The sequence below is a fragment of the Mastigocoleus sp. MO_188.B34 genome (genome assembly GCF_030065675.1).
Lineage (GTDB): Bacteria > Cyanobacteriota > Cyanobacteriia > Cyanobacteriales > Nostocaceae > Mastigocoleus.
This window is the reverse complement of the sequence record NZ_JASJDK010000064.1, coordinates 1-41,887: the sequence shown is the minus strand read 5'-3', so window position 1 is coordinate 41,887 and position 41,887 is coordinate 1. Positions and strand designations below refer to the sequence as shown.

Below are 41,887 nucleotides of genomic sequence, written 5' to 3'. Positions count from 1 at the left end.
AACTGTTGCAAAACAATAATTTTGGCTTTGAGAATTTTATGCAGGCTCATAAAGAATTGGTATAACCCCATTATTTCTTCACTTCAGAGGAACATTTTAATGTTTAATTACTTAAACACAGCCTTATTTCTATGAAAGATGGTGAAGATTTAATAAAACTTAGTAAAAGTTTGAGAGCAAGGTTTTGGTAATTTCTTAAATACACAAAAGTCACAATCAATATTTGGGAAATTAAAACTATTGCTATAGAAATCCTAAATAATTTATCAAAATCAATATTGTAGAGATGTTGCATGCAACATCTCTACAGGAGTTATCTGTTCACAAATTAAATAGGACTATTTTTGTCCAAATTATAAAAAATTAGCAGTAATTTGATGTTAGTCAAAGTCTAAAGTTCCATTTCTATTGGTTATTCTTCCATTTAAATTCAATGAGGTATTTCTGTAATCTCTCTGGAATGTTCTACAATCTGCTCTCAGCGTACTCTTTCCTGCAATTCTTATGTTTTTGCACGAAGCAGAAAAATTTCCTCCCCGATTTGAAAATCGTAGATATCCATTACGATTTGTGACAAAATTATTTAGATTAATTCCAGTGTTTTTGTAATTAGCTCTGCGAGTTTTGCACCTTGCACTCAACCAAGAACCTGATACCCTGACACGTTTACAGGTATTTGCAAAGCCCCCAGCTAGAGCTTGACTACCAAAAGGATTAAAACTTGCAAGCACTATAAAAAGGAGCATTAAATTAAGTACACTAAAGCTATTTTTTTGGATTTTAACCATCACTTTTTCCTTCATGTTTGATTGAGAAATTATACTTTAAGATGCGATTTTGTTCGTAATTACATTACTAGGTATGCAAAAATAAAATAAAAGTTGCATCTTTAATTTTGTGCAAGTAATTGATTGTGTGCGATACACTTGGTTACTTATTAATATCAATGCTATGATTTTCTAATTTAATATTTAATTAAATATTTTTAGGTATTTTAAAAATAAAATTAATTATTTTTAGGTATTTATCATTAGAACTTATATATAAATAAAAATAGTTATTAGCCTAGACAATGCTAGTTTCCATAAAAGAAAAGATTTTTTAGATAAAATTGAAACGGAAATGCCAAATTTTATCTTGGAATTTTTACCTCCTCATAGTCCAGATTATAATTTAACTGAACTAGTTTGGCATTCGGCTGGAGAATATATAACTCATAGATTATTTGAATAAGTAGAACAGCTATAAGAGTTGTTACATAAATTGTTAAATCAAGGAGGTCTCATTTAATAATGAGACCTCAAAATTAAAAATAAAAGTAATGTTGTTACATTCAATTTAGCTGCTATACAGCTAAAACCTATTACTTTACCTCTACGACCCTTCAGGTATATGGTCTAAATCAATAATGAATAGACCTCCATTATATTTTTTATCTGTATAAATACGGATTGCCTTTCTCTGGCGTTGTTCTTCGGAATTATAGCCATCCGATTCAACGTCGATTTTGATTTTGTTCCCATCGACAATGCTCATAAGTTCATCCCACTTTCCATATTCTACATAACTGATGCCTAAAAGTTGTTTTGTTCTTTGAGGATATTTTTGAATATAATCGAAGACAATTGATATTTTTTATGAAAATGGTAGATTACCAATTTTCCTTTCTACCATTTTTGTATATCTATATTAATATTTTGGACGGGTCTAATAGATAAGTAAAATTTTGAGGCATTAATCTTAAGGTATTATCATAATGATAATGCATGAATTCGTTGTTTTTCTCTCCAGTTTTGAGGTGTAGTTTGGTGATAATTACGAAATTGACAATAAAAATGATTAATATTGTTATATCCGACCTTGAAAGCTATATTTTCAATGGAATCCTCAGTTTCTAAAAGTAGGTATCTTGCTTCTGCTATCCGGCGTTCGATAATCCAATTATTGACTGTTTTACCGGTAAGTTTTCGCACTAAGTCAGTTAAGTAAGCAGAAGAATAACCAACTTCTTGAGCTACTTCTTTTAGTCTAATATTTTTATGATAATTTAATTCAATAAACTCAAATACCTCACTTAATCGCGGAATTGATGGGAATATCGACTTCTGAATATTTGAGTTTTGACTTTCTGCTGTAACAGATAATTTATCTTGTGCTAGCTGAACACTGATCAGACCATTTTCTATATCAATAATTTCAAATCCTGCCGTTTCTAAAGATTTAATCAAGAGATATTTAGTTTCATTTTTGGCTTCAAACAATAAAATTTTATTCATTTGATTTTCTAATTATATAACTACTAAGAACAATAATTTGCTCTAGAAGTTACTCAGCTAAAATCAAATATTTTATCTGAAGCATGAGAGAATTTTAATATTAGTTAATAAAATTCTATAAGCGAATTATAATATAGTGTTATCCCAGAATTTATATGAAATACAATTACTACGATTGAGATTTTTTTCATGACGTAATGATATAAAAAACATCTTCTGCGATCGCATTAGAGATGAAGCCTATTATTGCTAATTGTGCGGCGAAAATATTACGAAGATGCGTCTGAAATAGAAAATTTTGTCCGAAGATGAATTATATAAATGGATATCGTCACAATACTTCCTATTCATAAGTATAATAAATTGCTTTCAACTATTATTAAAAATCTAAAATTTTGTTCTATAAATATATAAAAATAATTAACAATTTCTTCTGATATCGAAATCTAGTTAATTTACTTGATAAATCTTCAAGATTACTATTATTAGTATTTAGGAAAAAACTATCATGCCAAAACCAATTTACTCGGGTGACCAAACATATGCTTCCATAGCTCTTACCTTTGATGACGGTCCACATGACATAACATCAAAGCTACTTGATGTACTCCGCAAGCATAATGTTAAAGCCACTTTCTTTTGTATTGCTCCACGTGTTAAAGAGCTTCCGCAGATTGTCAAGCAAACCTATAACGAAGGTCATATAATTGCCAATCATTCTGATGGTAATCAAAGTCTTCGGACCTTGGATGATAATACAGTTCTTAATAAGCTGCGCAATACTAATGAAATAATTAAACAAGTAACCGGATATACCCCCCAATATTTTCGTCCTCCGCTTGGTGAACCTCCGAATTGGGATACTGACAAGGGTAATGCTCCTGATCGTCCCCAACGAGTAACTAATTTGGCTGCAACTCTTGGACTTACTCATATCCACTGGTCGATTGATACGAATGATTGGAGAAGTCCTGGAGTAGAATCCATTGTCACCACTTTGCTATATGCTAAAAAGGGATCAATTATTCTATGTCACGATCTACCTGGAGAAGAAAATCAACCAAAGGGAGAACATACAATCAAAGCACTTGATATTGCTATTCCTCAACTCAAACAACGAGGTTTGAGTTTTGTCACCATTGAAGAACTCTTATCTACTACGGGAAAATGTCCACCTGATTCTCAAGTTTATGTGGTACAACCTGATGACTATCTATCAAAGATAGCCGAAAAATTTTACGGAGACGGTAGCGAACAATCGTGGAGGAGAATTTACAAAGCTAATAAAGATTTGATTAGCGATCCCACACAAATTGAAGTGGGATGGAAGCTTTGTATTCCTCAATAAATAATTTCAGTAACTATTGTAATATTTAAAACTATTGACTCTATAGAGCTTTAAGTTACCCCATCTTACCAGTACTAGTAAGATAGGGGGTTTGTCCAGTATGTGGGAACTGATGAAGACAAAATTATTTGACTTTCACCAGTGTTACCAAATTTAGGGAACAATGTCTTTGAGAGTAAAATCTACCCAAATTACTCCCACCTCTGGATTACTGCATTTTTCAGCCAAGCCCAGACCTATAGTTTGGGGGAACGGTTGAGTTAGCTGCTCCCACCAGAATTTATCGGTTTTGCCTGTCTCATCATTTTTCACGTCATCATACCCAATCTGGAACATTACTGGGTTGGTGCTAAAGTAATCAGCAAATTCTGTCATCCAATTTAAGAATGCTTGATAACTAGAGAATCCCTGAGCACTATTAATAAAAATAATCTCACCTCGGTAATTCTTTGGCAGTTTGAAATCGTCCCAGGAAGGTCTGTGATAGTGCTTGAGACATAGTCGATAGCTAGGGTTGTAAGATTTCACTGCCTCTTCCCATACTTGCGCTAGTTCGTCTGTAACGGGTGGAATTTTATCTGCTTCTTCTAGAGCTACACTTGTGCGCTTATACCACTCTACATCGATGCCAAAACCGATCACGCTTGGATGATGTCCATACTGTCTTAAGGTCACGTCAATCAAATCTTTCATATCGGCATAGCCGGATTCTACTTGCAGGAAGACCTTAACCCCTTGACGGTCAAAATAACTTAGATAACTTTCGTGCTTATCTATATCTGAAAAGCGGATTCGCGGATCGTAGTTACCGCCTGGATTGGGAAAACCCATATTCATTCCACTATTGGTGTTCTTAGTGTCATTGAACTCACCAACCAGCCATACTCCCACTGGGGTGGAACTAGGGAAATATCCTGCCATGGTTTGCATTGCTTTAGCCCAATATTCTGATGGAGGGAACGGTTCGGGGGGACCGGGATAGTAAAAATAAGGGGATGAACGTACCCCTGCGAATTTAATAATTGAACCTTTACTAGGAAGGCAGATTTCATCACCTGGGTACAATTTCCTAGCCTCTTCTTCTGTAAATGGTGTGCAATTTGGTTTCGTAATTTCCTGCCAACGATTACCATCACCTAACTCTCTTTCGGCAATAAGAAAGAGGGTATCTCCTGACTTAATAATGTATGATGTTCCGCATGTACAAGACATAAATAACCTCCAAAAAATCAAATTACAAAAAAATTAATGCTAGGGAAGACCAAGAACTTTTTAATTGGTAAGATATAAGAATAAGCACAAATAGATTAATTCAGCTACACAGATAGCGATCGCTTTGACTAACCTGAGAATTTGTCTTCAAATAATCACCAGCCCAATCACAACCTATCTTTAGTAGCTTATCTAGATTTAAATCTTGCTCAATATTCCAAAGAATCACACTCTTGTCCTTACTTGCCGAAGCCAGCATCTTACCATCGCCGCTAAAACTTAGACTTGAAACCTCATCTTTGTGCAAATCCAGGGTTTTTTGCCACGTACCATTTAGTTTCCAAAGTTTGACTTTCCCATCGTCACTTGCTGTGGCAATCATATTACCTTGGGGGTTAAAAGCAACTCTTTTTACTTCACCACCTTCTTGAGCTACTAGTATATTTCTTTGCAAAGTACCATCTATATTCCAGAGTCTAACTATTCCGTCCTCACTAGCCGAAGCAATTGTTTTGCTGTCAGGGCTAATTGCAATTCCATAAACTTCACCATTGTGACCATGTATAGTATTTAACAACTTGCCATTTTGGTTCCAGAGTTTAACTGTACCATCCCTACTGGCTGAAGCAATCAGCTTGTTATCATGACTGAAAGCTAAATCCCATATCCTATTACTATGACCTTGGAAAGTATTCTTTGAGATAATTTTCTTCAGCGTCCCATCAAGCTTCCACAGCTTAATAGTTGTATCATCACCTGCTGCGGCAATCATTTTGCCATCTGGGCTAAAAGCAACTGTGCGAAATGCATCATGTTTATCATCTTCATTCAAGTCTTGAAGCCATGTACCATCTCGCTTCCATAGTTTCACTGTACCTTCTCCACCTGCGGAAGCAATTATATGACCCTCAGGGCTAAAAGCAACTGCAAAAATGCGATCGCTATGACCTTTAAGTATTTTCAATAAATCTCCTTCTCTATTCCAGAGCTTGACATTTTTGTTCCCATCTACTGTAGCCACCAGTTCGCCGTCCGGGCTGATAGAAACTCCATAAACTGAACTGCTATATCCAGAGAGAATTTTTAGTGATGTACCGCTTATTTTCCAAAGTTTAACCGTTTTATCTTCACTCGCTGAGGCAATGATTTCACTTTTGGGACCCAAAGTAACTCCGTGAACTTCGCCATCATGACCTGCTAGTGTGTTCAACAATTGACCATCGCTAACTTTCCAGAGTTTCACAGTTGTGTCATCACTGACTGAGGTAATGATCTTATTGTCAGTGCTAAAAGCAACTCCTCTGACAGCAGCATTATGACCTACCAGTGTTTTCAAAAGTTGACCATTGCTAACTTTCCAGAGTTTTACTTTTTTGTCGTCAGAAGCTGTAGCAATTTTACTACCGTCAGAACTAAAAACAGCTGCGTAAACCTCATTGCCTTGCTTGTCAACTTTAAGACTTCTTAGTAAGGCACCATCAAGTGTCCAGAGTTTAACTGTTCCTTCCCAACCTCCGGAGGCAATCATTTTGCTATCAGGGCTAAAATCTACCGTTGTCTGTTGAGGTAAATTTCCATCTAGTGTTATCGTTTTTACGAGTGTGCCATCAAGTTTCCAGAGTTTAACTGTTCCGTCCCAACTTGCTGATGCAATCATCTCGCCGTTAGGACTGATAGTAACTCTCTTAATAGCATCAGTATGACCTTTAAGTGTTTTCAACAATGTACCATCTGGTTTCCAGAGTTTAATAGTTTTATCCTCACCACCCGATGCAATGATTTGATCTAACTCCTGGGGGGTCATCATAGCTGTGCTATCTAGCTGTGATACATTGGAGACGGAACTGCTCACAGGACTAAAAGCAACTGTGTAAACCTGAGCATCATGTCCGATCAAGGTTTTCAATAGTGTGCCGTCTAGTTTCCAAAGTTTGACGGTCTTATCCTGGCTTGCTGTAGCAATTATATTACCTTGAGGGCTGATTGCAACTGCTTCAACTGGAGCCTTATGCCCTGATAAACGGTTGTACTCTTTAATCTTATAAAGTACATTTTTTAGCGCCTTGACAACTATCTTTTGAGTATCTGTTTTTACCCAAGGTAACTTTTTCAATTGTTTCCATTCTTGCCCCGCTCTGATTGCTGCTGTAAGTCCCTGCAATTGTTGGTTTGAGCTTAAAAACGCTTCTGAAGATGCACTAAGAGCTTTAATCTCACTCTTTAATGAATTCTGCCATTGCCATCCAGCAATTCCAGCTAATATTAAAGCTAAAACTAAGCCACCAGAAAGTCCTAAGATAGTAAATTGTTGTCTGCGCTTTTGCTTTTCACTCTCACGCGATCGCAGTTCCACACTCAATCCAATAAAACTGCTCTCAAAGGAACTCAACTCTATAAAGCGTTTGCTTTGCCAATATAATGCATCTGTCAAAGGCTTTCCTCGCAATAAGCCACCCTCATCTTCACCGCTACTCTCCCAACTACGCATGGCTGCTCGTAACTGCTCTTGCCAATGACGAAACTCCCGGTCTTGTTGCATCCACTCCTGTAGTTGTCCCCAATTGCGAATTAGAGCTTCATGGACAATTTCTACAGTTTCCAAGCCAGTTTTTTCATCATATCCCGTAACTACTAAGCGAGCATCAGCTAAGTGGCTTACCAAATCCCAGTTTTCTTTACCAACTTCAGTGCGCGTAGCTACACGACGGGTATCTTCTGTTCCCTGTCCTGGATATACGAGTTGGATAAAAATTCGCCTTACCTTTTCTTTTTGCTCGCAGTTGAGTTGATTATATGTTTCTTGCGCATAACAAGCCAATGCTGCTTCTACTCCTCCAATTCGCTCGTAAGCAGCGTGGGTCAATTGGGCATCTTGCTGTTTTTCCCACAGTTGAGTCAGGGCAAATTCTAATAAGGGTAAATCTCCTGGTTCAGCGCTGACCGCAGAAAGAATACGTTCAGTTAATCCCTGCTCAATTCTTACTCCCAGTAATTCCGCAGGTTGTTCTACTGATGTTTGTAGTTCTCTTTCTGTCATTGGAGCAAGTTTTAAGTCTGCATACTGCAAAGCATCGGCAAAAGGACGGTAAGATAAAGCCTGTCCCAAAAAATCTGCTCTTAGAGTGATGACAAAAGTGAAATTATGACAACTATTAATTGCTTCTAATAGTCTATCTAGAAAAGCTTTGCGTTCTTGTGAATCTTTGCATAGGGTGTAAAGTTCTTCAAACTGATCGACAATTAATAAGAAACGTTTGCTGGAATATTCTCTGAGGATATCATCTACTACATCGAGTAACCCATTTTCATATTGTTTCAAGTCATTGGCAAGATTTCTGGTTGAACGTAGGCGCTCGGTACGGTTGAGATGACTTTCTTCTTGGGATACCAATGCAGCAGCGAGGGAAAACAGGGGTCTAGAACCTGGTCTAAAGTCAACAATATGCCAGTTATTTGTATCTCGTAAATGTTTTACCAAGCCAGCGAACACCACACTAGATTTACCACTACCACTAGAACCAATAACAGCAACTAAAGGTTGATGACATACAGCCTTTACTAACGTGTTAGTAAAATCTTCTCGTCCAAAAAAGAACTCTGCATCTTCTTCTCGAAAAGCGAATAAACCGCGATAGGGGCTAATCTTAGTTGGACGGCGACCTAAATCTAACCAAGTTGGTGGAACAGAGGAGGAATTTTGACAAATTACTGGTAATAGAGAAGCACAGGGATAGTCATTTTCCAAACCATGTAATTTCAATCTTGCTTCTTTCACCGCTTGATACAAAGGCTTGCGATCGCCAGCAAAAGCCGCGAGAAAATGCTTTAAAAATACCTGGGCGACTTTATCTGGTACTTGTTCTCGCATCACAATCATTTGGGGAATATTTAGCGCTTCTAAGTCAGAGGCTAATCCCAAACCATCACAGGAATTGAAAATTGCTAAAGCTAAGCCTTTGGCGATAGACTTTTTTAAACCATATTTGAGATCATCAGTCGTTAAACTTTCTTTATTTTCATTAATGTATATTCGACCACTATCCTCTGCTGTCTGACTATGACCTGCAAAAAATAAGATATCCCAAGGTCCTTCCCACAAGGAATCATTGATTTGGTAACGTTGTGGTTCTACTAAGAAGGTAACTTCAGCATCTGGTAAACTATTGAGTAATTTTCGATCTGCTTCAATATCAATACCGGTACTGTTACCTAAAATAGCTAGAATTTTAACTTTATCTCTGTAAGTAGATGTTTTTGCTGTTATGGGTTTTTGATAATCTGCTGCACTTAAAGCTGGTTCAGCATTAGGATACTCTTCCACTAAATCCCACAAATGCCACGGTATTTGTCTTAATTCTTGAGAAGATGTACGAATGAGTACCCTTGCTGGCTCATGTTCTTTTAATTCCTTCAACCAAGTCTCGCGTATGGGACGAAACGACTCCGAACGCATCCAGTTATTCAGTTGTTTTTGTAACTCACCTGTTGATTTTTGGCAACTTTCACGCTTCTCGGTAATAGAACCATCGTAAGCAACTTTTATTGCTTTTAGTGCGCGAGTAGATTTTCCCAAACTACGATAATCTGAGCGCCAATGGTCAATTTTTGTCAATAGTTCTGGGTCTAATGGTAAATTACCGGTAACTTCTATATGGGCACTACAACCTTCTGAAGCAAGTGAGAACGTCACTTGTAAGCCCATTTGAAAATTGCCATCTAGTTTTAGGACAACCAATTTTGTCATTGGTGGTACTTATAAGATTTATAATATTATTTTTTCATAGGTGACTGTATTTCCAACTTATGCACTTAGTATCACCTGAACTAGTTTGTGAATGCGGATGATTGACGGTTTAGATAGTAAAATTATCGATCGCGCTGAAATCTCCTAAAACTATCTTGACACTGAAGAAATCTCCACGAGATGCGCTAAATTCCAATTCAATTTTTTTGTTATCGTTTTTGGCTTTAGCTTCCATTACAGCATTCCCTTCTTCATCTAAAATCATGACATGAAGCAAAGGTGGTAAATATTCTTTCCCATTTCCTGGGTGTAAGCTGACAACGATATTTAAATCATTAGAATTATTTTGATCGCGACTGACATTAACAATTATTCCTACTGATTCTTTGTTTGTCTGGATACCAAAGTCAATTATTTTAGCTCGTTCAACAGAGTTACTTAAACTCTCACTTAAATTATCTTCAGCACTTCTAAATTGCCAAGCTGGTTGAGCAAAAAAAACACTTTCAATTGCCTGCCAATCTTCATTAAAAATATTCTCAAACCATCTTGTCAAATTGACCTGCTTTTGTTCAGGTGATATAGTTTTTTCTAATTCTGTAGATTCTAAAAATTCGAGATATTCTAGTAATTCTTCTAAAGGCTTTAATTGATTAAGAGGTAGATTATCAATTGATATTTCTTTAACAAACCCCAACAATTTTGCTGATTGAAAATATTTATCTATTTCCACAGCTACATAAGCAATGCGATTTGATTGGACTTCCGGTGGAATATAAACAAAATCTTCACCTTTTTGGACTGGAAGACATTCTAACTTCCCTAAATTATTGATTAACAAATCGGCTGTATCCATTAGGGTTTGCTGTACAGGGTTACAACTATCACTTGCTTCTAAGTCAGTTGCAAAACCCATACATCTAAGATAAAAATCAACAAAGTATACGGATAATGTATTAAGTAAAACCTGCTGGCATTTTTCCGGGGTAATTTGTTGTTTAGACCATCTTTCTGCTTGTATTCGAGCAACAGTAGATATTGGACCGCTAAATGTAAATAAAGTTGCTATATCACTCATTAATTTGACCCTCAATTAAGTCCTAGGACCCACATAAATCTCTAAATTCACTGCGAAATTTCTCTAAGTTTCGTTGATAAAAATTACTTAAGGTTGGGATCGGAATACTAAATTCATCTGAAATATCTTTCCAAGGTATACCCGACCATCTTTTAATGGCTATCTCTCGGAAATTTACTTGAGGATATTTTTTGATATGTGCTGCTCTAAAAATTCCTTTAGGATCTATTTCTATATATCTTCTAATTTTTTGATAGTCAGAGATATAATTATTTGTACTTTCTCCTATATAAAATTCCAAATTTGCAAGATTTTCATTTCTAAGATTTTCAGTTCCAAGATTTTCAGTTTCAAGATTTTCAGTTTCAAGATTTTCAGTTCCAAGATTTTCAGTTCCAAGATTTTCTAAAATGGATTTTTCTAAGTTAATTTCATTAGTATTACCGATTACCTTTGGAATAGCCTCATTAAAAAAACGGCGACTTAATAACATATTAATCCAAGTTATAAATTTGCCACGTTCGGGGTTATATTTGTCAATATTTGTGCAAATATATAAAAATAAGTCTTGTACTGCTTCTTGGTAAATATATTCATAAACTCCTTGGAATTGATCTTTATATGGACGTACAAGTTTTTGTGAGCGGTAAATAGCATCAATTAATTTTGATAAAGCTATTCGTCTAGTTGTTGTACCTAACGACTGCTGTTGTGCTTGTAGAGCTAGCTCTTGAAGCTGTTGCTCGTTCATAGGTCGTTGATATATTTATGAGAATTTTATTTCTCTACAAAATATCTGATTTTACAAAGAGTTTTATCCAAATTCTTTTGTTTTTGTAACAAAAATTTACTACTATTTTTTTAGGGTAATTTTTCTATAAAATACAGGAATACTAATTTGACAAAATTCTAAAGACCAAATAACAAGTATATAAAATTACATTTCAAATTAAATTATTTCTGACCTGTTATGGTAGCAGTATGAAACATTTATACTCTGTATCTATATATTGAATTGACATAGACACAGAGAATAAAAATAAGTTGTGATTTTCTTATGACCCTGAAACTGTTCCCACAACTTCGTTAGAACTAATTGCTGCTTTCAACTGCTGACAGAGTTCTCCAACAGCTTGTAATCCTTCTCCTGAGTTTTCATTTGCGAGTTTTTTCACAAAAGCACTACCAACAATTACCGCATCTGCTCCCCAATCTTTGACCTGACGCGCTTGTTCTGGACCAGAAATTCCAAAACCAACACCGATAGGTTTCTCAGTTATATCTCGCATGCTCGCAAGCAAATCTTCTACTCGACTTTCCATTTGCGATCGCATTCCTGTAACTCCAGTCACACTAACCAAATAAATAAAACCTTGGGATTGACGGGTAATCGCTTCTATTCTTTCTTTAGAGCTAGTAGGAGCGACTAACAAAGTTACCTCAATCCCAAAATTTGTAGCATTTTGAATCAAGTCCTCTGCTTCTTCTAAAGGTAAATCCGGTATTACCAATCCTCGTACTCCAACTTTAGCAACCTGGGCTAAAAATTCCTTCACCCCCCGGTTCAAAATTGGATTGTAATAAGTAAATAAAATTATTGGTGCTTGTAACTCAGGGCTAACCCGTGCAATCATTTCTAACACTTGCTCTAACTTCGTACCTTTTTCTAAAGCCCGAGTTGCAGCAGCTTGAATTACTGGACCATCTGCTAATGGGTCGGAGTAGGGAACACCCAACTCAATAAAGTCAGCACCATTACGGTCTAAAACTTGCAAAGCTTTCTCTGTGGTTTCTAAATCGGGATCCCCCGCAGTAATAAAAGGAATTAAAGCACAAGATTTGGAAGCTCTTAAGGATTGGAAGGAATTGGAAATAGAAGTCATGCGATCAATTCAAAAATTCAAAAATTCAAAATCTATTAACTTATTTTGCCCATAAGAGTATATTTTCTGAGCAAGAAAATAGAGCGTAACTTCATTTTCGCCTGTCAACTTAAGTCCTCAACAAAAATATGCAAATTTATTGGTAATTGATAATCATAGCGGTTTTCGGTTGAGTGTAGTACACCTCGTAGAGACGTAAAATTTTACGTCTCTACATTTGGGAATTAGAAAATGTATTTGATTCAAATGAAAACCGCTATAGTAATTGGTAATTGTTTTTATATCTGCATTAAATAAGTTGTTTGACTTTTTGTCATAAGTATAGTGCAAGAGGAGCTTTAACCTATAATTGTGTAATTTTGCTTGCAAATAAATTTAAGAAAAAATTAAATGGGAGAGAGAAATTATTTCTCTTTCCCTTTGATTAATTCCATCTGTCAGAATAGTCGATCCAAGCAATATGAAGAAATCTATCAGTAATGCTAGTTTTTTGTGTCATCCTTCGCAGCACAAGGATTAGCACTATCTTTAGCAGCACAAGGATTCACGACATCTTTAGCTGCGCAAGGATTCACACCCTCTTGCGTTTTTTCAGGACCACCGGTAGTTTTACCAGCACATGGGTTCGCACAAGCTCCAATAAATCCCAAACTCAGCATAGAAACGGTAACAAGTGTAGCCAAATATTTAGCTCTCATACAATCTCCCTCCAGCAAAAATTTCATTTCATGGTTTATACGAAGCTGAAGTGAAAATGGATTTACTTATTATTTTTTGTTTGTCAACTGTGGATTTACCGTTGTCAATTCAATCTAAGTCAGGAAACGAAATTACTTGTTAGTTAAAATTTTTTTAACTAATTCGGGTATCTGAGAAGGACGTTCTGCAACCGGAACCTCTGCTTTAGATAAAGCAGCTAGTTTATTTTTAGCAGTACCAAAGTCGGGATCCCGTCCTATCACAGCTGCTAGAGTTCCTGTTTGACGCCAATGTTTTGCTGGTGGAACTTGAGTTCCTGCAATGTAAGCAACTACAGGTTTATCAATAGCTTCTTTAATATATTGCGCTGCAGCTTCTTCACTACCTCCACCAGGTTGACCGACTAATACAATAGCTTCAGTGGAATCATCTTCATCAAGAATCTGTAGCCATTGATTGAAAGATGAACCAACCACTGCATCACTACCAATACTCACACTGATTGATTGTCCAACACCTGCTGTTGTTAATTCCCGCGCAACTTCATAGGTTAAAGTCGTACTGCGACTGATAATTCCAACCACGCCTGGGGTATAAAATTCTGCTGGTTGAGTTCCTAAAAGAATTTTCCCTGGTACAATGATCCCCGGACTATTAGGACCTACAATTAAGGTTTCATTTGCCTCGGCTTTACGTATTAACTTCACCATATCCAGAGGTGGAACCCCAGGTGAGATAATGATAATTTGGCGGATACCTGAAGCGATCGCCTCCAATGCAGCATCTAGCACTTGGTAAGAGTGTACGCAGATAATCGTAGTATCAATTACTCCAAATTCATCTACAACCTCTTCCACTAAATCAAACATTGGCAGATCGTATATTTCTTGTCCCCCATATCCAGGATTCACCCCTGCTAATAAATTTGTACCATGTGCTTTCATTTGAGCAATATGAGATGCACATATAAATTCACTAAAACCCTGGATTAAAACTTTACTGTTTGGCGTTAAATTCATAAGAGTTCGAATAAATTGGGCTACCCACTACCCCAGCCATTGGGAAAGAAATTCAAGAAGTCAGAAGTCAGAAGTCAGAATTGTCAGTTTACTGGGGGATTGAAACCGCCAGTAACGCTTATACCGCTAAAGTTTTTAGCGGGGGTCTTAAACCCAATTTCTTCGTCTAGAAATAGAAAGTCAACCAATTAATTTGTTACTTAAAAAAATTCTGACTTCTGACTTCCTATTTCTGACTTCGAGCCGAAGGCGAAGATAAAATCAGCAAGCATGAATATAAAGTAGCAAACTAGTATCAATAATGTTTGCTTTTTCTTGGATTTAAGATAACGGATTAGAAATTGATATTAACTAAAAATCAAAGAAAAATTTAAGAAAACACTATTACATCTTGAGAAATATTGCATTTCTAAAAAAGTATCTTGGCTTCTACCTCACACCAAATTGCTTTTACTAAATAAAGATTGGCTTAATTAAATACTACAGAGCAAAAGCTAATTCTCGATTAGTTAATTCTCGGTTAGTTAATTCTCGGTTAGTTAGATCTTGCCTGAATTACAATTATTAAGTAGCTACGGATATGTTAGGTGTTATTCATACAACTTTATAAACTTACAGAACTAGTTAATCCAACAGTTCGATCCACTGCTTCATCTAAATTTTCTACTACTGTCAAAGCTAAATTATCAGGAGTTTCTAGCTGAGTTAAATATTTTCTATCTGTCTTATACTCAGAACCAGCTAGACGGACAACTAAATGTGGTAAATCCTGATAAGGAAGATGTTTATTCCCATTGAAACGGATGATTTGTGGTTTCATTTGATTTTCAAAATTTTGAATAAATTTTTCAATCGCGTGACTTACTCCTCCTGATGTAGGTATACACCCCAGAAAATTAATTAAAATTGCTTGGGTGTTACGATCGCTAGCCATCATATGTAGAGCATTTTGAAGGCGATCACTAAAAGCAGTACTTGAATTTTCAATGGAAGGGGAATGGCGTAAATTTAAACAAGTTCCAGGTTTACCTCCAGCATTTGTAACAGAATCTAAGGTTGTCATTAAAGAACCCACACCATTACCAATAATTCCGACGTTCCCTTTGAAATAAAGACCATTCCAAGTGTTAAAGTTAGTACTTACTTGACTTGAGTAAGAACGTTTAGTCATTTTTGCTGCCATGGTAACAATTTCTGGGTGGCGAGCAATAGCGCGATCATTTACCCGAACATTACCATTTAGCGCCATAACCTCAGATGAATTACTCACCGCTAATGGGTTAATTTCTACCAGATCTAAATCTTTTTCTGTAAATAATCGGTACATCTTTTCCAGGATTGCACTTACAGATTGCATAATTTTTCCCCGTAAACCCATTTTTAAGGCTAATCTTCGGGCATAAAACGGCGAAAAATCTTGCTCCACTACCACATGTTGCATCTTATTCTCTGAGCGTTCCCAATCTATATCGGGTTCGTTACACCCCAAAAGTACTGGTCTGCACAAAGCAGTATCCAGAACAACAGCCAAATAAAACTCTTTATGGACCTCGAATTTCGCTTCCGCAAGTAAAACATCCGGTAGTTCGCCCAAGATTGGTAAATTAAAAATATTGTGTGCTGCTGCGATTGCATCAATAGTTGTCTCTACGAATCTGACCCCACCGGCTTTAGTACGTTTATTTCCGTGAACTTGAGACTTTAAAACTATGGGATAGCGAATTTTCAATCTTTTTAAATCTGTAGGATGATCTATTCGTTGAGAAGGCAATACAGGTATGCCGATCGTCCTAAACCATTCTTTAACTTGGAATTCCAACAAATCCATTGATATACACCCTAATTTGCCGTTGACAAAGCTATTCTGCAGCTATCGGTAATAATAGAAATGTTGTACCTTTAATTGCAGAATCTAGCTTGATTTTGGCTATAAAAATAAGACTTCTACTCATTAATTCTATCTAATGTAGTAGTAATAGTAAATTAATTTTTATAGTCAGCTATCTTTGTATTATTACTAATATATAATTTTTACATCGGTAGTTTCGCTACAGTTTTATCTCCAGCTTTGCTCTAAAAATGAAATATTATATTTTCATAAATTGAATTTTTATCATACAACATAAATGAATCATAAAAGATAAAATTTAAATTGAGTTTTAGATATTAAAGTATATATGTACAAAATTATAAATATCGAAAAATCATGATTTTTTCGAATTAAAATCATTTACTCAATGTATTTAAGTTAATTTTTGGCATTAATTTAAGAAAACTTGATTTGTTGTTTTGGATTTAAAGCTATAGATTCAAATCATAATTCACAAATAAAGATTTGTATTTAGTCTAAGGAATGAGAATTTAATAACCTCTAATTCTAAAATCTGAAATCGTTCGTTACGCGATGCTAACGGCACCCTACTTTCGTACTTTATTTAATCCATATTCCAAATATAAAACCCTAAGATACCGTTAAGGTTAAAGTATCTTAACGAAGAGAAAATTTTATATTTTATAAGCTTGATCGCAAGCATTTATCTAAAATGATTGTGATTTAGAAAATGAAGATCAATTAAAAGCTGTGTGTTATGAAAAATTCGACTTTGGTAATCCTTATATAGTAATTGCAATTTTTTGTTACACTTCCATATTTTTTCTAAAAACCCTTATTAATTGGATTTAATACTTTGCTCGCAGATCCCTCATAAAGCATGACTTTGAACTCAAATTATTCTCAAGTGTATTCTCAGAAGGATTTTTTGTTTTGTGTATAAAATTTATGCAGTTCATTCTCATAGATTTAAATACTGAGTTTATAGTGAAAAATAACTTACAAACTGTATAAATTGTGTTAGAAAATTGGTCGTTTGTGTTTTATGGCTGTGGTGGGTTCAACCGTGTATCTGCATTCAACCAATACAGAAAGTTCATACTCTCAGGTCGAAGAAGAAAAAAATCAGCAACATCGCTGTCTAGGATCGACCTCCCAACAAGATTTGCAATTACTAGCTCAGCTTTTGCAAGAATATTTACGCGCAGAAATTCCCTCTGGAGAATTTTTCCTGGTGAGGTGTGCTTTTAAAAAAAAGCAAACAATGGTTTTAATCGAACATCCCTCAGGAGTTAGGGTTGATACTAAAGCAATTTTTACAGTGTTAGAAGAAGCTTTAGAATCAGAGTTGAATTTGTCTCAACAGTATCTAGAATTATTCATCAGGGTTGTGGGTGCAAAACTTCCCTATGCAAAATGTTCTTTAAAACTCGAAATGAAAGAACCTGCAACTTTAAGTCAAAAGAATTCCGGAGAAGATAACGAAGAACCGATTCCTAGTAGTTTCTCTACTGCGGCTTTATCTTTCCCATTGATCGCTCCATCATCTTCTGAATCAATTGAAGACCCGGAACCTACTTTGAGAGACACTAGTGAAAATGAAGTCGAAGTAGAAATATTAACATCTCCTCCATCTTCAAAGACTAAATTACATCGTAAAATAACTTTAATTTGTGGAATTCTGGGAATCGTCGGAATATTTGGAACTGCGGGCTATTTATTTAGTAGTCCTTGTGTTGTATCAAAATGTTCTCAAATTGATACTGCAGAAATGTTGACCCAAAAATCGCCATTATTAGTAAGAGGTGCTGCTTCCGATTCTGATTTAGTGGTTCGACATAAAAAACTTAATCTTGCAATTAATTCGCTAAAAAAAATTCCCAGAATCTCCCCTCATCACAACAAAGCCAATGAATTAATTATTAACTTATCTCAAAAATCAGAACAAATTGAACAAGTATTGCAAGCATTTCAAACAGGTAGACAAGCAACCCAAGCAAGCCGGGGTACAATTAGTAATTTATCAGAACTCCAGAACAGACAGCAATTGTGGCGTGATGCGATCGCTCCATTGGAAACCATTAGCCTCAAGAGTGAGCTATATAATGTTGTGCGACCAAAACTAACCGTATATCGTCAAAACTTAAAAGCTGTAAATGAGCTATTATTCAGTGAGCAGAGATGGTTAAAGAAAATTAAAGATGCTTCATCTGTAGCCAAAGTAGCAAGTGCGCGACAAACACAAGCGAGTTCTTTAAAAGATTTACAAAAAGCTCAATCTACTTGGCAAATTGTTGTTAATGCCTTAAAACCAATACCTAAAACTAGTGTTGCATATTTTCAAGCGCAACAGAAGCTAGCAAAATATCAACCCAAACTCGTTGTAGCTCGTCAACGTACCAACCAAGAGTTAGCTGCAGCAAAATCCTACGAACAAATTCTCAGCGCTACAAATCAGGCTGAAAGTTACGAACGGAGTAATCAATTAGAATTGGCTGTTATGCAATGGAAAGAGGCTTTAAATACCGCACAAAACATTGCAAGCAATACATCTTATTCACAAAAAGCACAGTCTTTAGTAGAACCTTTAAGCTCAGCTCTTACTCAAGCACAACGAAGATTAAAAATTTATAACGAGCAGGACAAAACTCGTAACGACTTAGAAAGAACTTGTTCTGGTGAAGTTATAGTTTGCGAATACACCTTTAATAACAAACAAATTGTGGTTAGGGTTACCAGGGAGTACGAACAAGCATTAGAGCAACGCTTAATTGACGCTAGTCTTCAAGGAGATTCTGAACCGATCGCCAGTGTCAACAATCACCTGCAAACATTACAGCAAGCTTTAGAAGCAATCAGCATCAATGCTAAATCCTCACTGATTGTTTACGATGCTCAAGGTAACGTGATTCAAGAATCAAAAATTCACTAAAGGAGTCAGGAGTCAGGAGTAAGAAGTAAAAAGTAAAAAGTAAGAAGTAAGAAGTAAGAAGTAAGAAGTAAGAAGTAAGGAGTAAACAATTACCCATTACCCATTACCCATTACCCATTACCCATTACCCATTACTCATTACTCATTACTCATTACCTAACAACCAACTGTGCTGCTGAATTGAAAGACTGACGACAAATTCCCCAAGTTACCAACAAAGAGGTCAGTAAATTAGTAAAAGCGATCGCAAACACGATTAAAATTTGATAAGATGCTGCCTCACGGGGATTTACTCCACTAAGTAATTGTCCAGATAAGAATGTTGGTATTGCAATCATGGCAATAATTGTCATCTGATTAATACTAGGAATTAACCCAGCACGAATTGCTTCTTGACGATATTGTTGAATTGCTTGTTGAGGAGATGCACCCAAACTCAAATGGGTTTCAATTTCTTGCTGGCTAGAATTAATCGTTTTTACAAGTCTTTCCCCTGCAATTGCTGCTGCATTCATTGCACTGGCTAAAATCATTCCAGCAATAGGAATCAAATATTGGGGTTCAAACCATATCTTTGGTTGAATTATAAGTAAATTAATATACGTGATAGTTACAGTGCTACTAAAAAGCATTGAAACCCATACCAAAGGAAGCATAAAGGGATTTTTTTGTTCGATACGATTGCGTGCGATAATTGCCGCAATTGAAAGCATTACTGCTAACATCGCCAAAACAGCCCACATATTATTCAACGTGAATACAATATCCAAAATGTATCCCAGTACCACTACCTGGAGAAGAGTTCTACCAGTTGCGATCGCAAATTTTAGTTCTAATCCTAATTTTTCCCAAGCGGATAGGGCTATAACTATCCCCATTAATGCTAACGCGCTAGCTAAGTCCGCAAAAGTAAGCTGAATAATATTCATTATTTGACTCGAATCACTAATAACCAAAGATAGTGACGGGTAATGATGCAAAAAATCCCACCTATCTATTCGACCAATTTTTAAATTTCTTGCTTTCAAAAAGCTTAATAGCCTAATATTGGCAAATATTTTCAGCTTAAAGTAGCAATCATATCAATTGCGTTTACAATAACATACCATGCAAAAATAAATAAAAATGCTTAGGCAAATAGTATTAAAGATGACAGCTTTTCAATCCTTATATGATGAAAAATGCCATTAGTCCAAATGAATTACTCAAAATTAATTACTCAAAATTAATTAGCCCAAATTAAATATTGGTAAATACTAGTATCTATCTTTCCAAACACGCATAAAAATTTATGATTCAAACTGTAAAACCTATCCCTGCTTTTGACATTAAGCAACAGTATGCTGCTATGGAAGCAGAAATAAGTGCAGCTGTCCTGGAAGTTTTAGCTTCTGGTCGCTATATTGGGGGTCCACTCGTTGAAGGCTTTGAGCAACAGTTTGCTGCTTATCACGGTGTTTATGAATGTGTCGCTTGTAACTCTGGTACTGATGCCCTTTATCTAGCCTTACGTGCATTCGACATTGGTGCAGGTGACGAAGTAATTACAGTTCCTTTTACCTTTATTGCTACATCTGAAACCATCAGTAGTGCTGGAGCGAAACCAGTTTTCGTTGATATAGATCCTGCTACATTTAACCTCGACCTACAGCAAGTTGAAGCTGCAATTACACCCAAAACAAAAGCTATTATCCCGGTTCATTTATTTGGACAACCGGTTGATATGACTGGATTAATGGATTTGGCGACTAAGCATAATTTAGTTGTAATTGAAGACTGCGCTCAATCCACAGGAGCAACTTGGGGTGAACAAAAGGTTGGAAGTATCGGACAAGTAGGTTGCTTTAGCTTTTATCCCACCAAAAATCTTGGTGCTTGTGGTGATGGAGGTGCAATAACTACTAGCGATCGCGAAATTGCGAAAAAGCTAAGGATACTTAAGGACCACGGTCAACAATCCAAATATCACTATGAGTATATAGGTGTTAATAGTCGCTTAGATACAATTCAAGCAGCTATTTTGCAAATTAAACTGCGTTATTTAGATATTTGGAACAAACAGAGACAAAGAATAGCATATCGTTACCATCAGCAACTTTCACAGGTCCCCGGTATCATTACTCCACAACAATTACCAGGAGGACAAGGGGTATGGAACCAATACACAATTCGAGTACTTGATAATAAACGGGACTTGGTAAGGGAAAAATTACAAGAACGAGGTGTAAATACAATGATTTATTATCCTCGTCCTTTGCATTTACAAGAAGTTTATGGCAACTTGGGTTATCAAACCTCGTCACTACCAGTTTCTGAAGAAATTTGTAATCAAGTTCTATCTTTACCTATGTTTCCAGAGCTTTCTGAAGAACAACAAGATCGAGTGATTTGCAGCTTAAAAGAAATTATGGGTTAGAAGCGATGCACCTAACGAGGTAAGTAATTTCAGATGAACACTTCGGAAGTAAAATTACCATGTAAACCATAGGGTATATGGTGCTTTAAGTGCAATTTTGCAATTGGTCCTCGCTGTAAATCTTTAGCATCTAAAATCACCACATCAGAGCGATGTTCGGCTGAATCATAAATTACACCTAACAGCCAACCATCATCTTCATCTCCTGTATCAGAACCTGGGTTACGGGGTACAAAGATGGGTTCGCTAGCAAAACCTTTGGGTGCAGCACTCCAAAATTGCTTCTCACCAGTTTCTCGATCGAGTTTGAGAAATCCCTGTAAGGGAGCATTACCAGTTACATTAGGATCTACTGTCCCCAAATACACATATCGATTATTACGTCCGACTCGATCGGGATGGATGGTGGGAAACTCGCAGCAACAGCTTTCAATTAATTCTTTTTGGCTTGTATTATCTTTGATATTGAGATGAAATCTCCACAGTTGACCGGGTTTAAGACTTTCAAAATTTGTTTCCCGGAAATCACTGTTGGGTTCTACCTCTGGAAGAGATTCATAGCAAATAGAGTCAATGATAATTTCATCCCCTTCTTCGTAAGCATTGGCGTGATGAAAAACAAAACCTGCTTCTATTTCAATCGTCTTTTGTCCCCGATAATTTCCGTTATTTTTCTTGTCTGTTTGGGGAGGATTGCGTGAAATTATGACTGCGCGTGTTGGTTTACCAGCTTGGAATTTGACACATTCCCCCGCACCACGTATCCCCAAAGTAAAGGGAAGAGGATTGAAGGTAACAGGATTTTGAAAAAATATGCAGTAATTAGGAGTTATGGCAAAATCATGAATAAACGCAAATCCAGGAACATTATGGGTATGTTGGCGGACTACTCGAGCCTTATTATCTAATTCAAAAATCGTAATCGCGGTTGATAGTCCTGGTTTAGTGGAAAAATTAACCATACAGGGTGCACCACCATCCCGAGAACTGCTCGGATCGAAGCGTGGATGAGCAGCAAAAGCTTCACCTTCTGATAAAACACCATTGAAATGTTCTTTACCCAAGGTATCTAAAGTATGGGGATCGAGTCTGTGAGGATCTGCTGCTTCCCATAATGCTAACAGCTTCCCGCCCCAGTAAATAATGTTGGTGTTAGCAATATTTTTTAGCCGGAAATCAAAAGCGTTTGCTAACCAACCTCCAGGTTTTTGGGTCCCAAAAACACCGCGATAAAGAATTTGTCCGGCTGCTTGTTCTTCCAGATATGCGCTGGTGCGGACAAAGCGATTACTAAAATGAGCTTTTCCGTTACAAAAACTGATTCTGCTAATCATTCCATCACCATCAAATGGATGCTGAAATGTTTGTCCATTTATGTCGAGTAAACCAGGTCCATTTCTAAATAATGTTCCTGTTAGTTCTAAGGGAATTTCTCCTTCAATTTCATCAATCCAATAATCGAATTCTTGTTTGAGAGACTCATATCCTCCCTTCCAATCATCACGATTGTAAGTTTTCTTTCCATTTGTGGATGTAGGTGTAGGTATGGATGTGGGTACCGTATTGGAAGTTGAAAAACTCTGCATAGATTTTGGTTAGTTTTTTCGAATCTAGATTAGAAGTGACGAATCAAAATTACGTTCTGAACAAAATAACCCAATAAATAGGGGAGGAGATTCTCCTTATAATTGGGGAAAATAAGATTTGATTTACTCGTGATTGACGTATCAGTCAGATTTATCTCTCAAACAACTGCACAGGTGTCAACATAGTGTTCGGATAGCTATATTGAGAAGATTTAATGGCTTTATCATATTTGCGTGGCTAAAAAGTCACTATGCAAAATATATTCTGCGATCGCATAGATATAACTCAATCAGGCATTAATTCTGGAACCAGCTGCGAACCATGATGCTGAGTAGCTGTAGAATCAATTCCTACTGCTGGAGAAACACTTTCCAAACCATTGCTGGGATTTTGGATTTGGGAGCTAGCAGCTGGCAACCAATTAAGAAATGGTAATGGTAATAATGTACTGAGATTAGAAATTACCACCAGCAACCATAAGTTATTAAAGTTAGTTTCGGTCACTCCCAACAAATGGGTTAGTCCTGCACCTAACTCATGGGAAACAAGTCCTGCCATATTAGATACAGACATCAGTAAAGCAAATAACGTTGCTTCAATTCCTGGAGGACATAATCTCGCAGCAAGGATTAATACTGGCATATAAGCTATTTGTCCCATGACAGTCAAAATTAAACTGTCTCCCAAACTAAACCAATGGTCATCAATACCCAAACTACGATTGGTATGGGTGACCAAAAGCAACATGGACATTCCTAAAAATGCAGAAATTACTGTACTCCAACCAAAGATAACCCGAAAGGGAACTGATTTGAGGAAACGTTGGAAAATCCAAATTCCAACCAGGGAAGCAATACTTGTTACTAAACGTACTCGTCCCAAAAATTCTGGCTCGAAGTGTAGTTCGTTGGTCGTAAAAAAGAAAAATGCCGAGTCAGAAGTTGGAGTGGCTTGCCAAATAAAGAGAAAAGCTGTTGGTAACCAAATTGCTTTTTGACTGATTGCTTGACGTAGTTGTTTTACCTGTTGTCCAACCGACAAAACATTATTGCTATTTTTGGTGCTATTATCTTGTTGATTATTATTTGCATTATTATTTTTTTTGCGGCTATCTCGGGTAATTGGTAATTCGGCAATCAACCAAGCAACCGCTGAAACGATTAGGGGAAATGCCGCTGTAATGAAAAACACCGTGCGGTTAGAAAAATGTTCTAATAGCAAACCACTTAAGTAAGCAGTTAATAAACTACCAACAGCTGAAGCTCCCCAACATAAAGACTGCAAAGAACCTGCTTTTTCTTGGGATTCGGCTCTAGCTCTTTCTACAACTAAGGAATCAACAATTACATCACTTACAGCAACGCTCAAAGAACTGCAAGCGATCGCAATTGTTGCAGTCCAACTATTATTGACAACTGTTGCTAAAGATATCCAAGAAAGGGTTCCGAGTAAACCCGATAAAATTAAATATGGACGTCGCCGATAACCAAAAATTGGTAACCCATCGGAAATAAAACCAAATACTGGCTTGATTACCCAAGGTATAGCCACAATTCCAAATAATGCTGAAACTTGAGCGGGACTCAGTCCCAATTCATCTTTGAGGAAAAAACTGACGGCTAAACGCGCCAACCCCAAAATACCTTGGACAAAATAAACAGTGAGGATAGCAATTAGCTCTGGAGTTGGTTCATTTCCAAATAAAATTGTTTTTTTTACTGAGTCTTTGACCTTGGAGAAACCAGAGGAGGATATCAGCATTGATAAATATTCTTTAAGTTTTGTCTATTTTTATTATGGTATCTAGTGACTGAAAAAGCGACTCTCCAATGAACTATTGTGGCTAAATCACTTGGTAGAAGAGAACATCGATTTTATGTTAGGGCAATTTGGCAATTCAGATAATTTTTAAGTTTGTTTGCAATTTCCTCATAAATTATAGTTTTAATTTTTTATTTGAGAAGAGTTAAGCATTGCGAGTCATTTCAAGCATAAAGGGATGATATTTTAAGCATTCATTCACTGATAACCCTGTAAATGCCTGATTTTTCTATTATTTATCCAAAAACCAAATTTTAGCTAACTTGCAAAACTAATCGAGTTTTTCTGTAGGAAGCTATCTACAAATTTTGATTTTTATTTGTCTAATTAATTATTAAATTTGTATCGTTTAGATCTGGAGTAATTTAAATTAGGTTTACTCAAATGTGTATAGAAAAAAAGATTAAATATAGTAATATCTACTAATACAAGTTTAACTAACCACCATTATTTATATTTACTTAATTACCCTAATATTAAAAATTAAGTTTTTGAAAAAAGCTTGATGTTAGATATACCAATTAAGTAAATTTAAGTAGTCTGATAAATTTCGTATCACAAGTATTATCTTTTATCTCGATCCCCAAATGTGTTGCTTTTAGAATGAAAGTTACTAAAGTGTCACTTGTACTTGTCCAAATATCTTCTGAAGTGTAGATGAATGTATCTAAGTGATGCGATAAAGTAATACCAATTCAATAAATCATTGTAATAGATTATCCTGTAGAGACGCGACATGTCGCGTCTCTACAAAAATTTATTTGTCTCATTATTTTTCCAAATTGGTATAAGTCAAAATTTATGCTTATTTTTTGATTGAGTCATTATATACTGCTTCTACTTAAATCCTATTTTCTATGTGGTAATTCGTAATTTCGTAATAGCTTAATTCTAACTTTTGAATTACCAATGACAATCATTATTTGTGTCGATTATTTTAATTTTAAATCGAAATCATAGATTTAAAGTAAATATCAAAAATGTGGATTTGAGATTTCTAAAATCAGAATATCTCATCTAAACATAAAAAATATAAATGTTTACTTCTTATGAGTTAATGTTTCATGACTTAAAGCGATCGCAGCATTTTGTCCCCCAAAGCCAAAGCTAAAACACATTACTTGTCGCACTTTATGTGTATGGGATGTATCCCTTAAAGCCTCTTCCTCTGGAACAGTCACAAAGTTAAGGTCAAATTCAGGTTCTGTTAATCCTACAGATGGTGGTAGTATTTGCTGCTGCAAAGCCATTAAGGAAAAAGCTACCCCTAAAGCCCCTGAAGCTCCGATTGTATGACCTGTTGCTCCCTTAGTAGAACTGACAGAAACTGTAGGAGGAAATATATCTTGGATAACTAAACTTTCAACGCGATCATTTAACTGAGTCCCAGTTCCGTGGGCGTGAATATAATCAATATCACTTGCTGTTAATTCAGACCTATTCAGACATTGTTTAATTGCTGATATCGCACCTTTACCCTGGGGATGTGGTTGATTCGGATGAAAAGCATCCGCTGTTAAACCAAAGCCAGTAATCCTTCCGTATATCTGGGCTTTTCTTTGTTTTGCTAACTCTATCGACTCTAAAACAAAAATTGCTCCACCTTCACCCAAAGCTAAACCTTGGCGATTAACATCAAAAGGATACAAGCCATCATTAGCTAAAGCACCCATTTGTTGAAAACCAGTAATAGTTAAAGGGGTAATGGGAGCTTCAACAGCACCTGCAATAGCTCTTTGACATTGTCCAGTTTGGATTAGTTGGGTCGCCGCACAAATCGCCCAAAGACCTGTAGCACAAGCAGCCATCGGTGCTAAAACTGTATTTTCTGCACCGATTAATCTTGCCGCTGCGATCGCATTCATATGGGGTAAATTATCTAACCAGGTATTATTTTGTGCTATTGCTGCTTGAGGGAAAAGTCCTTCTTTGGAATCGCTAGCTCGATCAAGTTCCCTCGCCATCTTTTCCCAAGATGCTTGATAAGCACGACTCGAGCCAATAACAACCCCACATTCCGGTAAAGGAGGTTTTAAAGCTGCATCTTCCAGGGCAGATTTTACAACTTGGGGTGTTAGGGTGTGTAATTCTGTCGGTTGTGTTGATATTAAACCTAAAGGTCGCGGTTTTAGTTCCAGGAAGGGTTGATGTAGGTGAATCCCCGAATTACCCTGAATTAATTGTTCCCAACTATCCTTTAAGTTTGTACCCAATGCCGAAATTAAACCGATTCCCGTGACAACAACCTCATTCAAATTTAAATCACCTACTGACTGTTAATTAACATTTACAACCAGTCACTCAAAAAACATTTACTTAGAAATTACTATGAGAATGCATAGAAAAAATTGATGCAAGATTTGAACCAAAATCAAAATTCACAACTTCAAAATTTACAACTTCAAAATTTACAACTTCAAAATTCACAAATTCAAAATTCACAATATCAAAACTCAAAATATCTTTGCTAATAAAATTCAAATTATACATTGCATGTAGAGACGCGAAGTGCTCACCTAGGTTAACACTGTGCTAACGCGTCCCTACTATCGAACGTCTTAGCAAAACGTCTGCGATCGCGATATAGGGATATTAGAAAGTTTACGAGATTAGTAGAGGTTTTTAGTTTTTTTCAATTTAAAAGCTAAAAGCTTACTTACCACCATTCTTTAAATTATCTGCACCAGCAGTGACTTTAGCTGAGTCAATGATATCGCCTTGTTGAATTTTATCAACAACTTCCATGCCGTCAGTCACTGTACCAAACACAGCATAGTTTCCATCAAGGAAAGCCAAATCAGCCAAAGTAAAGTAAAACTGAGAAGAAGCAGAATCAGGCATTTGGGAACGCGCCATCGCCACTACACCTCTCTTATGCTCGAGTACTGGAGCTTGGGTAATTGTTTTACTGTATACAGGTTGCTCGGCACCTTTTGGTTTAATTTCTAAAGGTATCCTACGTTCTGTTTTGGTTTTCTCATCAATAAAGCCGCCAGTTCCATTACCTTTGGGGTCGCCACCTTGGACTACAAAGGGCTCAGGGCTACGGACAACTCTGTGAAACACTAGCCCATCATAAACACCGCGTTGTACTAAATCGACAAAATTTCCTGCAGTAATGGGAGCATTATCACCATCTAGTTCGATGGTGATTGGCGAACCTCCAACAGTCATTACTACAGTTGCTTTGCCTTCTAATCTTGGTAAATCTTTCATTCCAGGAAAACTCTCACTAGCATTATCAGCTACAGAAACTGCTTGCGTAGAATCCGTAGTTTCTTTATCGGTAGTCTTTTGTGCTGCTTCAGTAACAGTTGGGTTAGTATCTGTCGAGCTAGAACCTTGGGTATTTCCAGCGCATCCCCCTAAAGTTAAAGCAGTGACGATCGCAAAAGCGAAGAATAAATTAGGGATTTTCAACCACATTTTTAGTTACAAACTCAACCAGAGTATCTTATCCTCTCATAAGTTGGAGTTAAGGTCTTTAAATTACAAACCTTCTAAGGAAACTCCTAAAAATTTCGCTAATTCTGCTCCCTGAATTTCTAATTCTTTTAAGGATAAAGGTTGCCCCACCCGCGTTAAGGGAATATCGCGGCGTCCTTTTACCCTCAAGTAAAGTGCGCGACGGGGGTTAAGACCCTCTTTAATCTCAACTATTACAGATTGGGCATCTTCGATCGGCGACTCTATTTCAATCCGACGATTTTTACCCGGAAAGCCCCAACGGAAAATCTTAATCTTATTTTTAGATTTGTCAAATTCGTTGTAACCCCCACCCAAATCCCATAGAATTGCCAGCCATAAATATAGCGACAGTAGCAACCCAGCAGTGCCATATAATCCCATTACCAGACCCTGAGGGACAAAAATGAGTTGAGTTGGATCGGATATGAGCAATAAATTCACTTGAAGATAACTGGAAATTCCGGCTAGTAAAAAGCCTGTAGCTCCTACAGTTACGATTGTTGCCCACAAATAGTTACTAAAGCGTCGGGAACCCAAGACCGTTTGCTTGAGGACCTTTTCGTTTTCTCCTCGATTGATGGTTGTTGATGCCGTCATATATCAATTTATCGTGCACCGCGCACAAGATATTCCCTACAAAGTCTGCCCCATCAACAACATAAATATCAACCTCCGTTGAACTTAATTCGAACTTGAATTTTAAGTTTTCTGAGAAAATCTATGTCAGATTGTAAAATTTCTGATATTGATATTAATAAATAGACTTTTCCATTGATACCCAAATTACGGATGTCAATTGGGCACAAAGTAGAACAAAATGTGATAAGTTAAGAATCATTAAGTAACATTGAGTTGAGAAATTAGCTACATGTTACTTGTTTGGCGAAATTCTGAGAAAGCTTACCGCAAATAGCAAGTCTTCTCATAATTTCAGTATAATTTTGACATACTGAGAACGCCAAAATGACGTTATTTATCCAAAAACGTTGCAATTTTAGTAAAAGAGGATTTTAATCCTATGACCATCGCAGTTGGACGTGCCCCCGCGCAAAGAGGGTGGTTTGACGTTGTAGACGACTGGTTAAAACGAGACAGATTCGTCTTCGTTGGTTGGTCGGGATTACTACTATTCCCTTGCGCTTATCTAGCGTTAGGTGGATGGTTAACCGGAACAACCTTTGTTACATCTTGGTATACCCACGGTTTGGCATCATCTTACCTGGAAGGATGTAACTTTTTGACCGTAGCAGTGTCTACTCCCGCAGACAGCATGGGACATTCCCTGTTGTTGTTGTGGGGACCAGAAGCTCAAGGAGATTTCACTCGTTGGTGTCAATTGGGCGGTTTATGGAGTTTCGTTGCTCTACACGGAGCTTTCGGTTTGATTGGCTTCATGTTGAGACAATTTGAAATTGCTCGCCTAGTAGGGATTCGTCCTTACAATGCCATTGCATTTTCAGCACCAATTGCTGTATTTGTCAGCGTCTTCTTGATGTACCCCTTGGGTCAGTCTTCCTGGTTCTTTGCCCCAAGCTTCGGCGTAGCAGCAATCTTCCGTTTCTTACTATTCTTACAAGGTTTCCACAACTGGACACTTAACCCCTTCCACATGATGGGAGTAGCAGGTGTACTAGGTGGAGCGTTACTCTGTGCAATTCACGGTGCAACAGTAGAAAATACCTTGTTTGAAGACGGTGAAGGATCTAACACTTTCCGTGCTTTTGAACCAACACAAGCAGAAGAAACCTACTCAATGGTAACTGCAAACCGTTTCTGGTCTCAGATTTTCGGTATTGCTTTCTCCAACAAACGTTGGTTGCACTTCTTCATGTTGTTTGTTCCAGTAACAGGTTTGTGGATGAGTGCGGTAGGAATTGTAGGCTTAGCCTTGAACCTACGGGCATACGACTTCGTATCCCAGGAACTTCGAGCAGCAGAAGATCCAGAATTTGAAACTTTTTATACCAAAAACATTTTGCTGAACGAGGGTATCCGTGCTTGGATGGCACCTCAAGATCAGCCCCACCAACAATTTATATTTCCTGAGGAGGTTCTACCTCGTGGTAACGCTCTCTAATACTGGCGTAATGGGTGTTGGACGCGACCAAGAGTCGTCCGGCTTCGCCTGGTGGTCAGGTAATGCCCGCTTAATCAATCTATCAGGTAAACTTCTTGGCGCACACGTTGCCCATGCTGGCTTAATTGTCTTCTGGGCTGGAGCAATGACCTTATTTGAAGTTGCTCACTTTGTACCTGAGAAGCCTTTATTTGAACAAGGTTTAATTCTTATCCCTCACTTGGCTACTCTCGGATGGGGAGTTGGTGCTGGCGGTCAAGTAATTGATACCTTCCCTTACTTTGTAGTTGGTGTACTTCACCTAATTTCTTCAGCCGTACTTGGTTTTGGTGGAATCTACCACGCCATTCGCGGTCCAGAAACCTTAGAAGAATACTCTTCTTTCTTCGGTTATGACTGGAAAGATAAGAACAAGATGACCAACATTATTGGTTTCCACCTAATCATCCTTGGATGTGGAGCCTTCTTGTTGGTACTCAAAGCTATGTTCTTTGGCGGTGTTTACGACACTTGGGCTCCTGGTGGTGGTGATGTTCGTATCATCAGCAACCCCACCTTGAATCCAGCTGTTATCTTTGGCTACCTGTTTACTTCACCTTTTGGTGGAGAAGGCTGGTTAGTTGGCGTAAACAACATGGAAGATGTGATCGGCGGTCACATCTGGGTTGGTCTGATTTGTATCTCTGGTGGTATTTGGCATATCCTAACCAAGCCATTTGGTTGGGCGCGCCGTGCTTTCATCTGGTCTGGTGAAGCTTATCTTTCCTACAGCTTAGGCGCTTTATCCTTAATGGGCTTTATCGCTGCCTGCTTTGTATGGTTTAATAACACAGCATACCCCAGTGAATTCTTCGGCCCAACAAACGCTGAAGCATCCCAAGCACAATCTTTCGTATTCTTGGTTCGCGACCAAAAGTTGGGTGCTAACGTTGCATCTGCTCAAGGTCCTACAGGCTTAGGTAAATACTTGATGCGTGCTCCTAGTGGTGAAATCATCTTCGGTGGTGAAACCATGCGCTTCTGGGATTTCCGTGGACCTTGGTTAGAGCCACTACGTGGTCCTAACGGTTTGGACATCGACAAAATTAAGAACGACGTTCAGCCTTGGCAAATTCGTCGTGCTTCTGAGTACATGACCCATGCTCCTAATGGATCCATCAACTCAGTTGGCGGTGTAATTACCGAACCTAACTCATTTAACTTTGTTAACCTCCGTCAATGGTTAGCTGGTTCTCACTTTATCTTGGCGTTCTTCTTCCTCGTTGGTCACCTATGGCATGCTGGTCGTGCAAGAGCAGCTGCTGGTGGTTTCGAGAAAGGAATTGACCGGGAAACCGAACCAGTTTTATTCATGAACGACATTGACTAGATCGTTAATTTAAAGTTTAGTTTTCTCACTGAGAATCATATCAGTCCCTGTCCCTTGACAGGGGCTTTTTTTATTTTGGGGATTGGGGGTTGGGGATTGGCGATAGCACTGCGTGCCGCCGCAAGCGGCATATGGCGACTGGGGATTGGAGATTAGGTAGTAGAAAAATATAAGTATAAAATTTGCAACTATTCCAATACGGTTTAGATAAGCCTAAATTTCTTGGTAGAGACGCGACATGTCGCGTCTCTACAGTGGTATTTGTTTAAAAATAAAGTCTTAACTGAACTGTATTGGCAACTATTCTTTTTGTTGTTAACTTATGATTCCTGAATCTTGAATATAACTTAACTCCTAAGTTACTGAGATTAATTTTTTATGAGTAAATATGCCAGTTATTCTAATTCCAGTTATCATAATTTTTGTATAAAAGACTTAAAAATTTTCGATCCTCTCAAACTTTCCAGAAAAAGGAGAGCTTGCATAAGTTGTATGCTATTTAAATTGGGAGTAAGTTTTATGAGCAGCATTAATTTTCCCGGCACTTTTCAATGGTCAAAGGAAGCAAAGGCTAAACTCAAAAATATTCCTTTTTTCGTTCGTTCTCAGGCAAGAGCAAAAATAGAAGAATTCGCACGTAAAGTAGAACAGGAAACTATTACACCAGAATTCATGGAGCAAGCAAGACTAAAGTTTGGTCAGTAAAATATTTTTTGTAGTTTTGCTGTTGCTAGAAACTGGTAATCAAATACATAAAATTGATTAGATGGACAAACCTGTAGAGACGCGTTAGCAAAGCGTTCCCGCAGGGAAACATGTCGCGTCTTTATGTCGTATCTATTGCGGTTTGCAACGGATGGGAGGTTGCAACGGATCGGGTGAGCAACGGATTTGGGGAAAAATGGATGGGGAATGTTGTTGTTATTTTTGATTCACAACGTCGTCGCAAAGATTGCGATCGCTCTCCTCAACATTAGGGTTATTCTTCAGATAATAATACGCCCAGTTGCAACCGCGTTTGAGGAGTGTATCGAGGTCGAAATCCCAAACAGAAACTCCTGAATCGCTAGCAGCAGCTATACTTTTACCATCGGGGCTAAAGCTGACATCTGTACTCCCAAAATGTTCCAAGTTTGCCAAGCGAGTACCATTAATATTCCATAAAGTATCTGCACTACTACTAGATACAGCAATTAGTTGACTATCAGAACTAAAACTAAGACCGTACACTGAATCGCCAGAATTTAAGGGTTTTAAACTTTTGCACTTTTCGCCCTCAATACTCCAAAGTCTTACGGTGTTGTCTTTGCCTATAGAAGCAATAATTTGACCGTTGGGACTAAAACTCACACTAGTAACACCTTTACTATGTCCCTTACAGTTTTTTACCCCATCGTCATCGGGTTGCCAGACTTTAACAGTTTTGTCATCACTAGCTGAGGCTATTACCTTACCATCTGGGCTAAAACTAACGCTGTTGACTTTGTCAGTGTGTTTTTTGAAAGTATATAACGGTAATTTGTTACCACGCTGCCAGAATTTAACAGTTTTGTCATGACTAGCTGAAGCAACTCGTTGACCATCGGGACTAATACTTACACCTGTCACTTGATTCTTATGACCTGAAAAAGTTTGCAACAATTTTGGTCCCTTATTTGCTTCATCCGCCAGTTTCCACAATTTTGCAGTATGAAGACCAGTAGTAATAGCTAGTGTGTTGTTGTCAGCAAGAAAATTCAAATTCAGAACAGCATCTTCTATTTCAATATTTTTGACCAATGATGCTTTGTTATCTAGCTTCCAAATTTGAACAGAATTATTATCTGTGTGGATTGCTAAAGTTTGACCATCTGAACTAAAATCTAAAATCATGTTTTCGTCCGAAAACAAAGAGTCACGATAATCTAAACTTTCATCTTCTTTATCTGTATCTTTATCTCTATTGACCGGAATATGTCCTAGAAAACTTCCATCTATTTTCCGTAGTTCAATAGTATCCCTATTTGCTTGAATAGCTAATATTTGACCATTAGAGCTAAATGTTACTGCTTTATTATTAGATTGATTAACATTTAATCGATAATTATCAGTGTCACTTTTTGTCTTGAGTTGAATAGTTTTAATTAATTTACCATCACGTTGCCAAAGCTTCACCTGATTATTGTATCCAAAAGTGACTATAGTTGGATTTTTTAGTATTTCTGAACTATATACTTGCTTTTTAAAAGTTGAAAGAAGAGTACCATCACTCTTCCAAAATTTCACACCAGAATCATCATAAGTGACTATAGCTTCATCATCTGAAGTAAATTCAACAGAAATTTGACGATCGAGCCAAGAAGGATAAAAAGGTCCTGGAAGCTTTTTCACTAAGCGACCATCTATATGCCGTAGTTGTACTTCACTTATGCCAATATCATTTGATTTAGTGATAGCAAATATATCAAGTTCGGAACTGAAGCTAACTGACATCTGTCTTCTCGATTTAAGAGTTAGAACTTCTTTACCATCACTTGTTATAAATTTTACTGTATTGTCGTTGCCCCAAATAGCTATATTTTTGCTATTTTTACTAAATCTAATATTGTTTTCTATACTGGCAATTTTATTTTTCAAACTATGTTTAACATTGTTAATTACTTTAATTAAACTTCCATCTTTTCGCCATATTTTGATAGTATTTTTATTGTCTTTTGTGATATAAAACTTTTTGTTTGGACTGATTATTATTGCCTTTATATTATCATTTTCAACTTTAATAGTAGAAATTAATTTACCATTATCATTCCAAATTATTATAGTTTTATCTTTGCTTGCTGTTACAATCAAATTTCCATCTTTGCTGTAAAAGATTTGATAAATTTTATCTTTATGACCTTTAAGACTTGCTATCTTTTTACCATCTAATCCTAATAATTCCACTGTATTGTTGCTTTGAACTAAAGCAATCATTTTTTTGTCAGGACTTATACTTCCATGTACTTGTTTACCTTCAAGAGTTTTGATTGTATTATTATCACTTCGTTGTAGCTGTATTTTCCTATCTTGACTTGCAGAAACTAAAATTTGACTATCATCCTTACTAAAATTGAAATTAGAATTCAATCCTGGTAAAGTATTTCTTAAACGACCATCTATCCGCCAAATCTTTAAGTTACCATCAACTATATCATCAATGTTAGTTGTGGTTATTCTACCGTCTCTAACATTCTTTTTAACCGTATATTTTTTACCATTTGTAGAATATTCACCACTGATGGCAGCAATCAGTTTACTATTTGGGCTAAAACTTAGTTTATTGACTACATCTATGGGATTTTTTAAATCTTTCCTACTTTTTATGTCCCAAAGTTTTATAGTTTTATCCTTGCTTACAGAGGCTAATGTCTGAAGATTAGGACTAAAGCTTATGTCCATAACTCTATTTATATGTTTATCAAGAGTAAAATTATCAGAATTACCTGTATTAATATGAATTTTTTTTACATAAATACTATCTTGTAATTTATTATTCATAAATCTCTCGCCAGCTAAAGCAATTGTTTTACCATCATGACTAAATTTTATATTTTGAATTGGGTTATTAGATTGAATAGTTTTTATCAAATAACCATCACGTCGCCATAATTTTGTAAAACTTCTTACTTCCTCTATCCATGGATCATATATTTGGTATGTGGAAGCAATTTTTTGACCATTGGGACTAAAAGTAATACTATTAACTGTACTGAAATGACCGAAAGTTTTAAGTATTTTACCCTCTAAATTCCAAAGTTTTAAGGTTGTATCCTTACTACCAGAAGCAATTAATTTACCATCAGGACTAAAAATAACACAGGTAATACTTCCCTCATGTTTATCAAAGGTTTTAATTATTTTGCCTTGTAAATCCCAGATTTTAACAGTTTTGTCTTTACTTCCAGAAACTATTTTTTTACCATCAGGGCTAAAGCCGACACTGGTTATACTGTCTTTATGACCTTTGAAAACCTTAATTAACTGTTCATCTTCAATATTCCAGAGTTTTGGAGTTTTATCTTGACTTCCAGTAATCAATTTATGACCATCAGGACTAAAGCTAATACTGGTAATTTTCTCCTCATGCGCTTTAAATGTTTTTAATTCTTTACCATCCTTACTCCAAATTTTCACTTCACCATCAGCACCACCAGAAGCGATTATATTTCCATCTGGGCTAAAACTTATTTTACTGACAGCATCCTTATGTCCTTCTAAACTATTGCGTTCTCTAATGGTATGAACTACATCTTGCAATGTTGTCATTACCTGCATCTTAGTTTCAGGTGTTACTCCAATTGATGACCAAGATTGTAGTTGTTTAGCTGCTGTAAGACTTTTGATTAATGCATATAAATTTTCACTTCTATTTAAAGATGATTTTGAATTAGAACTGAGTTTTTGAAGCCGGGAATTTGTTTCGGCTATTCTCGTTAATAGCCCAAAGGTACCAGCTAAAATTGCTAGTCCTGTAACAACTCCACCTGCAATGTAAGCTTGTCTTAGCTGTTTTTGTGTTGCTTTGAGTAACCTCGCTTCTGTCAGTTTGCGTTGTTCTCTCTCCTTCTCCAACTCCGCAATTAACCGCGCTGACTGCTGTTGACGTACAAAGGGAACTAGATAATCATGTACCAGTTGATAGCGGTCATCAGGAACAGAAGGAATTTTAAAGACTAATCCCGATTTAACTAAAATCAATAAAACTAAATCTAATTTTTCCGATGTGACCTCTAACTCTAGTTCCAAATCGGCGCGAGTTTTTAAGGGACGGGTATTATTTTCATCGGTGAGCAGATAAAGAATCAATTTAGTAATCTGCTGATTTTCCTCACCGCAATCTTTGACTACTTCTTCTAAAAATCGTCCTACTAATTTTTCCTTTGGACCGCGATTACGATATTTTTCTAGGGTTTTAATTTCTTCACTTTGCAGTTGGGTTCCTACTACCTGCAATTCAATGGGACGGACTTCCCCTAATTCTCCGGCTAAGTCTGCTACTAGTGCATCAATTAGGGCTGGTTCTAAAATTAATTGAGTTGTTTTAGTTAAGTTATTAATTAATAATTTGGTATCTGCAGGTGAAAAGTTACCTAAATAATACAGAACATCTTTATCCAGAATATTGTTATTAATGACTTCAAAATTTATCAGGCGATCGTTACATTCGAGCAAATAATATAAATAATCTTCCCGCAATGAAAGAATAACTCTGACATGGGGAACGTCTAAGCATTGTCGCAGAAAGTTATAAAAAGCTAACCTTTGTTGTGGATCTTTGTAAACGAAGAAAAATTCTTCAAATTGATCGAATATTAAAACTGTGAGGAGTTGATTCTCTGAATTTTTCTGTAATTGTTTGAGGATACGATTGACTCTATTGTCATTTTTTTGGTACCCAAATTCATCGAGCACCTCAGCCAAATGATTTTCCAGTTCCCTCACCCAATCAGTGTAAACTTGTTGCAAGATTGGTAAAACGTCGCGAGCACCAATAAATTTATCTTGTAAAACTGGTATTAACCCTGCTTGCAAAATCGAACTTTTACCAACACCGGATTGTCCGTGAATTAAGGTTAATTTATGGTCGGGTCGTCCGATGCGTTCAACCAAACGTTTAATATCTTGCTGTCTCCCGGAAGCTGCAATTTCTTGAGCGACTGTTGTTTGTTGTTCAACTATTGCTAAACCGGGGTTGTTAACTTGTTTTTTTGGTTGTAAACGTCCCGCACCAACGAATGCTCGAAAACCGTATTGCTGCTCTAGCGATCGCTGTTGTTGCTTAATTTGAAATGCTGTGAGATATTCACTTTGGTGAAAGTAACAATTACGTAATTCTGCCAAAATCCAAATATAGAGTTCTGGATCATATTGATGTTTAGTTTGTTTTTTGGCTGCTTCTAAGGTTTCAATTGCTGTTTGTACTTCATCAAGTCCTAGCTGCGCTTTAGCTAAGGAAAATAAGTACCAACCCCGATGATAAGAGCGCTCCCATTCTAAATCGGCAATAATATTTAACGAGTCAGACTTTGATGAGCTAGAATTTTCTGCGGTAGAAATTGTACTATCTAAAATTGAGAGTGCTTGTTGTGCTTTGTCTTTGGCTTCTGTAGTATTAGATTGACTTAGGGCGACTTCTGCAAGAAAACCATAAACCCGCGCTAGTCTAAATTGATGAGGATAGGTTTGATGTAAGTTTAAGGCTTTATTCGCAACTTTTTCTAATTCGTCCCAATGTTTTTGACGTTGTAGTACTTCTCCCCAAGCATTGATAAAATTAGCTGCTAAATCTGAGCGGTTGGCTTGCTCAAATACCGTTATACATTGCTGAAAATAATCTTCTGCTTGTTTGGAAGCTTCTTTTTGTTCCTTGCGATGTATTACTGCGTAAGTACGCCACCACAAACCCATACAATAGAGTAAACAAGCACGTTTCTCCAATAAATAGAGAACTTGTAGAGACGCGCCATGGCGCGTCTCTGCATGGCGCGTCTCTGCATGGCGCGTCTCTATACCCTTGGAATTTTCATCAACATTCCCTAAATTAAAATTATCGGGTTTCGTTTGTTCTTCTTGCGTTATTTCCTTTAAAAGTAATAAGCTACGTTCATAATGTTGACGACAAGTTTCTAAGGTATTACCACCAACATCTCGACCTAAAACAAATTCTAAACCTGCTTCTAATTCTGGCTGTAATGTTACCCCACGATTTTGCAGTTCTGTTCGTGCAAGTTCTAATTCTATTCGTCGCGGAGAACCCATTCCTAAATTTAAAGCAGTGTTATCAAGAAATCTTCCTGCACCTGCTGCTAAGACCTTGCTAAAAACCTCATCGGCGGTTTCCTGGATAATTTGAGTTAAATCTTCTGTAGCGATCGCAAATTTAACCGTTGTCGTCCAGCTTTGTAAATCATGAGCTAAGCGAATTAGTTTTTGCAGTACTTCATCAGTGACCCACAAAACTATAGGGAAAGGAAAATTCTTTCTGAATTCTTCTCGTATTTGATTCGCGCTTACGAGCAAACTATCTAGTGTTTGAACTGACTCCAAGCCAAAAACGATCAAAGCTTGAGAATGACGACTATCTAATTGTCCTTGAATAGTCTGATAAAGACTTTTGGTAGATTTATCTAAAACAATTTCCTGAATTTCTACCTCACAAGACCCTTGCAATTTTTGGGTCAAGCGTCGCTGTAAATTAGCAGAATTACAATGGGCTAAAATCAGTGAAAATTCCCCCGATGAATTTGCGATCGCCCAACATAACTCTTCCCAAGAATTTTCGTTGTAAGCTTGAATGTGATTATTCACTTATTACTCCTTACTTATTACTTGTTACTTATTACTCCTTACTCATTACCCATTACTCCTAAACTCAGGTGCTTCTGTTAAAAGTGGGTTGATGTCAAACCAAAATCCTTCATTGTCGCAATATTCATATACAAAGCGACTATGAACTAAACTTCGATAACCGTTGTCTCCCCGCACTTGTTTATTTTTTGCGACTTGACGCAGCAATTCCCATTCATCATCTGTAATAGCTAAACTCATTTGGTTGTAACGGGATTTAATTACTTGCTCTAAAACATCCCTTGTCAGTGGTAATTGACGCTGTTTTTTTATCCAATCGTAGAGCAACATTAGTAACTCACGAACGTGACCACCACTGACCCTGCATAATCTTTCTACTGTTTCGTGAGTATCGAATACTTCTGTAACGGCATCTAAACGCTGTTCTGGCGTCAAAAATGGGAAAGCTCTGACCATTACCATCTGTTTTAGTAGATACATTCCTTCCTCGCAGATACTACCTTTCCGCTGCATGACGGGTACCATTGGTAACACCTTAGGATTAACCGCAAATCGTTGAGTTAGCCTCGTAACATCGTTAGAAAACCTTAATGCGAGGGGCATTGTGTAAACTACATGACACTTGAGTTGACGTAATTGTTCGCCCCGATCTACAAACAGATATTCTGCTTGGAGACGTCCCCAAGCTTTCTGGACGCTTTCTACACGGTCAAGATTGTCAATAATTACTACTAATCCTTTTTTACCCCGTTGTTTAAGTTTCTCGATCGCGGGTTCGATTAATTCTTCGTTAATTGCATCTAAAATACTTTTGGTTCGTGGAGCTAAATATTCCCTTAGCCTGCTTCGCAGTTCGGGGCTATTTTTTGCTTTGGCTGTAATTTTACCTATACCCAATGCAATTAGAGAAACCCCCTCTTTCCGATCAGCTTTAATTTCCCCGATTCCTGGGATACTAGCTTCAGCGGAGAATTGACCATTAGGACCAGTACTAACTTTAGCAATACCTGGAATTGAAGCTTCCGCTGACACCTCTACTTCCTTTGGTAAAATTTGTGCGATACCTTGAAGTAGACTTTTAAAACCCTTAGGTTCAGAAAGTTCTATTTTTTCCAATTCGCTGAGGCTTTCACTGACGCGACGAGCAATTGCTAACATGACATCAGCAATATCAATATCTCCCATTTCTAAGTCTTGACTGGACTCAAAGTAAACCACATGAAAGCCTGCATCTTCTAATTCAGCTTTCAATCGTAAGAGTTCCGTAGACTTACCACACCCAATGTGTCCTGTAAATAAATCGCAGGTCGGTTCATCTGGTGAAAAAAATGTAATATTTTGTTTTAGTTCTTCAATAATCTTGCCACCACGTACCGAAGCAAAATCAATATAGTATTGCCTATCGGCAGGATTACTGACTACCAGTGTCTTGCTGGGGTTACAAGCTTGGTAGAACTTTTGTAAATTCAGTACCAGCGTCATAAATATATATAGTTTCTAAATGTATATTTGATGTACACAGCTATTTTTGCGTAAATCACGAAACTATTGTTAGTTATTTTGATACTTTTTTGTTATTTGTTTTTAAAGTAAAAATAAATACTTTAAACCACGCGAGCAACCTCATTGCTAGGGTCTAACTAGCAATGCAAGAATCGAAGCTCTGTCTCGAATATAATAAGAAGCGAAAAACAGTACTTATGTCCTACGGACACGCTATGCTAATGACTTTTGCTATGCTTACACACCCCACTTACGTTAACGCTGAAAGCGCGGTCTGTTATGTCTTGTGGACACACTATGGTAATGACTTTTAAATTTTGGCTTCCACAAAGCGGTACTACTGATTCCACTCCAAAGTTATTTCTAAATTCGCATTCTGAGTCCCTTTAGCCAAAACAGCAGTTAACTTACCAGACTCAACCCCAATTTCCACCCCAAATTTGACACTGGCTTTATCTGGTTTTAATTTCTGTAATGTTTCAGCAATATCTTTACTCAAAGACTCAATTCCAGCTGTCGCTTCGTTAAAAGGTAAGGTTTGAGAAGTAATTTTGCGATACGCTGAAGGCATAACATTCTGCGCATCGCCAATTAAAGTCGCTTCTACCTTGACATTCGTACCATCACTGAGTTTTACAGAAATAACTTTGCTTGGAGATTCCATTACGATTTAAGTCAATCATTCTGCATTTATAACATCGATGCAAAGTTAAAATCATTTAATCAGTCGATAAGTTCATAGCAGCCACAACAGCTTTTTGACTAACGTTTTTATAAACAGAATCTAAATATCTCATAACTAGATCTGCTGAAGTCAAATTAGCAATTTTTTCTTCATCTTTAGCTAGTGGAATCGAACCGAGAGTTTCCAAAACTGTTTCATTTACTGAAGGTGCTATCACTACCAAAGAAGACTCTAACGGTTGATTGTATTCCCAAAAAATATCCATCTGTAAAGGTATGTAAGAAGAATCTGCTATTGAATTTTGAACAGGGGAATTTTCCGGAGTTTTAACATTAGCAGTAGTTTCGATATCTGTTGTTTCAATATTGGTTATTTCAAGATCTGTTTTTTCAAGGCTAGCACCACGCAAGTGGCGCAAACTACTAATTATTTCTTCTCTATTACGTCCCCGTAACTGAAAAAGAACAAATGGGTCTTCACTGAAACGATCGCCTAATTGATAATAAATAGCAGCAATATGTTTGCAAGGATTAGCTTTATCAGGACAAGTACATTTACTATGAACGTCAGAAAGAGTAAAGGGAAATAAAGATAAACCGTTAGCAGTAAATAC

Annotated in this window: 27 protein-coding genes and 1 pseudogene; 8 read left to right on the top strand and 20 right to left on the bottom strand. The window is 36.9% G+C overall.

Annotated elements, in window-relative coordinates:
* Positions 1-380 precede the first annotated feature (380 nt).
* Positions 381-803: a CVNH domain-containing protein gene (locus QNJ50_RS16055; RefSeq protein ID WP_300636946.1), complete on the bottom strand. Its 423-nt coding sequence runs from the start codon at positions 801-803 to the stop codon at positions 381-383.
* Between the two features lie 247 nt (positions 804-1,050).
* Between QNJ50_RS16055 and QNJ50_RS16050 the strand changes: the two are divergent.
* Positions 1,051-1,290, top strand: a pseudogene (locus tag QNJ50_RS16050) (transposase); the annotation flags it as partial.
* A gap of 461 nt (positions 1,291-1,751) precedes the next feature.
* On the opposite strand, the gene QNJ50_RS16045 reads toward QNJ50_RS16050, so the two are convergent.
* On the bottom strand, positions 1,752-2,276 hold the full coding sequence (locus QNJ50_RS16045; RefSeq protein ID WP_300636944.1) for an AraC family transcriptional regulator: 525 nt from the start codon (positions 2,274-2,276) through the stop codon (positions 1,752-1,754).
* Positions 2,277-2,784: 508 nt separating this feature from the next.
* Here QNJ50_RS16045 and QNJ50_RS16040 point away from each other — a divergent pair.
* Positions 2,785-3,624 carry a polysaccharide deacetylase family protein gene (locus QNJ50_RS16040; RefSeq protein ID WP_300636942.1) on the top strand — a complete coding sequence of 280 codons (840 nt, stop codon included), beginning with the start codon at positions 2,785-2,787 and terminating at the stop codon, positions 3,622-3,624.
* 153 nt (positions 3,625-3,777) lie between these two features.
* Here QNJ50_RS16040 and QNJ50_RS16035 read toward each other — a convergent pair whose 3' ends face one another.
* The 8 genes from QNJ50_RS16035 to QNJ50_RS16000 all read right to left on the bottom strand — a co-directional run bounded on the left by QNJ50_RS16035 (position 3,778) and on the right by QNJ50_RS16000 (position 16,087).
* Complete coding sequence (locus QNJ50_RS16035; RefSeq protein WP_300636940.1) at positions 3,778-4,836, bottom strand: LysM peptidoglycan-binding domain-containing protein; 1,059 nt, start codon at positions 4,834-4,836, stop codon at positions 3,778-3,780.
* Between the two features lie 100 nt (positions 4,837-4,936).
* Entirely contained in the window at positions 4,937-9,580 is a 4,644-nt protein-coding gene (locus tag QNJ50_RS16030; protein ID WP_300636938.1) for a CHAT domain-containing protein, read from the bottom strand.
* Positions 9,581-9,689: 109 nt separating this feature from the next.
* Positions 9,690-10,658 (bottom strand): DUF1822 family protein, encoded by a 969-nt coding sequence (locus tag QNJ50_RS16025; protein ID WP_300636936.1) that lies wholly within the window; start codon positions 10,656-10,658, stop codon positions 9,690-9,692.
* A gap of 22 nt (positions 10,659-10,680) precedes the next feature.
* Positions 10,681-11,409 carry a sigma-70 family RNA polymerase sigma factor gene (locus QNJ50_RS16020; RefSeq protein ID WP_300636934.1) on the bottom strand — a complete coding sequence of 243 codons (729 nt, stop codon included), beginning with the start codon at positions 11,407-11,409 and terminating at the stop codon, positions 10,681-10,683.
* A 304-nt stretch (positions 11,410-11,713) separates the two neighbouring features.
* Entirely contained in the window at positions 11,714-12,541 is an 828-nt protein-coding gene (gene trpA, locus QNJ50_RS16015) for a tryptophan synthase subunit alpha (protein ID WP_300636932.1), read from the bottom strand.
* A gap of 482 nt (positions 12,542-13,023) precedes the next feature.
* Positions 13,024-13,239: a hypothetical protein gene (locus QNJ50_RS16010; protein WP_300636930.1), complete on the bottom strand. Its 216-nt coding sequence runs from the start codon at positions 13,237-13,239 to the stop codon at positions 13,024-13,026.
* A gap of 132 nt (positions 13,240-13,371) precedes the next feature.
* The gene (locus QNJ50_RS16005) at positions 13,372-14,259 is read right to left on the bottom strand and encodes a CoA-binding protein (protein ID WP_300636928.1); all 888 of its coding nucleotides are present in this window, start codon (positions 14,257-14,259) and stop codon (positions 13,372-13,374) included.
* Positions 14,260-14,863: 604 nt separating this feature from the next.
* Positions 14,864-16,087: a succinate--CoA ligase subunit beta gene (locus QNJ50_RS16000; protein ID WP_300636926.1), complete on the bottom strand. Its 1,224-nt coding sequence runs from the start codon at positions 16,085-16,087 to the stop codon at positions 14,864-14,866.
* A gap of 1,069 nt (positions 16,088-17,156) precedes the next feature.
* On the opposite strand from QNJ50_RS16000, the gene QNJ50_RS15995 reads away from it, so the two are divergent.
* On the top strand, positions 17,157-19,022 hold the full coding sequence (locus QNJ50_RS15995) for a hypothetical protein (protein WP_300636924.1): 1,866 nt from the start codon (positions 17,157-17,159) through the stop codon (positions 19,020-19,022).
* Positions 19,023-19,174: 152 nt separating this feature from the next.
* On the opposite strand, the gene fetB is transcribed toward QNJ50_RS15995, so the two are convergent.
* Complete coding sequence (fetB, locus tag QNJ50_RS15990; protein ID WP_300636950.1) at positions 19,175-19,954, bottom strand: iron export ABC transporter permease subunit FetB; 780 nt, start codon at positions 19,952-19,954, stop codon at positions 19,175-19,177.
* A gap of 359 nt (positions 19,955-20,313) precedes the next feature.
* On the opposite strand from fetB, the gene QNJ50_RS15985 reads away from it, so the two are divergent.
* Positions 20,314-21,438, top strand: coding sequence for a DegT/DnrJ/EryC1/StrS family aminotransferase (locus QNJ50_RS15985; protein ID WP_300636922.1), 1,125 nt, complete (start codon positions 20,314-20,316; stop codon positions 21,436-21,438).
* A gap of 29 nt (positions 21,439-21,467) precedes the next feature.
* Here the strand turns inward: QNJ50_RS15985 and QNJ50_RS15980 are convergent, their stop codons facing one another.
* The 5 genes from QNJ50_RS15980 to QNJ50_RS15960 all read right to left on the bottom strand — a co-directional run bounded on the left by QNJ50_RS15980 (position 21,468) and on the right by QNJ50_RS15960 (position 28,911).
* Positions 21,468-23,024 carry a carotenoid oxygenase family protein gene (locus QNJ50_RS15980; protein ID WP_300636920.1) on the bottom strand — a complete coding sequence of 519 codons (1,557 nt, stop codon included), beginning with the start codon at positions 23,022-23,024 and terminating at the stop codon, positions 21,468-21,470.
* Positions 23,025-23,310: 286 nt separating this feature from the next.
* A complete protein-coding gene (locus tag QNJ50_RS15975) occupies positions 23,311-24,786 on the bottom strand; it encodes a folate/biopterin family MFS transporter (RefSeq protein ID WP_300636918.1) in 1,476 nt (491 codons plus the stop codon).
* A gap of 1,100 nt (positions 24,787-25,886) precedes the next feature.
* Complete coding sequence (locus QNJ50_RS15970; RefSeq protein WP_300636916.1) at positions 25,887-27,101, bottom strand: beta-ketoacyl-ACP synthase; 1,215 nt, start codon at positions 27,099-27,101, stop codon at positions 25,887-25,889.
* A gap of 397 nt (positions 27,102-27,498) precedes the next feature.
* The gene (locus tag QNJ50_RS15965; protein ID WP_300636914.1) at positions 27,499-28,272 is read right to left on the bottom strand and encodes a peptidylprolyl isomerase; all 774 of its coding nucleotides are present in this window, start codon (positions 28,270-28,272) and stop codon (positions 27,499-27,501) included.
* Positions 28,273-28,335: 63 nt separating this feature from the next.
* A complete protein-coding gene (locus tag QNJ50_RS15960; protein WP_027846975.1) occupies positions 28,336-28,911 on the bottom strand; it encodes a photosystem I assembly protein Ycf4 in 576 nt (191 codons plus the stop codon).
* Positions 28,912-29,332: 421 nt separating this feature from the next.
* On the opposite strand from QNJ50_RS15960, the gene psbD reads away from it, so the two are divergent.
* The 4 genes from psbD to QNJ50_RS15940 all read left to right on the top strand — a co-directional run bounded on the left by psbD (position 29,333) and on the right by QNJ50_RS15940 (position 32,737).
* Positions 29,333-30,391, top strand: a complete 1,059-nt coding sequence (gene psbD, locus QNJ50_RS15955) for a photosystem II D2 protein (photosystem q(a) protein) (protein ID WP_058184126.1) — start codon at positions 29,333-29,335, stop codon at positions 30,389-30,391.
* Entirely contained in the window at positions 30,375-31,760 is a 1,386-nt protein-coding gene (gene psbC / locus QNJ50_RS15950; RefSeq protein ID WP_300636909.1) for a photosystem II reaction center protein CP43, read from the top strand. The genes psbD and psbC overlap by 17 nt, the downstream gene beginning before the upstream one ends.
* 519 nt (positions 31,761-32,279) lie before the next feature.
* Positions 32,280-32,465 carry a PCP reductase family protein gene (locus QNJ50_RS15945; RefSeq protein WP_300636907.1) on the top strand — a complete coding sequence of 62 codons (186 nt, stop codon included), beginning with the start codon at positions 32,280-32,282 and terminating at the stop codon, positions 32,463-32,465.
* 110 nt (positions 32,466-32,575) lie between these two features.
* Entirely contained in the window at positions 32,576-32,737 is a 162-nt protein-coding gene (locus QNJ50_RS15940; protein WP_300636905.1) for a hypothetical protein, read from the top strand.
* On the opposite strand, the gene QNJ50_RS15935 is transcribed toward QNJ50_RS15940, so the two are convergent.
* The 4 genes from QNJ50_RS15935 to QNJ50_RS15920 form a co-directional block, all read right to left on the bottom strand.
* Complete coding sequence (locus tag QNJ50_RS15935) at positions 32,682-39,086, bottom strand: hypothetical protein (RefSeq protein ID WP_300636903.1); 6,405 nt, start codon at positions 39,084-39,086, stop codon at positions 32,682-32,684. The genes QNJ50_RS15940 and QNJ50_RS15935 overlap by 56 nt on opposite strands.
* A gap of 45 nt (positions 39,087-39,131) precedes the next feature.
* Positions 39,132-40,562, bottom strand: a complete 1,431-nt coding sequence (locus QNJ50_RS15930; RefSeq protein ID WP_300636948.1) for a P-loop NTPase fold protein — start codon at positions 40,560-40,562, stop codon at positions 39,132-39,134.
* Between the two features lie 364 nt (positions 40,563-40,926).
* Positions 40,927-41,253 carry a CU044_2847 family protein gene (locus QNJ50_RS15925; protein WP_027845707.1) on the bottom strand — a complete coding sequence of 109 codons (327 nt, stop codon included), beginning with the start codon at positions 41,251-41,253 and terminating at the stop codon, positions 40,927-40,929.
* A 55-nt stretch (positions 41,254-41,308) separates the two neighbouring features.
* A partial coding sequence (locus tag QNJ50_RS15920; RefSeq protein WP_300636898.1) for an SWIM zinc finger family protein occupies positions 41,309-41,887 on the bottom strand: 579 nt, incomplete at its 5' end.

Bases quoted from the DNA above. Each gene is read 5' to 3' on its own strand.
- QNJ50_RS16040 (WP_300636942.1), top strand. From the start codon at position 2,785: ATGCCAAAACCAATTTACTCGGGTGACCAAACATATGCTTCCATAGCT.
- QNJ50_RS16000 (WP_300636926.1), bottom strand. From the start codon at position 16,087: ATGGATTTGTTGGAATTCCAAGTTAAAGAATGGTTTAGGACGATCGGC.
- QNJ50_RS16020 (WP_300636934.1), bottom strand. From the start codon at position 11,409: ATGAACGAGCAACAGCTTCAAGAGCTAGCTCTACAAGCACAACAGCAG.
- QNJ50_RS16055 (WP_300636946.1), bottom strand. From the start codon at position 803: ATGAAGGAAAAAGTGATGGTTAAAATCCAAAAAAATAGCTTTAGTGTA.
- QNJ50_RS15925 (WP_027845707.1), bottom strand. From the start codon at position 41,253: ATGGAATCTCCAAGCAAAGTTATTTCTGTAAAACTCAGTGATGGTACG.
- QNJ50_RS15975 (WP_300636918.1), bottom strand. From the start codon at position 24,786: ATGCTGATATCCTCCTCTGGTTTCTCCAAGGTCAAAGACTCAGTAAAA.
- QNJ50_RS15980 (WP_300636920.1), bottom strand. From the start codon at position 23,024: ATGCAGAGTTTTTCAACTTCCAATACGGTACCCACATCCATACCTACA.
- QNJ50_RS16010 (WP_300636930.1), bottom strand. From the start codon at position 13,239: ATGAGAGCTAAATATTTGGCTACACTTGTTACCGTTTCTATGCTGAGT.
- QNJ50_RS15940 (WP_300636905.1), top strand. From the start codon at position 32,576: ATGTCGCGTCTTTATGTCGTATCTATTGCGGTTTGCAACGGATGGGAG.
- QNJ50_RS15960 (WP_027846975.1), bottom strand. From the start codon at position 28,911: ATGACGGCATCAACAACCATCAATCGAGGAGAAAACGAAAAGGTCCTC.
- QNJ50_RS16030 (WP_300636938.1), bottom strand. From the start codon at position 9,580: ATGACAAAATTGGTTGTCCTAAAACTAGATGGCAATTTTCAAATGGGC.
- psbD (WP_058184126.1), top strand. From the start codon at position 29,333: ATGACCATCGCAGTTGGACGTGCCCCCGCGCAAAGAGGGTGGTTTGAC.
- QNJ50_RS15985 (WP_300636922.1), top strand. From the start codon at position 20,314: ATGATTCAAACTGTAAAACCTATCCCTGCTTTTGACATTAAGCAACAG.
- QNJ50_RS16025 (WP_300636936.1), bottom strand. From the start codon at position 10,658: ATGAGTGATATAGCAACTTTATTTACATTTAGCGGTCCAATATCTACT.
- QNJ50_RS16035 (WP_300636940.1), bottom strand. From the start codon at position 4,836: ATGTCTTGTACATGCGGAACATCATACATTATTAAGTCAGGAGATACC.
- QNJ50_RS16005 (WP_300636928.1), bottom strand. From the start codon at position 14,259: ATGAATTTAACGCCAAACAGTAAAGTTTTAATCCAGGGTTTTAGTGAA.
- QNJ50_RS15945 (WP_300636907.1), top strand. From the start codon at position 32,280: ATGAGCAGCATTAATTTTCCCGGCACTTTTCAATGGTCAAAGGAAGCA.
- QNJ50_RS15965 (WP_300636914.1), bottom strand. From the start codon at position 28,272: ATGTGGTTGAAAATCCCTAATTTATTCTTCGCTTTTGCGATCGTCACT.
- QNJ50_RS16045 (WP_300636944.1), bottom strand. From the start codon at position 2,276: ATGAATAAAATTTTATTGTTTGAAGCCAAAAATGAAACTAAATATCTC.
- trpA (WP_300636932.1), bottom strand. From the start codon at position 12,541: ATGACTTCTATTTCCAATTCCTTCCAATCCTTAAGAGCTTCCAAATCT.